The sequence below is a fragment of the Sinomonas sp. RB5 genome, assembly GCF_054063535.1.
Window position 1 is genome coordinate 168,733 of record NZ_JBSSGJ010000006.1, and the last position, 49,975, is coordinate 218,707.

The 49,975-nt window shown below is 72.0% G+C and carries 48 protein-coding genes; 30 read left to right on the forward strand and 18 right to left on the reverse strand.

The annotated features are described in order from the left end of the window. Nucleotides 1-71: 71 nt before the first annotated feature. The 3 genes from ACVWWH_RS09365 (at nt 72) to ACVWWH_RS09375 (ending at nt 3,246) form a co-directional block, all read left to right on the forward strand. Nucleotides 72-1,175, forward strand: a complete 1,104-nt coding sequence (locus tag ACVWWH_RS09365) for a fatty acid desaturase family protein (protein ID WP_457316432.1) — start codon at nt 72-74, stop codon at nt 1,173-1,175. Between the two features lie 106 nt (nt 1,176-1,281). Beyond that, nucleotides 1,282-1,710: a hypothetical protein gene (locus tag ACVWWH_RS09370; protein ID WP_066496543.1), complete on the forward strand. Its 429-nt coding sequence runs from the start codon at nt 1,282-1,284 to the stop codon at nt 1,708-1,710. 9 nt (nt 1,711-1,719) lie between these two features. Continuing rightward, nucleotides 1,720-3,246: a CYTH and CHAD domain-containing protein gene (locus ACVWWH_RS09375; protein WP_457316395.1), complete on the forward strand. Its 1,527-nt coding sequence runs from the start codon at nt 1,720-1,722 to the stop codon at nt 3,244-3,246. 38 nt (nt 3,247-3,284) lie between these two features. On the opposite strand, the gene ACVWWH_RS09380 is transcribed toward ACVWWH_RS09375, so the two are convergent. Continuing rightward, nucleotides 3,285-4,406 (reverse strand): alcohol dehydrogenase catalytic domain-containing protein, encoded by a 1,122-nt coding sequence (locus tag ACVWWH_RS09380; RefSeq protein ID WP_457316396.1) that lies wholly within the window; start codon nt 4,404-4,406, stop codon nt 3,285-3,287. A 97-nt stretch (nt 4,407-4,503) separates the two neighbouring features. Beyond that, the gene (locus ACVWWH_RS09385; RefSeq protein ID WP_457316397.1) at nt 4,504-5,217 is read right to left on the reverse strand and encodes a type 1 glutamine amidotransferase domain-containing protein; all 714 of its coding nucleotides are present in this window, start codon (nt 5,215-5,217) and stop codon (nt 4,504-4,506) included. Between the two features lie 105 nt (nt 5,218-5,322). On the opposite strand from ACVWWH_RS09385, the gene ACVWWH_RS09390 reads away from it, so the two are divergent. Then, nucleotides 5,323-5,991 (forward strand): hypothetical protein, encoded by a 669-nt coding sequence (locus ACVWWH_RS09390; RefSeq protein ID WP_457316398.1) that lies wholly within the window; start codon nt 5,323-5,325, stop codon nt 5,989-5,991. A gap of 31 nt (nt 5,992-6,022) precedes the next feature. Here the strand turns inward: ACVWWH_RS09390 and ACVWWH_RS09395 are convergent, their stop codons facing one another. Continuing rightward, on the reverse strand, nt 6,023-6,946 hold the full coding sequence (locus ACVWWH_RS09395) for an NAD(P)-dependent oxidoreductase (protein WP_457316399.1): 924 nt from the start codon (nt 6,944-6,946) through the stop codon (nt 6,023-6,025). 38 nt (nt 6,947-6,984) lie between these two features. Between ACVWWH_RS09395 and ACVWWH_RS09400 the strand changes: the two genes are divergently transcribed. Next, nucleotides 6,985-7,341 carry a TfoX/Sxy family protein gene (locus tag ACVWWH_RS09400; protein ID WP_066496531.1) on the forward strand — a complete coding sequence of 119 codons (357 nt, stop codon included), beginning with the start codon at nt 6,985-6,987 and terminating at the stop codon, nt 7,339-7,341. A 29-nt stretch (nt 7,342-7,370) separates the two neighbouring features. On the opposite strand, the gene ACVWWH_RS09405 is transcribed toward ACVWWH_RS09400, so the two are convergent. Further along, nucleotides 7,371-8,030, reverse strand: a complete 660-nt coding sequence (locus ACVWWH_RS09405) for an HAD-IA family hydrolase (RefSeq protein ID WP_457316400.1) — start codon at nt 8,028-8,030, stop codon at nt 7,371-7,373. A 99-nt stretch (nt 8,031-8,129) separates the two neighbouring features. Between ACVWWH_RS09405 and ACVWWH_RS09410 the strand changes: the two genes are divergently transcribed. After that, nucleotides 8,130-8,879 carry a GntR family transcriptional regulator gene (locus tag ACVWWH_RS09410; protein WP_066496527.1) on the forward strand — a complete coding sequence of 250 codons (750 nt, stop codon included), beginning with the start codon at nt 8,130-8,132 and terminating at the stop codon, nt 8,877-8,879. A 40-nt stretch (nt 8,880-8,919) separates the two neighbouring features. On the opposite strand, the gene ACVWWH_RS09415 is transcribed toward ACVWWH_RS09410, so the two are convergent. Continuing rightward, a complete protein-coding gene (locus tag ACVWWH_RS09415) occupies nt 8,920-9,387 on the reverse strand; it encodes a PTS sugar transporter subunit IIA (protein WP_066496524.1) in 468 nt (155 codons plus the stop codon). Next, complete coding sequence (locus tag ACVWWH_RS09420) at nt 9,387-9,716, reverse strand: PTS glucose/sucrose transporter subunit IIB (RefSeq protein ID WP_257125852.1); 330 nt, start codon at nt 9,714-9,716, stop codon at nt 9,387-9,389. The genes ACVWWH_RS09415 and ACVWWH_RS09420 overlap by 1 nt, the downstream gene beginning before the upstream one ends. A 115-nt stretch (nt 9,717-9,831) precedes the next feature. Between ACVWWH_RS09420 and ACVWWH_RS09425 the strand changes: the two genes are divergently transcribed. Genes ACVWWH_RS09425 through ACVWWH_RS09435 form a run of 3 tightly spaced genes read left to right on the forward strand, consistent with a single transcriptional unit; the run spans nt 9,832 to nt 12,631 of the window. Then, nucleotides 9,832-11,079, forward strand: a complete 1,248-nt coding sequence (locus ACVWWH_RS09425; protein ID WP_457316401.1) for a PTS transporter subunit EIIC — start codon at nt 9,832-9,834, stop codon at nt 11,077-11,079. 2 nt (nt 11,080-11,081) lie between these two features. After that, nucleotides 11,082-11,858, forward strand: coding sequence for a glucosamine-6-phosphate deaminase (nagB, locus tag ACVWWH_RS09430; protein WP_457316402.1), 777 nt, complete (start codon nt 11,082-11,084; stop codon nt 11,856-11,858). Further along, nucleotides 11,843-12,631 carry a copper homeostasis protein CutC gene (locus ACVWWH_RS09435; RefSeq protein WP_457316403.1) on the forward strand — a complete coding sequence of 263 codons (789 nt, stop codon included), beginning with the start codon at nt 11,843-11,845 and terminating at the stop codon, nt 12,629-12,631. Before nagB ends, ACVWWH_RS09435 begins: the two co-directional genes overlap by 16 nt. Here ACVWWH_RS09435 and ACVWWH_RS09440 read toward each other — a convergent pair. After that, entirely contained in the window at nt 12,552-13,556 is a 1,005-nt protein-coding gene (locus ACVWWH_RS09440; RefSeq protein WP_457316404.1) for an adenosine deaminase, read from the reverse strand. The two genes, ACVWWH_RS09435 and ACVWWH_RS09440, sit on opposite strands and share 80 nt — an antisense overlap. Nucleotides 13,557-13,653: 97 nt before the next feature. Between ACVWWH_RS09440 and ACVWWH_RS09445 the strand changes: the two genes are divergently transcribed. From ACVWWH_RS09445 to ACVWWH_RS09500, 12 genes are all read left to right on the forward strand, one after another. Continuing rightward, on the forward strand, nt 13,654-14,652 hold the full coding sequence (locus ACVWWH_RS09445; RefSeq protein ID WP_457316405.1) for an ABC transporter ATP-binding protein: 999 nt from the start codon (nt 13,654-13,656) through the stop codon (nt 14,650-14,652). Nucleotide 14,653: 1 nt separating this feature from the next. Then, a complete protein-coding gene (locus tag ACVWWH_RS09450) occupies nt 14,654-16,276 on the forward strand; it encodes an ABC transporter permease (RefSeq protein WP_457316406.1) in 1,623 nt (540 codons plus the stop codon). Further along, entirely contained in the window at nt 16,273-16,740 is a 468-nt protein-coding gene (locus ACVWWH_RS09455; RefSeq protein WP_457316407.1) for a GbsR/MarR family transcriptional regulator, read from the forward strand. Before ACVWWH_RS09450 ends, ACVWWH_RS09455 begins: the two co-directional genes overlap by 4 nt. 97 nt (nt 16,741-16,837) lie before the next feature. Further along, nucleotides 16,838-17,488 (forward strand): SDR family oxidoreductase, encoded by a 651-nt coding sequence (locus ACVWWH_RS09460; RefSeq protein ID WP_457316408.1) that lies wholly within the window; start codon nt 16,838-16,840, stop codon nt 17,486-17,488. Nucleotides 17,489-17,573: 85 nt separating this feature from the next. Continuing rightward, the gene (locus ACVWWH_RS09465) at nt 17,574-18,008 is read left to right on the forward strand and encodes a universal stress protein (RefSeq protein WP_457316409.1); all 435 of its coding nucleotides are present in this window, start codon (nt 17,574-17,576) and stop codon (nt 18,006-18,008) included. Between the two features lie 77 nt (nt 18,009-18,085). Then, on the forward strand, nt 18,086-18,397 hold the full coding sequence (locus tag ACVWWH_RS09470; RefSeq protein WP_066496498.1) for a hypothetical protein: 312 nt from the start codon (nt 18,086-18,088) through the stop codon (nt 18,395-18,397). Between the two features lie 96 nt (nt 18,398-18,493). Continuing rightward, the gene (locus ACVWWH_RS09475) at nt 18,494-20,470 is read left to right on the forward strand and encodes an amino acid transporter (RefSeq protein WP_457316410.1); all 1,977 of its coding nucleotides are present in this window, start codon (nt 18,494-18,496) and stop codon (nt 20,468-20,470) included. A 45-nt stretch (nt 20,471-20,515) separates the two neighbouring features. Further along, nucleotides 20,516-21,064 (forward strand): dihydrofolate reductase family protein, encoded by a 549-nt coding sequence (locus ACVWWH_RS09480; RefSeq protein ID WP_066496493.1) that lies wholly within the window; start codon nt 20,516-20,518, stop codon nt 21,062-21,064. A 96-nt stretch (nt 21,065-21,160) separates the two neighbouring features. Then, on the forward strand, nt 21,161-23,374 hold the full coding sequence (locus ACVWWH_RS09485) for an McrB family protein (RefSeq protein ID WP_457316411.1): 2,214 nt from the start codon (nt 21,161-21,163) through the stop codon (nt 23,372-23,374). Then, on the forward strand, nt 23,371-24,540 hold the full coding sequence (locus ACVWWH_RS09490; protein WP_457316412.1) for a 5-methylcytosine restriction system specificity protein McrC: 1,170 nt from the start codon (nt 23,371-23,373) through the stop codon (nt 24,538-24,540). Before ACVWWH_RS09485 ends, ACVWWH_RS09490 begins: the two co-directional genes overlap by 4 nt. A gap of 40 nt (nt 24,541-24,580) precedes the next feature. Next, nucleotides 24,581-24,952: an iron chaperone gene (locus ACVWWH_RS09495; protein ID WP_457316413.1), complete on the forward strand. Its 372-nt coding sequence runs from the start codon at nt 24,581-24,583 to the stop codon at nt 24,950-24,952. Between the two features lie 84 nt (nt 24,953-25,036). Further along, nucleotides 25,037-25,729 (forward strand): DNA alkylation repair protein, encoded by a 693-nt coding sequence (locus ACVWWH_RS09500; protein ID WP_457316414.1) that lies wholly within the window; start codon nt 25,037-25,039, stop codon nt 25,727-25,729. Between the two features lie 12 nt (nt 25,730-25,741). Here ACVWWH_RS09500 and ACVWWH_RS09505 read toward each other — a convergent pair whose 3' ends face one another. The 4 genes from ACVWWH_RS09505 to ACVWWH_RS09520 all read right to left on the reverse strand — a co-directional run bounded on the left by ACVWWH_RS09505 (nt 25,742) and on the right by ACVWWH_RS09520 (nt 28,963). After that, the gene (locus tag ACVWWH_RS09505; RefSeq protein WP_457316415.1) at nt 25,742-26,485 is read right to left on the reverse strand and encodes an HNH endonuclease family protein; all 744 of its coding nucleotides are present in this window, start codon (nt 26,483-26,485) and stop codon (nt 25,742-25,744) included. Between the two features lie 102 nt (nt 26,486-26,587). Continuing rightward, nucleotides 26,588-27,400 carry a pullulanase X25 domain-containing protein gene (locus tag ACVWWH_RS09510; protein WP_457316416.1) on the reverse strand — a complete coding sequence of 271 codons (813 nt, stop codon included), beginning with the start codon at nt 27,398-27,400 and terminating at the stop codon, nt 26,588-26,590. A gap of 317 nt (nt 27,401-27,717) precedes the next feature. Next, nucleotides 27,718-28,356, reverse strand: a complete 639-nt coding sequence (locus ACVWWH_RS09515; RefSeq protein WP_457316417.1) for a DUF4190 domain-containing protein — start codon at nt 28,354-28,356, stop codon at nt 27,718-27,720. A 139-nt stretch (nt 28,357-28,495) separates the two neighbouring features. Beyond that, nucleotides 28,496-28,963, reverse strand: coding sequence for an acyl-CoA thioesterase (locus ACVWWH_RS09520; RefSeq protein ID WP_457316418.1), 468 nt, complete (start codon nt 28,961-28,963; stop codon nt 28,496-28,498). 312 nt (nt 28,964-29,275) lie between these two features. Between ACVWWH_RS09520 and ACVWWH_RS09525 the strand changes: the two genes are divergently transcribed. From ACVWWH_RS09525 to ACVWWH_RS09560, 8 genes are all read left to right on the forward strand, one after another. Further along, the gene (locus ACVWWH_RS09525) at nt 29,276-29,722 is read left to right on the forward strand and encodes a pyridoxamine 5'-phosphate oxidase family protein (protein ID WP_066496478.1); all 447 of its coding nucleotides are present in this window, start codon (nt 29,276-29,278) and stop codon (nt 29,720-29,722) included. Between the two features lie 68 nt (nt 29,723-29,790). Continuing rightward, nucleotides 29,791-30,531 carry an IclR family transcriptional regulator gene (locus ACVWWH_RS09530; protein ID WP_306505425.1) on the forward strand — a complete coding sequence of 247 codons (741 nt, stop codon included), beginning with the start codon at nt 29,791-29,793 and terminating at the stop codon, nt 30,529-30,531. Nucleotides 30,532-30,636: 105 nt separating this feature from the next. Next, entirely contained in the window at nt 30,637-32,325 is a 1,689-nt protein-coding gene (locus ACVWWH_RS09535) for an FAD-dependent oxidoreductase (protein WP_457316419.1), read from the forward strand. Beyond that, nucleotides 32,322-32,627 carry a Dabb family protein gene (locus ACVWWH_RS09540; RefSeq protein ID WP_066496472.1) on the forward strand — a complete coding sequence of 102 codons (306 nt, stop codon included), beginning with the start codon at nt 32,322-32,324 and terminating at the stop codon, nt 32,625-32,627. Before ACVWWH_RS09535 ends, ACVWWH_RS09540 begins: the two co-directional genes overlap by 4 nt. Beyond that, nucleotides 32,624-34,033 carry an MFS transporter gene (locus ACVWWH_RS09545; protein WP_084249342.1) on the forward strand — a complete coding sequence of 470 codons (1,410 nt, stop codon included), beginning with the start codon at nt 32,624-32,626 and terminating at the stop codon, nt 34,031-34,033. The genes ACVWWH_RS09540 and ACVWWH_RS09545 overlap by 4 nt, the downstream gene beginning before the upstream one ends. Nucleotides 34,034-34,053: 20 nt before the next feature. Then, nucleotides 34,054-35,793, forward strand: a complete 1,740-nt coding sequence (locus ACVWWH_RS09550; RefSeq protein WP_457316420.1) for an FAD-dependent oxidoreductase — start codon at nt 34,054-34,056, stop codon at nt 35,791-35,793. Next, nucleotides 35,790-36,557, forward strand: a complete 768-nt coding sequence (locus ACVWWH_RS09555) for an SDR family oxidoreductase (protein WP_457316421.1) — start codon at nt 35,790-35,792, stop codon at nt 36,555-36,557. Before ACVWWH_RS09550 ends, ACVWWH_RS09555 begins: the two co-directional genes overlap by 4 nt. Then, complete coding sequence (locus ACVWWH_RS09560) at nt 36,557-37,585, forward strand: SDR family NAD(P)-dependent oxidoreductase (RefSeq protein ID WP_457316422.1); 1,029 nt, start codon at nt 36,557-36,559, stop codon at nt 37,583-37,585. The genes ACVWWH_RS09555 and ACVWWH_RS09560 overlap by 1 nt, the downstream gene beginning before the upstream one ends. Here ACVWWH_RS09560 and ACVWWH_RS09565 read toward each other — a convergent pair. The 6 genes from ACVWWH_RS09565 to speB form a co-directional block, all read right to left on the reverse strand. Beyond that, the gene (locus tag ACVWWH_RS09565) at nt 37,504-39,546 is read right to left on the reverse strand and encodes an ABC transporter ATP-binding protein (RefSeq protein WP_457316423.1); all 2,043 of its coding nucleotides are present in this window, start codon (nt 39,544-39,546) and stop codon (nt 37,504-37,506) included. The two genes, ACVWWH_RS09560 and ACVWWH_RS09565, sit on opposite strands and share 82 nt — an antisense overlap. Next, the gene (locus ACVWWH_RS09570; protein WP_457316424.1) at nt 39,543-41,315 is read right to left on the reverse strand and encodes an ABC transporter ATP-binding protein; all 1,773 of its coding nucleotides are present in this window, start codon (nt 41,313-41,315) and stop codon (nt 39,543-39,545) included. The genes ACVWWH_RS09565 and ACVWWH_RS09570 overlap by 4 nt, the downstream gene beginning before the upstream one ends. Before the next feature lie 148 nt (nt 41,316-41,463). Then, nucleotides 41,464-43,533 (reverse strand): MFS transporter, encoded by a 2,070-nt coding sequence (locus ACVWWH_RS09575; RefSeq protein WP_457316433.1) that lies wholly within the window; start codon nt 43,531-43,533, stop codon nt 41,464-41,466. Nucleotides 43,534-43,549: 16 nt separating this feature from the next. Then, nucleotides 43,550-44,047, reverse strand: a complete 498-nt coding sequence (locus ACVWWH_RS09580; RefSeq protein WP_066496458.1) for a MarR family winged helix-turn-helix transcriptional regulator — start codon at nt 44,045-44,047, stop codon at nt 43,550-43,552. Nucleotides 44,048-44,299: 252 nt separating this feature from the next. Then, complete coding sequence (locus ACVWWH_RS09585) at nt 44,300-46,018, reverse strand: thiamine pyrophosphate-binding protein (RefSeq protein ID WP_457316434.1); 1,719 nt, start codon at nt 46,016-46,018, stop codon at nt 44,300-44,302. A gap of 86 nt (nt 46,019-46,104) precedes the next feature. Then, entirely contained in the window at nt 46,105-47,085 is a 981-nt protein-coding gene (speB, locus tag ACVWWH_RS09590; RefSeq protein ID WP_457316425.1) for an agmatinase, read from the reverse strand. Between the two features lie 159 nt (nt 47,086-47,244). Between speB and ACVWWH_RS09595 the strand changes: the two genes are divergently transcribed. Then, nucleotides 47,245-48,981 carry an LssY C-terminal domain-containing protein gene (locus ACVWWH_RS09595; RefSeq protein WP_457316426.1) on the forward strand — a complete coding sequence of 579 codons (1,737 nt, stop codon included), beginning with the start codon at nt 47,245-47,247 and terminating at the stop codon, nt 48,979-48,981. Here ACVWWH_RS09595 and ACVWWH_RS09600 read toward each other — a convergent pair. Continuing rightward, nucleotides 48,978-49,691: a hypothetical protein gene (locus ACVWWH_RS09600; protein WP_457316427.1), complete on the reverse strand. Its 714-nt coding sequence runs from the start codon at nt 49,689-49,691 to the stop codon at nt 48,978-48,980. The genes ACVWWH_RS09595 and ACVWWH_RS09600 overlap by 4 nt on opposite strands. Nucleotides 49,692-49,975: the final 284 nt, after the last annotated feature.

Genomic DNA, 49,975 nt, shown 5'->3' on the forward strand with positions numbered 1-49,975 from the left:
CGGGCCCCCACCGGCGGCCCGCCCGCAGGCATCGTTTCCACCCCCAGCACCTCCCCCCACCTGAAGGTCTCCTGATAACCACAGTTTCCAGCCCCGCAGTCCCCTCGACTCGTGCGCCCCACGCGGGCACCGAGACCTTCCCGCCGCTGACCAAGGCCTACCTCCAGGTGGCCCAGAAGGTGCGCGAGGACGGACTGCTGCGGCGCACGCCGTGGTTCTATTCGCTCCTCGGTGCGGCACTCCTCACCGTTCTCGGCGGCTTCCTCACCGGCTCCTTCCTCCTCGGCCAGAGCTGGTTCCAGCTCCTCATCGCCGCAGGGCTGGGGATCCTCTTCACCCAGGTCGCCTTCATGGCCCACGAGGCCGCCCACCGGCAGATCCTCTCCACGGGGCCCGCCAACGACAGGCTCGCCCGTGCACTCGCGGCCGTCGTCGGGATGAGCTACTCGTGGTGGGACTCGAAGCACTCCCGGCACCATGCCAACCCGAACCGGGTGGGACGCGACCCGGACATCGAGGTGGACACCATCTCGTTCGTCGAGGAGGACGCGTCCCAGGCCCGCGGCCTGCGCAGACTCATCACGCGGCACCAGGGCTGGCTGTTCTTCCCCCTGCTGACGCTCGAGGGCCTCAACCTCCATTTCCTCAGCTTCCGCCACCTGGTCTCCCGCGGCCCCGTCCGCGGACGGTGGGCTGAGCTCGGCCTCCTGACGCTGCGGTTCGGCATCCTGCTGGTCCCGCTCTTCTGGCTCCTCCCCCTCGGCATGGCCTTCGCGTTCCTCGGCGTCCAGCTCGCCGTCTTCGGCCTCTACATGGGCGCCACCTTCGCCCCCAACCACAAGGGGATGCCGGTGATCGCCCGCGAGGCGAGGCTCGACTTCTTCAGCAAGCAGGTCCGCACCTCCCGCAACATCTCCGGCGGCTGGTGGGCCACGTGGCTCATGGGCGGCCTGAACTACCAGGTCGAGCACCACCTCTTCCCCAGCATGCCCCGGCCCCATCTGGGCCGGGCACGCAGGATCGTCCGCGACCAGTGCCGCACCCTCGCGGTCCCCTACACCGAGACGACCCTGTGGCGCTCCTACGGGATCGTCATCGCCTACCTCAACCGGGTCGGGCTCGCCGCCCGCGATCCGTTCGAGTGCCCCATCACCGCCCAGTACCGGCGCGCGTGATGTCCCACCCTGCAGCGCGCAGACCGCATTCCAGCGCGGTGCCGAATGTGCAGGCTGCGACATTGCCGCCCGGAACCTGGGCAGGCCCTCGGGAGCACTCCGAGCCATGAGAAGCAACTACATCCGCGGGGCCTCCGTCACCTGCTCGGCCTCCCAGGCCGAGATCCAGGCGATGCTCGCCGCCGCCGGGGCCACCGGGATCCGGTTCGCCTCCGAGCGCGGGAAGACCAGGATCACCTTCCGTTCGGGAGGCCGCCACTTCCTCCTGGCCCTCCCGGCCGCGTCCTCTGATCTGCCCCGCGCCCAGGAGTCCGCCCGGCGCGGGTGGCGCCAGCTCTCCGCGCTCATCCGCGCCAAGCTCGACGCGGTCGACGCGGGGATCACCACCTTCGACGAGGAGTTCCTCGCCTCCATGGTCATGCCCGGGGGCACCACCGTCTTCCGGGCGGTCGCCCCCGGGATCGCGGCGGCCTGCGCGGCCACCGGCCCCGTTCCTCCGGCCGCGCCCGGTGCGCTGCCTGCCGCCTCCCCGTAGGCTGGGCGCATGGCCGGCCAGGACGCCCTCGAGGTAGAACGCAAGTACAGCGTCGAGATGGACACCCCTGTCCCCGACCTCGCCGGGCTCCCCGGCGTCGACCGGATCGGCACGCCCCAGACCCGCCAGCTCGATGCCGTGTACTTCGACACCCAGGACTTCGCCCTGGCCCGGCACCGGATCACCCTGCGCCGCCGCACCGGCGGCCCGGACGCCGGCTGGCACCTCAAGCTCCCGGCCGCCTCGGGCGCCCGGCAGGAGATCCACGAGCCCCTGCGCCTGGACACCGCAACCGTCCCGGACCGGCTCAGGAACCTCGTCGCCGCCCACACCCGCGGCGCCGAGCTGGTGCCGATCGCCCGCCTGTCCACCCGCCGCACCGCCACCGAGCTCTTCGACGCCGCCGGCCATGCCCTGGCCGAGTTCAGCGACGACCTCGTCGAGTCCCAGGTCCCGCCGGGCATCGGCCCCGGGCAGCGGTGGCGCGAATGGGAGCTCGAACTCGTCACGGGCTCCGAGGACCTGCTCGAGGCGGCCGACGAGCTGTTCGCCGCCGCCGGCATCCACCCCGCCGCGCTCCCCTCCAAGCTCGTCCGCGCCCTCGGGCCCGCGCTCCAGCACGCCGCCCCACAGCAGGCGACGCCCGAGCGGAAGGGGGAGGCCGGCGTCGTGCTCCTGGCCTACCTCCGCCAGCACGCCGAGGAGCTCCTGGCCCGTGACCCCGGCGTCCGCCTGGACGCCCCCGACGCGGTGCACCAGCTGCGCGTCAGCGCCCGCCGCATGCGCTCGGCCCTCGCCTCGTTCCGGAAGTTCATCGACGCGGACGCCGCGAACCGGCTGCGCGACGAGCTCCAGTGGCTCGCGGGCACGGTCGGAGGGGCCCGGGACGTCGAGGTCATGCGCGCGCGACTGGCCGATCTGGCGGGCTCCCAGCCGGCCGCCCTGCTGCTCGGCCCGGTCCTGGCGCGGATCGAGGAGGAGTCGGACTTCCGCTACCGGCAGGCGCACGACGCCGGCCTGGTCGCCTTGGACAGCGAGCGCTACCTCCGCCTCCTCGACTCGCTCGACGCCTTCCTCGACGCGCCCCCGCTCACCGACCGCGGCCGGAAGACGGCACGGAAGGCGGTGGCCCGCCGGCTCGCGAGGGACGTCCGGCGCCTGCAGGACGCCGTCCGGGTCGCCGAGGACCTCGACGGCGCCGAGGCCTCGGACGTCACCGCGCTCGAGGCGGCCCTCCATGAGGTGCGCAAGAGCGCCAAGCGGCTGCGCTATGCGGGAGAGGCGGCCGAGCCCGTGCTCGGAAAGCGCGCCAGCAGGCTCGCGGCGTCCGCCGAGCGGATCCAGGACACGCTCGGCGAGCTGCAGGACACGGTGGTGAGCCGGGCCCACCTGCTCGAGCTCGCGGCCGCCGCCCAGGCCAGCGGGGAGAGCGCGTTCAGCTTCGGGCGCCTGCACGCACTCGAGGAGCAGCGCGCCGCCGAGGCCCGCGCCCGGTTCCGGCGCGACTGGGCCAAGTTCCTCGACGCCCACGCCTGACCCGGAGCGTGGCCCGGGCGAGGTCCGCGCGGGGGCGGCTACGCGCCGTCGAACGTCACGACCTGGCGGATCACCGAGCCCGAGGCGAGCGCATCCATGCCCTCGTTGATCTCCTCGAGGCCGATCCGGCGCGAGACGAGCCGCTCGAGCGGGAGCCGGCCCTCGCGCCAGAGGCGCTCGAACGCGGGCACGTCCCGCTTCGGCACCGCCGAGCCGAGGTAGCTGCCCACCACCGTCTGGGCCTTGGCGGTGAGCTGCAGGGGCTCGATCTGAGCGGTCGCGCCGGGGGCAGGCAGCCCGACGGTCACGAGCGTGCCGCCGAGGCCGAGGAGCCGGTAGGCGGTCTCGAACGCGCGAGGGTGCCCCACCGCCTCGAGGACCACGTCGGCCTGCACGCCCTGCTCCATCGCCTCGGCCGGCGTGAGCGCCTCCGCCGCGCCCCACTCGCGGGCGGTGGCGAGCTTGGACTCCTGCGCGTCCACCGCCACGACCCGGCACCCCGTTGCGAGCGCCGTGAGCAGCCCCGCCATGCCCACTCCCCCGAGCCCCACCACGGCCACCGTCGTCTCGGGCGTGATCCTGCCCGCGTTCAGCAGCGCGCCGCCCCCGGTGAGCACGGCGCAGCCGAGCAGCGCGGCGACGTGCGGCGGGACGTCGTCGCCGACCGGGACCACCGAGCGCTCGTCGACCACGGCGTGGGTCGCGAAGCCCGAGACCCCCAGATGGTGCTGGACCGTCTCCCCCGTGCGCGTGAGCCGGCGTGCGCCGGTGAGCAGGGTGCCGGCCGCGTTGGCCGCACTGCCCCGCTCACAGGGCAGCCTGCCCTCGGTGGCGCACGCGGCGCATTCGCCGCAGCGCGGCAGGAACGTCATGACCACGCGCTGCCCCGGGCGCACGGACTCGACGCCGTCGCCCACGTCCTCCACGATCCCGGCGGCCTCGTGCCCCAGGAGCATGGGCAGCGGGCGGGGGCGCGAGCCGTTGACCACGGACAGGTCCGAGTGGCACAGCCCGGCCGCCTCGATCCGGACCATGAGCTCCCCGGGGCCGGGGCCCTCCAGCTCGAGCTCGTCCACGGTGATGGGGCGCGAGTCCGCGTAGGGCGGCTCGGCGCCCATGGTGTTGAGGACGGCGCCGCGGATGGGGCGGGTGGCGGGCATGCGGACTCCTTCGGCGGGACGGGTGTGCTGCTGGCAGTCAAGCAGGCCGGGCGCGCCCCGCCAAGCGCCGCGCGGGCGGCGGGGCGCGCCCGGAACCTCAGCCGGCCGTGCCGCGCCCGAGGGCCTCGATGACCTCGCGGGCCACGGACGCGCTCGACTGGGGGTTCTGGCCCGAGATGAGGTTCCCGTCCACGACCACGTGGTCGCTCCAGGCCGGCGCCGTCTCGACCTCGAGGCCCGCGTCCCGCAGCGCGGACTCGACCCACCACGGGGTCTTCTCGCCCGTGCCGCCCGCGCGCTCCTCCTCGTCGGTGAACGCCGTCACCCGCCGCCCGGCGAACACGTTCGTGCCGTCCTCGGCCTTGGCGGCCAGGAGGGCTGCCGGACCGTGGCAGAACGGGGCGACGACCGTGCCGGCCGCGTTCGCCGCGGCGAGCACGCGGCCGGTGTGCGGGTCGAAGGCGAGGTCGGTCATGGGGCCGTGGCCGCCGGGGAGCACCACGGCGTCGAAGTCGGAGACGTCCACCGAGGAGATGGGCACCGCGGCCTCCAGCTCCCCGGAGATCTCGCGGAGGTAGGCTGCGAGGTCGTCGGCCTTCTCCTGGGAGCCGACCTGCTCGGCGTCGAGGCTGACCGCATCGGGGGTGGGGGTCACGCCGTCCGGCGTCGCGATCACGACGGAGTGGCCGGCCCGGGTCAGTTCGCGGTGGGCGGTGGCGAGTTCCTCGGCCCAGAAGCCGGTGGGGTGCGAGGTGCCGTCGGCGAGGCGGAGCTCTGTGGCGCCGGTGACGATCATCAAGATCCTGCTCATTCTTCCTCCACGTGTCGGTTGCTGGGATGCCGGTGGGTATTACCCAGACGGCGGCCGAGTGACCCACCGGCTCCGCCGCCCCACCGATCCGAGAGGGACGCTGCCATGGCCCACCACCCGACCAGCGCCTTCGGGCGTCTGTTCGCCGCCGGCTTCGGCGCCGTGAAGGCCCTCCGGCCGGACCGCCCCATCCACCCGCAGGGCGCCCTGATGAACGGGACGCTCGAGATCACCGGGGGCGCCTCGGGCATCCCCTTCCTCGACACGCCCTCCTCGAGGACGGTGGCGGCGCGCCTGTCCCGCTCGCTCGGCCTGCCGGTGCGCTGGCCGGACATCTTCGGGCTCGCGATGCGCTTCCCCACGGACGACGGCGCCGCCGACCTCCTGCTCGCCTCGACGGGCTGGCGGGTGCCCGGCCGCTTCTGCCTGACGGCGCACCGCACGGTGGGCGCCGCCGCCCTGACCTCGCTCATGCCGTACCGAGGTCCGCACGGCCCCGTCCTCATCGGGGCGCGGACGCTCGGCCCCGACCCGGGGGCGCCCGGCCGGGTCAAGGACACGGCGACGTGGAACCTCGCGCTCTCCTGGGCCACCCCGCTGGGCCGCTGGCACCGCTTCGGCGCGCTGCACCTGGCGCCCGCCCTCGGCCCCGACGGTGCGGTCGTGGACACCGAGCTGCGCTTCGACCCCCTGCTCAGCCCGCTGCCCACGGCCGGCACGTACGGATGGACGCGCCGCCTGCGCGAGCACTCCTACCGCAGGGCGCGGTCCTGAGCCCGGGCCGCCCCCGGGCGTCCGGGGGCGCCTACTGCCGGAACGCCTCGACGACGGAGGCCATGTCCTCGCCTCCGTGGCCTGCGGCGATGCCCGCCTCGAAGCGGCCGCGCAGCGCGTCCATCAGCTCGGGGCTCACCCCGGCGGCGCGCAGGGCGTCGGCGATGAGCCCGGCGTCCTTCGCGGCGCCGTCGAGCGGGAACGCGGGCGGGAACTCGCCGGCGATCATGGCCTTGCCCTTGAGCTGGGCGTAGGGGCTGTCCGTCCCGCCGCCCGCGATCGAGTCGAGGAAGAGCTGCGGGTCGATCCCCAGCCCGCGGGCCAGGCTGATCGCCTGGGCCGTGCCGCCCACGATCGTGAGCACCCAGGAGTTCATGACGAGCTTGAGCCCCTGCCCGTCGCCGGGCTGGTCGCCGACCCACACCGTCTTCGCCCCGACCGCGTCGAAGACGGGGCTGACGGCCTCGCGCAGTTCCGACGGGCAGCCGGCCACGACCACGAGCTTCCCCTCCTCGGCGGGCTGTCGCGTGCCGACGACCGGGGCGTCCACGAAGTCGACCCCGGCGGCGCGGGCCTGCTCGGCGAGCCGCTGCACCCCGTCGACGCCCACGGTGGCGCTCTGTACCCACACCGCGCCGTCCTTCATGGCGGGCAGCGCCTCGCCCATGACCTGGGCGACCGCGTCCTCGTTGAAGAGCATCGTCACCACGATGTCGGCCCCGGAGACCGCGTCTGCGGGGCTCTCGGCGACGCGCGAGACGCTGTCCGCGAGCGCCGCGGCCTTGTCGTGGCTGCGGTTCCAGACGACGACGTCGAAGCCGTCCTTCGCCAGGTTCTTCGCCATCCCCGCGCCCATGATGCCGGTCCCGAGCACTGCTGCCGTGGTTGCCATGTAGTCCTCCTGTGTCGCCTCGTCCAAACGCTGGTTCTCGTACCCGGGAACCGCCGCGGTCACCCATTGTCCGCGGCCGCGCCCGCTGCGACCATGGGCGCGTGGTGTACTGCAACGAGCTGGCGGACCGCATCCGTGCTGTCCTGGCCGGGATCGACGGCGCCCGCGGCGCCACGGAGCAGCAGATGTTCGGCGGCCTCGCCTTCCTCGTCGGCGGGAACATGGCCGTGAGCGCGGCGGCGCGGGGCGGCCTGCTCCTGCGCGCCGACCCGGCGGCGAGCGATGCGCTGTGCGCCCATCCGGGAGTGGAGCGCGCGGTGATGCGCGGCAGGCCCATGGACGGCTGGCTGCGCGTGGACGATGCCGCGGTCGCCGCGGACGAGGACCTCGCCCGCTGGGTGAGGATCGGGGTCGACTACGCGGCGTCGCTGCCGCCGAAGCAGGGGCCCCCGAAGTAGCGGGCCGCGAGCCGGCGGACGCGGAACCTTCAGCCCGCGAGCATGAGGAGGGCGGCGCCGTCGTCCGCCCGCTCTAGGGTGACGGCCGTCAGGTCCGGAACCCAGTAGGTCGGCGCGTAGGACGCGGCGCGCCCGCCGACGCCGAGCACCCTCGCCCCTGCGGCGAGCCCGGCCATGATCCCGGCCTCCGAGTCCTCGAGGACGAGGCACTCGGCCGCCAGCGCGCCCAGCTTCGAGGCGGCGAGGAGGAAGCCCTCGGGGTCGGGCTTGCTCGCGGCGACCATCTCGGCGGTCACGGCCAGCTCCGGGAAGGGCAGCCCCGCGGCCGCCATGCGGCGGCGCGCGAGGTCGTCGTCGGCGGAGGTGACGAGGGCGTGCGGGATGCCCGCGAGCGCGGCGAGGAGCTCCGCGGCGCCCGGCACCGGCACCACGCCGGCGGTGTCCTCGCGGGAGGCGTCGAGCATGCGCGCCTCGTCGGCGAGATTCGCGGCGTGCGCCCGCTCCGGCAGCAGCAGGGACATGGTCAGCCATCCCTGCCGGCCGTGGATGAGCGGCTCCACGGTGTCCCAGGCGAGGCCCTGCTCGGCGGCCCACTCGGCCCAGAGCCGCTCGACCACGGCGTCGGAGTTCACGAGCGTGCCGTCCATGTCGAGCAGGACGGCGCGGGCGGAAACGGTCTCAAAGGTCATGGATCCTCCTCCTGTGTCACCACGGTACATGGCATAATCCCCCTAGTGGTCCTATCTGGATCGAACCACGAGTAGCGAACCACGAGCGAGGAGGCCCCGGTGCCAGCGACTGAGTCTGACGTGCGGGCCGCGGGCGGCGCCATCAACAACTCGAGCGTGCCCAAGCACGAGCAGCTGCGCTCGATCATCCTCAGGCTCGCCAAGGAGGAGCTGGCCCCGGGCGACCGGCTGCCCAGCGAACGGGCGCTCATGGACGCCTACGGGGTCTCGCGCATCACCGTGCGCGCCGCGATCGGCCGGCTCGTCACGGAGGGGCACCTGGTGCGCGCCCCGGGCAAGGGCACCTTCGTGGCGGACTCCGCCATCCAGTCCACCCTCCACCTGGCCTCCTTCACCCAGGAGATGGAGGGCCGCGGGCTCACCGCCAGCACCGTGGTGCTCACTGCCGAACAGTCGGCCGCGCCCGAGGACACCGCCGAGGCGCTCGGCCTCGCCCCGGGCACCGACGCGATCCATCTGCGGCGCCTGCGGCTGGCCGACGGCCGCCCGGTGAGCGTCGACGACGCCTGGTACCACCCGGTGCACGCGGCGGGCCTCCTGGGCATCGACCTGACCGGCTCGGTGTACAAGGCGCTCGCCACCGAGTTCGGCCACCAGATCGACCGCGCCCGCCAGACCGTCCGCGCCGAGGGGGCGCCCTCGGACATCGGCGTGCTCCTGGGCACCGGGACCGGCGCCCCGATCCTGTTCTTCAACCGCGTCTCCTACTCGGGCGAGCTGCCGATCGAGCACGCCCGCTCGTGGTACCGCTCGGACCGGTACGCGCTCAGCATGGAGGTGCGGCTGTAGGCTCGCCGGTGCTCCGGCCGCGCCCAGCTGCCGGGCTGCCTCAGCCGGCGCCGTTGACCGAGAACAGCTCGGCCCCGGCGTCCACGTGGCCGGAGGCCAGCACGGTCGCCGTGTCCGGCTTCGTGTCGAGCACGACGACGGGGCTCACCATCGAGTAGCCGGCGGCCACCGCGGCGGCCGGGTCGACCCGCATGACGGGCGCGCCGGCGTCGACCGTGTCCCCCTTGGCGGCGAGCAGCTCGAAGCCCTCGCCCTTGAGCTTCACGGTGTCGATCCCCACGTGGGTGAGGACGCCGCGGCCCGAGCCGTCGACCACCACGAAGGCGTGCGGCAGGAGCTTGACGATCGTTCCCGCCACCGGGGAGACGACCTCGAACCGCTCGCCCGCGGGCGGCTCGACGGCCGCGCCCGAGCCGACCATCTGGGCCGCGAACACGGGGTCCGGCACCTCGGCGAGCGGCAGGGAGCGGCCCGCGAGCGGGGCCAGGACCACGAGCGCCTGGGCCATCAGAGGAGGTCCTCGATGTCCTCGGCGAGGGTGTCCGCCTCGGGCCCCACGATGACCTGGACCGCGCGGCCCGCCGCGAGCACGCCGTGCGCCCCGGCCGCCTTGAGCGCGGACTCGTCCACGAGCGAGGCGTCCTTCACCTCGGTCCGCAGGCGCGTGATGCACGCCTCCACCTCGACGATGTTGGCGGCGCCGCCCAGGCCCGCGACGATCTTCTCTGCCTTCGACATGGCATGTCCTCTCTGACTGTGCTGCTGGTCTGACGGTGATGCCGGGACCAGCCGGTTCCCGTCTGTGACCAGTGTGGGCGGTACTGCCGGCGGGGTCACCCCCTTGACACCCCCCGGTGGCCCGTCTCACACTGAACTGGTCATAACCAGACAGTACCGGCAGAGACCGGTTGGCCACAAGACCCCCAGACCCGAACCCGCAAAGGTGCATCCCATGTCGACTGACACCTCGGCCCAGGCGCCGGAAAAGAAGCCCAACGTGGTCTTCGCGACCCTGCAGCGGCTCGGCCGCACGCTCATGCTGCCCATCGCGGTCCTGCCCGCCGCGGGCATCCTCCTGCGCCTCGGACAGGCCGACCTCCTCGGCGCGATCCCCGGCTTCGGCCAGGGCGCGGCGGTCATCTCGGCCGCCGGCAACGCCGTGTTCCAGTGGCTCCCGCTCATCTTCGCCGTCGGCATCGCGATCGGCTGGGCGAAGAAGGCCGACGGCTCCACGGCGCTCGCCGCGGTGGTGGGCTACATGGTGATCGACGGCGTGTTCAAGGCCATGTCCCCGATCGTCCTCGCCGGGCAGGTGGACCCGACGGGCAAGCCGGCGGTCATCAACTACGGCGTCCTCGCCGGCATCATCGTCGGCCTCTTCTCCGCGAGCCTCTGGCAGAGGTTCTACCGGACCAAGCTGCCCGACTTCCTCGGCTTCTTCTCCGGACGCCGGCTCGTGCCGATCCTGACCTCCGTGACCAGCCTCGTGACCGGCGTCGTGCTCTCCCTGCTCTACCCGCTCTTCAACTCGGCCCTCTCGTGGGTGGGCCAGGCCGTGGCCTCGAACTCCGTGGTGGGCGGCGGCGTGTACGGGTTCGCCAACCGCATGCTCATCCCCGCCGGCCTGCACCACATCCTCAACTCCGTGGTCTGGTTCCTCATCGGCGACTACACGGATGCCTCCGGCCACCTCGTCCGCGGCGACCTCAACCGCTTCTTCGCCGGCGACCCCTCCGCGGGCGTGTTCATGACGGGCTTCTTCCCGATCATGATGTTCGGCCTGCCGGCCGCCGCGCTGGCCATCTGGCGGCACGCGAAGCCGTCGCAGAAGAAGATCGTGGGCGGCATCATGCTCTCGACTGCACTCACCGCGTTCCTCACGGGCATCACCGAGCCGCTCGAGTACTCGTTCATGTTCGTCGCGTTCCCGCTGTACATCGTCCACGCGTTCCTCACCGGGACCTCGCTGGCTCTCGTCAACGCCCTCGGCATCCACGACGGCTTCACGTTCTCGGCCGGCCTGATCGACTACATCCTCAACTTCGGCAAGGCCCAGAACGCGTGGCTGCTCATCCCGATCGGCATCGGCTACGGGCTCGTGTACTACTTCCTCTTCTCGTTCGTGATCAAGCGCTGGAACCTCCGCACGCCCGGGCGCGAGGACGACGAGGTCACGGTCGACACCGAGGCGGCCAAGTAGGCATGGAAATCATCGTCCTTCCCGACCCCGACGCCGTGGCGAGCACGGCCGCGGACATCATCGAGGAGCGGGTGCGCCGCGGCCCGTCGGTCCTGGGCCTCGCGACCGGGTCCACCCCACTGGGCACGTACCGCGAGCTCATCGAACGGCACCGGCACGGCCTCAGCTTCGCCGAGGCCCAGGCGTTCCTGCTCGACGAGTACGTGGGCCTGCCCGCTGCGCACCCCGAGTCGTACCGCTCGGTGATCCAGCGCGAGTTCGCCGGGCACGTGGACTTCGCGGCGGACGCCGTGCACGGGCTCGACGGCGAGGCCTCCGACCCGGCCGCCGAGGCCGCCCGCTACGAGGCCTCGATCACCGCCGCCGGCGGGGTGGACGTCCAGCTGCTCGGCATCGGCACCGACGGGCACGTCGGGTTCAACGAGCCCATGAGCTCGCTCGCCTCGCGCACCCGGATCAAGACCCTCACCGAGCAGACGCGGCGGGACAACGCGCGCTTCTTCGCCAGCCCGGACGAGGTCCCCGAGCACGTCCTGACCCAGGGGCTCGGCACCATCCTCGAGGCGCGCCACCTCCTGCTCCTCGGGCTCGGGGAGGCGAAGGCCGCTGCGGTCGCGGCCGCCGTCGAGGGCCCCGTCGCCGCGATCTGCCCCGCCTCGGCCCTCCAGCTGCACCCGCACGTGACGGTGCTCGTCGACGCCGCCGCGGCCTCGGAGCTCGCGCATACGGAGTACTACCAGTACACCTACGGCCGGAAGCCGGCGTGGCAGGGCTTCTGACCTCGCCGGCCCTCGAGTTCGCCGTGGAGTCCGCCGCCGGGGTGCGGATCGCGGCCGCCGCGGGCGCCGCGCGCGTGGAACTGTGCGCGGCGCTGGCCGCGACCGGCGGCATCACGCCGAGCCAGGCCACGATCGAGGCGGCCTGCGCGGTGGGGCTCCCCGTGCACGTGCTCGTCCGCCCGCGGCCCGGCGGCTTCGCCTACTCGCCCGAGGAGGCGCGCGCCATCGAGCGCGACTGCGTCCTCGCCCTCCGGGCCGGCGCGGCAGGGGTGGTCGTGGGGATGCTGGCGCCCGACGGCGGCCCCGACGCCGACGCGCTCCGGCGGGCGGCCGGCGTCGTGCGCGGACAGGAGCCCAGCGCGGAGGTGACGTTCCACCGCGCGTTCGACGCCGCGCTGGCCGCGGGCGCGGACCCCGCCGGGGCCCTCGCCCGGCTCGCGGCGGCCGGGGCGGACCGGGTGCTGACCAGCGCCGGCGCCCCGGACTGCGGCCAAGGGCTCCGCGGCCTGCGCGACCTCGTCGTACTGGCCCAGGAGCACGCTCCGGGCCTGCAGATCATGGCCGGCGGCGGGGTGACCGCCGCCCTCGTGCCCGCGCTGGTCGACGCCGGCGTGCACGCGGTGCACGCCTCGGCGCGCGGGGCGCACGGGGCGATCGACCCGGCGGCTGCGGCGGCCATCGCCCGGGCGGTGGCTAGCGGGCCGAGGCCTCCCACGCGTCGACCTGGGCCAGGAGCTCGCGCCGCCGGGCCACGGGAGCGAAGCTGCCGGTGACCGAGTTGCGGGCCAGCAGGGCCAGCTCCGCGCGGCCCAGGCCGAACTGCTCGGCCACGGCGGCGAGGTTCTCCCCCGCGTAGCCGCCGAAGTACGCCGGGTCGTCCGAGTTGACGGTCACATGCAGGCCCGCGGCGAGCATGGCCGGCAGGGGATGGTCGGCGAGCGTGTCCACGGCCCGCAGGCGCACGTTGGAGAAGGGGCACACGGTCAGCGGCACGTGCTCCTCGGCGAGGTGGCGGACCAGCTCGTGGTCCTCGAGGGACCGGATGCCGTGGTCAATCCGCTCCGCGCCGAGCTCCCGCAGCGCCTCCCAGACGTAGTCCGCGCCGCCCTCCTCCCCCGCGTGCGCCACGGCGTGCAGGCCGAGCTCTCGGGCCTCGCCGAAGATGTGCGCGAACGGCCCGACCCGGTGGCCCACCTCGGCCGAGTCCAGGCCCACGCCGAGCAACTCCCCCGGGCGCCGCTTCGCCTCGGCCCACACGGCCTCGGCCTCCTCCACCGGGGCGTCGCGGAGGAAGCACAGGATGAGGCCGCCGGTGACGCCCTGGCGCGCGGCGTCGTCGAGCGCCTCGCGCAGCCCGGCCACGATCTCCGCGTACGGGACGCCACGGGCGGTATGGGCCTGGGCGTCGAAGAACAGCTCGGCGTGCCGCACGCCCTCGGCCGCGGCCCGGCGCAGGTAGGCTGCGGCGAGGTCGCGGAAGTCCTCCCGCGTGCGCAGCACGTCCATGCACGCGTAGTACAGGTCGAGGAAGGACTGCAGGTCCGTGAACCGGTACGCGGCCCGCAGCTCCTCGACCGAGCCGAACGGGAGCCGCACCCCGTTGCGGGCGGCCAGCTCGAAGGCGAGTTCGGGCTCGAGCGTGCCCTCGATGTGCAGGTGGAGCTCGGCCTTGGGGAGGGTCAGGGCGGGGGACGTCATGCGCTCTACCTTCGCACACGCGAGGGGGACGGACCCTTGCGGAATCTTTGCGCTTCTGAAGATTCACAATTCCGTGAAGCCGGCGCACACTGCGGGCATGGACACCGTCATCTCCACCGCCGAGCTCCACAAGCACTTCGGCCGCGTGCATGCCCTCGACGGCCTCACCCTCCAGGTGGCCCGGGGAGAGATCCACGGCTTCCTCGGGCCCAACGGCGCCGGGAAGTCGACCACGCTGCGCATCCTCCTCGGGCTCGCGCGGGCCACCTCGGGCACGGCCACGGTGCTCGGCGGGGACCCGTGGACGGACGCCGTCGAGCTGCACCGCCGCATCGCGAGCATCCCGGGAGACGTGAGCATCTGGCCCAACCTCTCCGGCGGCGAGGCGATCGACCTCATCTCCCGGCTGCGCGGCGGCACCGCGGATCCTGCGCGGTACCGGGCGCGCAAGAAGGAGCTGTGCGAGACCTTCGACTTCGACCCCACCAAGAAGGGCCGAGCCTACTCGAAGGGGAACCGCCAGAAGGTGGCCCTCATCGCGGCGCTCGCGACCGACGCGGAGCTGTACCTCTTCGACGAGCCCACGAGCGGCCTCGACCCCCTCATGGAGGCGGTGTTCACCCGCGAGGTCCGCGTGCTCGCCCAGAGCGGGGCCACGGTGCTCCTCTCGAGCCACATCCTCTCGGAGGTCGAGCGGCTCGCCGACCGGGTGAGCATCATCCGCGCCGGGAGGATCGTCGACGGCGGCACCCTCGACTCGCTCCGGCACCTCACCCGCACCGAGATCTCGTTCTCCGCCGGATCCCCGGGCACAGCCAGCCACATCGACACCGCGGCGCTCGGGCTGCGTCCCGAGGTCCACGACCTCACGGTGGCGGACGGCCGGGTCAAGTTCGGCGCCGACTCCGACCAGGTCGCCGGGGTCCTGCCCCTGCTGGGCAGCCTGGGCGTCCAGGGCCTCCTCATCGCGCCGGCCTCGCTCGAGGAGCTCTTCCTGCGGCACTACGGCGACACGGCCGCCCGGCAGGAGAACGGGGAGCACGACGCCGGCCGGCCGCCGCGGCGCCACCGCTCGGCCACGGGCGCGGGAGCCTGAGATGGGCACCTTCCTCACGCTCTACCGGCAGCGGCTCCGCCGGGACCGCTGGCAGCTGGCGGGCTGGGTCATCGGGACGGGCGCGATGGCGGCGTTCGCGGCGGCCGCCGTCGCCAAGACGTACGGCGACGTCGCCGAGCAGTCCAGCATCCTCAAGGTCGCGCTCGCCACGCCCGAGATCCTCATCTTCCGCGGCCTGGCCCGCGGGCCCGGGCTCGGCGCGTTCACCTTCTTCGAGATCTACACCTTCCTCGCGATGCTCACCGGGTGGATGAGCACGTTCATGGCCGTCCGGCACTCCCGGGCCGAGGAGGAGGCCGGGCGCTCCGAGCTGGTCTCCGCGACCCCGGCCGGGCGCATGCTCCCGCTCGCCGCGACCCTCCTGCACGGCGTGGTCGCGAACGTCCTCGCCGGGGCCCTCATCGCCCTGGCGTTCATCGCCGGGAATCTCGACCCCGCCGGATCGGTCCTCACCGGCGCCGCCGCCGGCGCCGCGGGCGTCGCCTTCCTCGGCATCGGGCTGCTCGCGGGCGAGTTCATGAGCACCTCCCGCGGCGCGAACGCGGTCTCGGCCTCGCTCGTGCTCGTGGCCTACCTGCTGCGCGGCTTCGGCGACGCCGCCGGCACCCCGGGTGCGGACGGCATGTCGATGACAGCGGGGTGGCCGAGCTGGATCTCGCCGATCGGCTGGGGCCAGCAGACCTTCGCCTTCACCGGCGACCGCTGGTGGCCGCTCGTGCTGCCGCTCGCCCTCGGGGCCATGTGCACCGTGGCCACCGCGCTGGTCATGGACCGCCGCGACGTCGGCGCCTCGCTCCTCGCCGGGCGCAGCGGCCGCGCCGACGCGCGCGGCGCCCTGCGCGGCTCGTTCGCCCTCGCCGCGCGGCTCCAGATGGGGTCCATCATCGGCTGGTGCACCGGCGGGCTCGTGACCGGGCTGCTCACCGGCGGCCTCGGATCGGCGGTCGCCTCGATCACGAGCGCGAACGCCGACACCACCGCGGCGCTGCGGAAGATGCTCGCGGCCGAGGGCGCCTCGACCTCCCAGCTCCTCGTCTCGGTCTTCTTCCTCCTCGCCGGGGTCCTCGCCGCGGCGTGCGCCCTCCAGGCCGTGGTCCGGGCCCGCCAGGAGGAGGCCTCGGGCACGGGGGGCTGGCTCGTGTCGCAGCCGCTCGGCCGCGTCCGGTGGTTCACCGACTACCTCGCCCTCGGCGCGTTCACCCTCGTCGCCGTGCTGCTCCTGACGGCCCTCGGCGCGTGGGCCTCCCTCGTCGCCTCGGGGGACACCTCCTCGACGGTGGGCGAGGTGTGGATGACCGCCATCGACCAGATCCCCGCCGCGCTGATCTTCCTCTCCGTGCCGGCCCTCGTGTTCGTGCTGTGGCCGCCGGCGACCATCCCGGCCGGGTGGACCCTCCTGGGGGCGGCCGTGATGCTGGGCGTGTTCGGCGGCCTCATCGGGGTCGACAGGTCCCTCCAGGACCTCTCGCCGTTCTCGCACACTCCGGTCCCGGGCCCGGGAGGGACCGACTGGACCGGCGGGTTCTGGATGCTCGGCATCGCGGTGGCCGCCGCAGCCGCGGCGCTCGCCCTCATGCGGCGGCGCGAGGTCGGCTCGGCATGAGCGCGGATCCGGAGCAGCCCCGCCTCCCCGACGCGGCCGAGGCCTCCGCGGCGGTCATGGCCGCCGCCGGCTTCCCCAAGATGCCCGCGCGGGCCCTCCTGGCCCTCGTGGCCTCGGACGAGGGCGCGCTGACCGCCGCCGAACTCGCCCACGCACTCGGGGTGAGCGCGGCCGCGGTCTCCGGCGCCGTCCGCTACCTGCAGACGGTCGGGTTCGTCCACCGGGTCTCGCAGCCGGGCAGCCGCCGCGACCGCTACGCCCTCCCCGAGGACCCGTGGTACGTGGCCACGCTGCGGCAGAACCCCGTGTACGAGCGGCTCGCGGGGCTCTCGGCCGCCCTCGCGGACGAGCTCCCCGACGGCCCGGCACGGGCCCGGGCCCAGGAGACGGCGGACTTCTACCGCTTCCTGACACGCCGGATCCCGGGGCTCCTCGACGAGTGGGAGGCCGAACGGCGGGGGTAGGACCGCGGCGCGGCTCCGGACACGGAAGTGGGCGGAAGGCCCCCGCCGTGGCAAGGTGGGACGTGGTCTTGAGCCCACCGGCAAGAAGGAGCAGCCCATGTCACGCATCGCCATCATCGGAGGCCACGGCAAGGTGGCCCTCCTCCTCGCACCCCTGCTCGTCCAGCGGGGAGACGAGGTCACCTCGATCGTCCGCAACCCCGAGCACGTGGCCGAGGTCGAGGCGACGGGAGCCAGGGCCGTCGTCGCGGACGTCGAGTCGCTCGATGAGAAGGGCCTGGCCGAGATCCTCGGCGGGCACAACGCGGTCGTGTGGTCCGCCGGCGCCGGCGGGGGCAGCCCCGAGCGCACCCGCGCCGTGGACCGCGACGCCGCGATCCGCTCCATGCGCGCCGCCTCGACCGCGGACGTGCCGCGCTACATCATGGTCTCCTACCTCGGCGCCCGTCCCGACCACGGCGTCCCCGAGTCGAACCCGTTCTTCCACTACGCCGAGGCCAAGGCCGCGGCGGACGAGCACCTCCGCGGGACGTCGCTGGACTGGACGATCCTCGGCCCCTCGACGCTCACGTCCGACCCCGGCACCGGCAGGATCGAGCTCGCCGACCCCTCCGACTCGCGCAGCGTGAGCCGGGAAGACGTCGCCGCGGTCGCGGCAGCCGTGCTGCACGAGCCGCGCACGGTGCGCCAGTTCGTCGGGTTCAACCAGGGCGAGACCCCGATCGCGGACGCCCTCGCCTCGCTCTGACCTGCCGGACGGGCCGCTTCGCGCAGCCCCGCCCCGGCGCCGGGTACGGTGGCCACATCAGGTCATCCTTGAGGAGGGGCACATCATGACTGGACCCATCGTGGTCGGCGTCGACGGAAGCGAGACCGCCGAGCGCGCGGCCGCCCGGGCCAAGCAGATCGCCGTGGCACTGGGGGCGCGCCTGCACATCGTCTCCGCGTTCGACACCGACCGCACCGAGGTCCTCGGCAGCGGCAGCGACACGTGGATCGTCTCGGACGCCGACACGACCGTCGCGATCGCGAAGCAGACGGCCAGTGCGCTCGAGGCACCGGGCCTGACGGTGACCTACTCCGCCGCCCGCGGCAAGCCGGCCGAGGCGATCGTCGCCGAGGCGGAGCGGCTCGATGCGCAGATGATCGTGGTCGGCAACCGGGGGATGCAGGGCCTCGGGAGGCTGCTGGGCAGCGTCGCGAACAAGGTGGCGCACTCAGCCCCGTGCGACGTCTACATCGTCAAGACGGTGGGCTCCCAGCCCTGACGCGCACGACGGCGGGCGGCCGGCCTCCGCGGCCAGCCGCCCGCCGCCCGTGAACCGTCTGTGATAGTCGTTGAGGCATGCAGACGTGGGAGAACGACTATGAGCGCGTGGTGGCCTCGCAGCCCGTCACCGAATCCGACCGCACCTCGGAGGTCCTGAGGATTCCGGGCAGCGCACTCACGGCGTTCCCCACCGCCCCCGCGGTGGTCACGGTCTCCGTCCACGGCGTGGAGCGCTCCGTCCTGTGGAGCCCGCGCAGCGACGAACGGCGCTCCGGGACGCTCGCGGTGGGGCTCGACGTCATGAGCACGCTGCCCGTCCGCGAAGCGGTGCGGATCGGCGTCCGCGGGGACGTGTTCGTCCTCTGCCCCGAGCCGGCGGCCGCCTGAGCCATAAAGATCCCGTAAAACTCCGGGTCTGGCGAGCCCGGGACGGGGTACGTTTTCGGCTGTCGCACCAGCGGCGCGAGCAGGAAGGTACCCCCGGTGACCACGTTGAGCCGCCCACCCGCCGAACCCCGATTCGGGCGGGAGACCAGGGCACACTCGTTCCGGGCCTGGCTGCTGCACGATCTGCAGCAGCCCCAGGCCGTCCACCAAGGACCCCACGCCATACCGCAGGGCCATGAGAAGAAGCACCGGTGGTGGCAGGTCATGTGCCTCACCGGCGTGGACTACTTCTCGTCCCTCGGCTACGCACCGGCCATCGCCGTGGTCGCGGCAGGGGTGCTGTCCCCGCTGGCCACGGTGGTGCTCGTGATCGTCACCCTCTTCGGCGCGCTCCCCGTCTACCGCAGGGTCTCGGTCGAGAGCCACAGCGGCTCCGGATCCATCGCGATGCTCGAACGCCTCCTCCCCCGCTGGGGCGGGAAGTTCTTCGTGCTCGCGCTGCTGGGGTTCGCGGCGACGGACTTCATGATCACCATGACGCTCTCCGCCGCGGACGCCGCCGCCCACCTGATCGCGAACCCGCTCGTGCCCGGATGGCTGCAGGACCAGAACCTCGTGGTCACCCTCGTGCTCCTCGCGCTGCTCGCGGCCGTGTTCCTGCGCGGGTTCAAGGAGGCGATCGGCGTCGCCGTCGTCCTCGTCGGCGCCTACCTCATCCTCAACGCCGTCCTCGTGGTCGTCACCTTCGGCCAGGCCGTCGCCCACCCGGTCCTGGTGGGCAACTGGTGGCAGGCGCTCACCACCTCGCACGGCAGCCCCATCCTCATGGTCGCCGTGGCGCTCCTGGTCTTCCCCAAGCTGGCCCTCGGCATGTCCGGCTTCGAGACCGGCGTGGCCGTCATGCCCCAGATCCGCGGCGACGCGAGCGACACCGAGGAGAACCCGGCCGGCCGCATCCGCGGCACGAAGCGGCTGCTCACCACCGCGGCGATCATCATGAGCACGTTCCTCATCACGAGCAGCTTCACGAGCGTGGTCCTCATCCCGCAGAAGGAGTTCGAGCCGGGCGGCGCGGCGGACGGGCGCGCCCTGGCGCTCCTGGCCCACGAGTACATGGGTGTGGGCTTCGGCAGCGTCTACGACATCAGCACGATCGCGATCCTCTGGTTCGCCGGCGCCTCCGCCATGGCGGGCCTGCTGAACCTCGTGCCCCGCTACCTCCCCCGCTACGGCATGGCGCCCCAGTGGACGCGCGCCACGCGGCCGCTCGTGCTGGTGTTCACGTTCGTCGCATTCATGGTCACCCTCATCTTCCGGGCCAGCGTCGAGGCCCAGGGCGGCGCCTACGCCACGGGGGTCCTCGTCCTGATGACCTCCGCCGCCATCGCGGTGACGCTCTCCGCGCGGCACCGCGGGCAACGCAAGCTCACGATCGGGTTCGGGACCATCGCCGCCGTGTTCGTCTACACCACCGCAGCGAACATGATCGAGCGTCCCGAGGGCATCCAGATCGCCGCGATCTTCATCGCCGCCATCATCGTCATCTCCTTCATCTCGCGGGCCCGGCGCTCCTTCGAACTGCACGCCACGCGCATACACTTCGACGAGAAGGCCATCGAGTTCATCGCCTCGGCGGAATCCGGGCCGATCCAGATCATCGCCCACGAGCCGCTCAGGCTCACGAGCCAGGCGTACCGGGACAAGCTCGCGTCCGCGAGCGAGGTCAGCCACCTGCCCCTCGACGAGAACGTCATCTTCCTCGAGGTCACGGTGGACGACTCCTCGGACTTCGAGACCGAGCTCGACGTCCACGGGGTGATGCGCCACGGCTACCGGGTCCTGGAGGTCCACGGGCCCGTGGTCCCCAACACCATCGCCTCGGTGCTGCTGCACATCCGCGACGTCACGGGCCTCATGCCGCACATCTACTTCCGCTGGACCGAGGGCAACCCGGTGCGCAACCTGCTGCGCTTCATGTTCTTCGGCGAGGGCGAGATCGCCCCGGTGACCCGGGAGGTCCTCCGCCAGGCCGTCCCGGACGTCACGCAGCGGCCCTGGGTCCACGTGGGCTGAGCGCGGGCCCTTGCCGGGGCGCGCCCCGGAGCCGACAGTGGAGCCATGGGCCGGCTCCTCTACATGAACCTCGCGTCCCTCGACGGCTACATCGCCGACCGCAACGGCACCTTCGACTGGGCGGAGCCGGACGAGGACGTCCACGCGGCAGTGAATGACATCCTCCGGCCCGTCGGCACGTACCTGTACGGCCGGCGGGTCTACGAGGTGATGCGCGCCTGGGCGGACCCGGTCATCGATGCCGGCCCCGCCGGCGTCGTCCGCGACTTCGCGCAGATCTGGCGCGCAGCGCAGAAGATCGTCTACTCGCGCACGCTGCCGGAGGTCACGACGGCGCGCACCCGCCTCGAGCGCAGCTTCGACCCGGCCGCGGTCCGGGCGCTGAAGGAGCATACGGACCTCGAGGTCGGCGGCGCGGGGCTGGCCGCGGAGGCGTTCGGGGCGCGGCTCGTGGACGACGTCCGCCTGTTCATCGCCCCCGTCGCGGTGGGCGGCGGGACCCCCGCGCTGCCCGAGGCGAGGCTGGACCTGGACCTCGTCGACGAGCGCCGGATCGGCCGCTTCGTGTACGTGCACTACACCGTCCGCACCTAGCTCCGCCCGGCTCTCCGGGGCCCCCGCGCGCCCCCGAATCCCGGGCGCGTCGTCCAGCAGAACATGATCTAATGCTCTGGGTGCCGTGGACGCGGCATGGATTCGAAGGCAGGGCAGTCAATGGTGGAAGCGGGCGTTCCCGAGGGTCAGTACTGGTTCGTCGGGTCCTCCGGCACCGGCCGGGAGTCCCAGGACCAGGCCGAGCGGTTCATCTCCCAGGGCATCTGGGAGAACGGCTTCGAGGACCGCTACCTGGACACGGTGAAGTCGATGAAGGTCGGCGACAGGATCGCCCTCAAGTCCACCTACGTCCGCCGCACGGGCCTGCCCTTCGAGGCCCACGGACACGCCGTCCCCGTCCTGGCCATCCGGGCCGTGGGCGTCATCACCGCCAACCCGGGCGACGGCCGCAAGATCGGCGTCGACTGGACCCCCGCCGAGCGCCCGCGCGAGTGGTACCTCTACACCGGCCGGCACACCATCTGGAAGGTCACGCCCGGACACTGGATGCGCGAGGCCCTCCTGCGCTTCACCTTCCTCGGCGAGCCCCAGGACACCGACCGCTTCCGCAACGACCCCGCGTGGGCGAAGCGGTTCGGCGACGTCGACCCCACGCCCGAGCAGCGCTTCGAGTGGACCGCCTTCTACGAGGCGATGGCGACGGCGCTGCTCGGCTTCCGCCGCCGCCGCGGCGAGCTGCTGGCGCACCTGCGCGAGATGCAGGAGCGGCACGAGGAGCTGGGCTTCCTCATGGACCGCGACTGGCGGGACAACCCCGTGCCGCTGAAGGACATCTGCCCCTTCACCGTCATGGGCACGTTCAACCGCGGCGCGAGCCCGGCCAAGCGCACCGAGATCGCCGCGGACTGGGCCGCGTTCCTCGGGGTCAGCGCCCCTGCGCCGACGGGCTTCGACGGCATCCCGCTGCTGAACAACCAGAACTCGTGGTTCTTCCCGCCCGCGGGCACCCGCCAGAAGGACGACATCGACAGCCTCTGGGACGTCTTCGAGGCCGCCCTCGCCGCCGCCGACTCGAGCGAGGACCACGAGCGCTTCCGCCTCGCCGCGGCCTACGACAGGGCCCGGGACATCTACCGCGTGGGCACCAAGCTCACCATGGGCCTGTTCTGGGTGCGCCCCTGGAACTACCTCCCGCTCGACGGCCGCTCGCGCCAGTACCTCAAGACCGAGCTCATGCTCGACCAGGACTTCTTCACGGCCGACGGCGCCGCGTACGTGACCCTGCTGGACACCCTCGCCTCCAAGTTCGAGGACCCGCAGTTCGCGGTCCACTCCTTCCCCGAGCTGTCCTGGACCGCGTACCTCGAGCGCTACGGGCACGGCGCCCACGCAGACTCGGGAAGCGCCGGGGAGGCGCCGGAGCCCGAGGACGACCCCACGCCCATGTCCCCGCAGGCCAGCTACACGGTGCGCGACATTGTGGCGGACGGCTGCTTCATCGACGAGTCCGACCTCAACGGGTACCTCGCCCGGTGGCGGTCCAAGAAGAACCTCATCCTGCAGGGCCCTCCCGGCACCGGCAAGACGTGGCTCGCCCGCCGCCTCGCCTACGCGCTCATCGGCACCCGGGACAACAAGTCCGCCCTGCGCGCCACCCAGTTCCACCCCAACTCGAGCTACGAGGACTTCGTGCGCGGGTGGCGCCCGGGCTCGGACGGGAAGCTGACCCTCGTGGACGGCCCGTTCCTCGAGATGGTCGAGCGGGCCAACGCCAACCCGGACGTGCCGCACGTGATGCTCATCGAGGAGATCAACCGCGGCAACCCCGTCCAGGTCTTCGGCGAGCTCCTGACCCTGATCGAGGCCGGCAAGCGCTCCCCGCGCGAGTCCCTCCAGCTCGCCTACCCCCGCTCGGGCACCGAGAGCGTGCACGTGCCGAGCAACCTGTACATCATCGGCACGATGAACCTCGCGGACCGGTCGCTGGCCATCATGGACCTCGCGTTCCGCCGCCGCTTCGCGTTCGTCTCGCTCGAGCCGAGCGTGAATGACGCGTGGCAGGCGTGGATGTCCGCCCGGCACGGCGTGGACCCCCAGGAACTCGAGCTCGTGCGCTTCCGCTTCGAGGCGCTCAACGACCGCATCGCCGACGACCCGGCGCTCGGCTCCGAGTTCCGCCTCGGGCACTCGTTCGTCACTCCCCCGGCGGAGGAGCGCGTGGCTTCCTTCGCGGACTGGTTCCGCGGCGTGGTCGACACCGAGATCGTGCCCACCCTCGAGGAGTACTGGTTCGACGACGCGGCCAAGGCCGAGTCGGCGTCGGCCGCCCTCCTCGAGGGCCTCACGTGAGCCCTGCGGGCCCCTCCGGTCCGGAGCGCACGACGGCGGCTGCCGACGGTTCCGTCGTCGTCGCCGGCGGGGTGCGCATCCCCGTCCGCAACGTCTGGCTCCTGCTGCTGTACGCCTCGGAGTTCTACGAGTCCGGGCCCGAGGCGTTCGACGGGATCGAGGAGTACCCCGAGAAGCTTCCCGAGCTGCTCGCCGAGCTGCTCGCCGCGAGCGCCGAGGACCGGCTGCGGAGGCCGCTCACGCCGTCGTTCGCCAAGACCTCGCGCGACCTCGCCCGGGTGCGCGGCGGGATCGACACCCTCCGCACCGAGTCCCACCAGCTGCTCTCGCGCGGGCTCGTGGCCTGCCGGTTCGAGGAGCTCACCGTGGACACCCCCCGCAACCGGCTCATCCGCACGGCGCTGGCCTCGATCGCGCGCCTGTGCGGCGACGAGGAGCTCGTGCGCCGGTGCCAGGCCCAGTCGCAGCGCCTCGCCCAGCTCGGGGTCGGCGTCGTCGACCCCCGATCGGGCCAGCGCGACCAGTCCGCGTCGGTGGCGGCGCGGCTCACCCGCAACGACCAGCAGGACCGCTCGGTCCTGCTCGCGGCCCGGCTGGCCCTCCAGCTCTCGCTGCCGTTCGGGCGCACCAACCCCGGCCACGGCCGCGGCACCCTCGACGAGCGGCAGTTCCGCCACCTGTTCGAGCGCGCCGTGGGCGGCTTCTACGCCGTGCACGGGCGCTCCCGCGGATGGTCCGTCCAGCGCGGGCGCAAGGTCGGATGGAAGGCCAGCGGGGCGACCCTGGGCATGGCCGCCGTCCTGCCGCACATGGTCACCGACGTGTGGATCGACGCACCCGCGTCGGGGCGCCGCCTCATCGTCGACACGCGGTTCGCCGCCGCGATCCGGCCCGGGCGCTTCGCCCGCGAGACCCTCGATTCGGGGCACCTCTACCAGCTCTACACCTCTGTGCGGGAGCAGGAGTCCTCCGCCGACCCGGCGTCCCTGGCCGCCGGGGGCCTGCTCCTGTACCCCTCCGCCGGCAGCCCGCTCGCGGAATCCTTCGTCTCCTCGGGGCACCGTCTCGGCGCGGCCACTGTGGATCTCTCCGTCGCCTCCGTGTGCGTGCGGGAGCAGCTCATCGCGGCCGTGGCGCCCTACCTCTCGGCGACGCCAGAGGCTTGAGCCGCTGGCCCGGCCGTCCCGCTCCGGTGCACGATGGGGCATGGGCGAAGTCACGGACTATCTCACGGGCGTGGAGGGGCCGGACGGGGCGGCCCTCAGCCATGTGTACGCCATTGCCCTCGACGTCTCGCCCGAGGCGGGCGAGGGGCTCAGCTACGGCATGCCAGCCCTCCTCCTCCACGGCAAGGGGTACGCGAGCGCACTGAGGGCGAAGGACCACCTCTCGGTGTTCCCCTTCAGCGGCCGCGTGCTCGCCGCCCTGGGCGACCGCTTGGAGGGCTTCGACTGGTCCAAGGGGACGCTCCGCTTCTCGGCCGCGCACCCGGTGCCGGACGAGGTCCTGCGCGCCATCTTCACCGCGCGGCGCTCCGAGATCGAGAGGACCGTGAAGCCCCGGGGGAAGGGCATTTAGACCCCGCACTTTCGGGCTGCACGGGGTTAGCCTAAAACCTGTACAAATCAGGCATCGCGCGGGGGTGTGCGGATGGTCTTCGGAATGCATACCGCGGGGGCCTTCCTGGCAGCCCTCGAATCGCTGAGCTCCGGTGATGAGCTGAGGAAGTACAAGCGGGCGTTCCCCCTCGCCAGGCGCGGCGGCGATCGCTTCCTCGGGGTCCCGATGGGGACCGTGTTCGACCTCGCACGCTCTTCTGCGGACATGCCGCTCGACGAGGTGGAGGCCCTCCTCGACAGCCCGTGGCACGAGGCCCGCGCGGGGGCCGTGAGCATCATGGACTTCCAGGCCCGCAGCCCCAGCACTCCGCCGCTGCGGCGGCGGGAGCTCTACGACCTGTACCTGCGCCGCCACGACCGGATCGACTCGTGGGACCTCGTGGACCGCGCGGCGGTGCACGTGGTGGGCAGCTATCTCGCGGACAAGCCGCGGGACCCGCTGTACGGGCTTGCCCACTCGCCCCGGCCCAGTGAGCGGCGGACGGCAATCATCGCGGCGACCTACTTCGTGGGGCTCGGCGATCCGCACGACCTCTTCGAGATCGCCGCCCTGCTTGCCGACGACCCGGACGAGTCGGTGCAGAAGGCCACGGGGTGGGCGCTGCGTGCAGTCGGGACGCCGGGGCTCGAGGCGTTCCTGGACCGGTGCGCCCCGCGGATGACCCGGGTGGCCCTCAGGTACGCGGTCGAGAAGCTGCCCAGGGGCGCACGCGATCGGTACCTCAAGGCCTCCTGAACGCCGGCCGGGTCACTCGGCCCGGCAGGCGCCGAGCAGTTCCGCGGCCTTGTCGTGCTCGGCCTGGGTCATCCACAGCCCGTAGCCGGCCTTTAGCTCGACGACGTCCACCGCGTACTCGCAGCGGAACGACCTGTTCGGCGGCAGCCAGGTGGCGAGGTCGCCGTCGCTCTTCTGCTGGTTCGCCGGGCCGTCCACGGCACGCAGGTTCGCGGGATCGTTGGCGAAGCTGAGGCGCTGCTGCGCCGTCCACTGCCGGGCGCCCTTCTGCCATGCGTCCGAGAGGGGCACGATGTGGTCGATCTGGACGTCCGCCGACCGTTCGCCGCGCTGGAATGGGATCGTGGTGCCGGTGTACGGATCCTCGAGGCTGCCGGAGAGGACCACGCAGTCCCGGGTTCCGGCCTTGAACACCGCGCCGCGGAGGTCGCGCGCGAGGACGTCGTTGCGGGTGTCGCAGCCATTGTGGTCGGTGTCCGCCCACGCCTCGCCGAACTCGGAGCGGGCGTACCCGGTCTTCGGCGCGCGCCCCTTCACGGGGATGGCGGCGAGCGAGGCCTTCGCCGCCGTGAGCTGGGCCGCGGGGACCCCACCGATCTGCGCCTGGACCGTCAGAGGCGACTCGACCCCTGGCACTTGGATGAGGCCAGCGAACCAGCCGAGGACCGCGGCCACGAGTGCCGCGGCCGCCGTCAGGCCCGCGACCCGGGGACGCCGGCCGCCGCGCGGGAGGCGCCGAGATGAACGCTGAAACATGGACGCCCCCCGCCGGTGGTTGACATGACTGTTCCACCGTACGGGAGGCCGCCGACACTCCGCGCCGCGGGCGCCCCTATGTGGAAAGGCGCCCCGCCGCGATCAGGAGTAGGCGATGTCCTTGGTGGCGTGGTCGTACGCGATGGTGACCGGACCGCCGTCGTGCGTCAGCTCGTGGTTGGGGCCGTCGAAGGCGCCGAACGCGCCGTAGTTCTCGTCCCACGAGCGGTTGATTGCGATCTTGAACGCGTAGTGGCCCGCAGGGAGGTCGACGGTGCGCACCCAGCGGCGCGAGGCCGCGTCGAGGCCCATCTGCACGGCGTCCGCGGTCGGCTCCCAGTCGGCGGAGGCGCCGAGGTGCGAGGCGAAGTCGCCCGCGATGGCCACGGACTCCGGCTGGTCGAGGTCCACGACGAGGGGCTCCGCGGCCGGCGCGGAGGCCGGCGCAGCCTGCTCAGCCGCCGGCGCCTTCGCAGCGGGTGCCTTCACAGCGGAAGCCTTCTTCGGCGCTGCCTTGCGCGCCGGCTTCTTCTTCGTGGGCGCCGCCGCGGGGACCGGGGTGTCGGCGGGCACGGGCGTGCCGTCCGCGAGCGCGGCCGCGAGGGCCTGCGCCGTCGGGAAGGCGACCGTGGCGCGGAGGCCGTCCTCGGTGATGGCCCAGCCGCTGCGGCCCTTGACCATCCAGCCCGCCTTCACGAGCTTGGCGGTGGCGGCCGTGAGCGCCTTGTGGCCGCGCGGGATGCCTCCGGAGAGGAGGGTGGCCTCGTGCTCGTCGAACGGCACGGCGGCGACCGCCTCGGTCAGGACCTCCCGGGCGTCGGCCGTCTGATCAGTGAATGCCGCCTCCGCCAGCCCGTCCAGCACCGCCTTGAGACGGAGATCGAGCTTGTCTGCCGCGTTCGCGTTCCTCGCCATTGCTTCCCCTTGTTTCCTTGCGTTTCCGGCGGAGCCCATGCCGCACTCCGTGTCCATGCTGGCCGGTTACTCCTGGGTCGCCTTGTCGGTGACCGAGTGTGACGCGCCGTACAGCAGCTGCGTCCCACCGTGGCACGTCCTGGTTTCGCCGGGGTTACGTCCATGCGTCCTGCGCATGGCCCGCCGGCTCAGGTCTCCGCCGGTCCCCAGTCTACCGGGGCGCTGCCCGCCCGCCGGACAGCGAGCTGGCGGGCAGCCGAGAACAGCAATGGCCCCCCGGGCGGCGTGCCGCCCGGCGGGCCATCGTCACATCGGGCCTAGCCTGCACTTCCGACGCAGGATGCCGACGCCATAGAGCCGTTGCCGGTGTTCTTGGCGACACTCTTTCCGTCGATGAGAATCTCGCACGAGACCGAGGCACTCTTGTTCTGGTAGTCGGACGCAGTCACCATGAGGGACGCCGACGTGAAGCCGGTCGACGTGACGTCCTTCGACCAAGGCGCGGTGACGTCGGCCTGGCTCGAGCCGCCAGGTGTCCAATAGGTGACGCTCGCGGCGCCGTTGGTGGTGACCTTGTACTGAATCGTGTGCTTGGCCGTAGCCTGCGCCGAGTAGGTCTCAAGGCTCTTCGAAACCTCGTGCGAGGCGGTCGACACGGCCGCCGCCACAACCACGTTGACGATGATCGCACCGATGAAGGCGATCACGGAAAGGACGAGGCCGATAATCGCCATCGCCTTTCCGCCGAGCTTGCGGATAAGCGAGATCAGGGCGCAGACAATGCTCGCGATGGCAAGGACGATCGCAACGATATTGACGACCGGGATGAAGCAGAGAACGAAAGCGAGAATGCCGAGAGTCAGCGCGACGATCGCGAGCGCTGAGCCTGGACGCGGCTTCTGCGGCGCGCCGTACCCGTTGCCGCCGACGTACTGCGACTCGCCGACTGGAGGCATGGGCGTAGTGGACATAGTTTCCCCTGAGAATCATTGGACGCCGGGCCGCCGGCCCCATACCGGCAGTCCTGCGACGTCGGACCTTATTGTGCATCCACCGTCCGACATTTCTGTGCGCGCCTCGCCAGCATGATGAGCATCACTGTTTGAAGAGCCCGGTTCCCACGTAGGGTCCAAGCCGCCGGCGCTGGTCCTCCGTGAGCCGCATGAGGCGGCCGGTGGACTCCTCCACGAAGGCGAGCTGCGTCGTCGCCCGCACGCATTCGTGGCCGTCGACGGGGTCGTGCACGAGGTAGTCGAGGGTCAGCGCGGCGGCCTTGAGGCCGCTCACCCACACGTCGACCTGGGCCGGGACGTTGCGGTAGTCGAGCGGGCGCACGTACCGGACCCGGTGTTCGACGACGAGCGCGAGCGTCCCGTCCGGGACCGCCGAGAACAGCGGCACGAGCGGCTCGACGCCGGCCGCGCCCGTGCCTCCGGGCGGCCCGAAGGCGGCAATGCGCGCCTCTTCGAGCATGCGGACGATCTGGACGTTGTTGATGTGCCCGTAGGCGTCCATGTCCCCCCATCGCATGGGGACCATGACGCGAAGCCGCTCGCTGCTCACCCCTTCGGTCTACCACACTGCCGCCGGTCTCCCGGGGGAGGTGCGTCCCTGCCGCGGGCGACGTCCGGGGCGCTCCGTGCCCCGCCGACGCCGTCCCCGCGGCTGCTTCAAGCCTAGGGAGGCGATCTTGCGCGGGAGTGACGCGTGCGTTTAATCGCGGTTACGTGGCGCCGGTCCCGGCCGCGGAGGTGCGTGGCTAGGATGGAGTCAGCTCCCGATGGATGCAGGGCCCCTCGTCCGACCGCTTGAGCGAGGCGCCGGCTAGATCAAGCGACGGTGTCCGGCCACGCGGCCGGGGAGAGAGGGAACGCGATGCTGTTCGACCACCACGATGACGAGCCGATCCGGGTCCTGACGGACGCTGAGAGCTGGGAGCTCCTCGACAACGCCCGCCATGGCCGCCTCGCCACGGCAGCCGCGGGCGAGCTCGACATCGTCCCCATCAACTTCAGGTCCGCGGGCGGCAAGCTGTACCTCAAGACGACGCCGGGCACCAAGCTCGCAGAGCTGACCATCCATCCCCAGGTCGCCTTCGAGGCGGACGGCATCATGCAGGACGAGGCATGGAGCGTGGTCATCAAGGGCACCGCCCGGGTACTCGAACACTCCGACGAGATCGCCCAGGCCGAGGCCGCGAACATCGAGACGTGGCTCCCCACCTCGAAGAACGTCTACGTGGAGATCGCACCCACCTCGATCGAGGGCCGCCACTTCCAGCTCGGTGCCGAGCCCGAGGAGACCACCGCGCGGGACTACTGACCCCGCGTTCCGGGTACGGCGGCACGATGGCGAACTCGGCGTCCGGCGACTCTATGGTCCACCGTCTGGTGCGCATCATCGCAGCCTTCGATGAAGAGCACCCGACGCTGAGTCCGGCCGAACTCGCCCGCAGGACGGGGTTGCCGAGCAGCACGGCGTACCGGATCGTCGACGAACTGCTCGCTGAGTCCCTGCTGGACAGGGACGGGCAGCGGCTGCGCCTCGGGACGAGGCTGTGGGAGCTCGTCTCCCGCGGGTCCAAGGTTCTGGGACTCCGGGAGGCAGCCTTGCCGTTCATGGAGGACGTCCAGGCTGTCGTGGGGCACCACACGACCCTCGGCGTGATCGACCAGCAGGACGTGCTGTACATCGAACGCCTGGGTTCGGACACGTCTACGGTCAACATCACCCGCGTCGCGGGACGTCTCCCGATCCACGCGACGTCCACCGGCCTGGTCCTGACGGCGTTCGGCTCCGCCGAGGCACAGGAGACGTTCCTCCGTCGCCGCCTGCCGAAGCTCACGGACACCACCGTGACGGACCCGGAGGAGCTGCGGCGGATGCTCGCAGACATCCGGCATTCAGGCTTCTGCGTCATGCCGGGGACGATCGTGCCCGAATCGACGGGCGTCGCAGTGCCGGTCTTCTCAGCGGACGGGACGGCCATCGCCGGCCTCAGCGTGGTCATACCCCGGGAGGGCGGTCCCGTGCAGGCGTCGATCACCGCACTTCAGACGGCTGCCCGGGGCATCTCGCGCGCCCTCGGCTGGGACGGCACGCTCCGGGACGCCATTCGGCGCAGCCTCTGACCGGCCAGCACTTTCTTCCCGATGATCGGGAATCTGTGATGTGCAATACATCGCAGGCGGGGACTCTCGTCAGTAGCCAGTTCACCGGCTCGAAGGAGAGTCCCCATGAAGTACCTCACCGGCAGTCCGCACAGCAGATACGACGTCGTCGTGCTCGGCTCGGGCGCGGGCGCACTCACCGCCGCAGCCACCGCGGCGCGTGCCGGCAAATCCGTCGTCGTCCTCGAGAAGGCCGCGCTCCTCGGCGGCACGAGCGCCGTTTCCGGCGGCATGCTCTGGATTGCGGCCAACCACTACGCCCGCGAGGGCGGCTTCAACGACACGGCCGAGGCAGCCGCGCAGTACGTGCGTGCCGTCTCGCGAGGCCGGGGCCGCGAAGAGCTGCTCGACGCCGCAGTCTCCTACGGCGACTCAATGCTCCGCTACGCAGAGGAGCAGCTCGGCGTGAAATTCCTGTTCCTCGACAACTTCCCGGACTACCGCCAGGACCTTCCCGGCTCCGTCGACGGCGGCCGGACCATCGAACCGCAGCTGGCGAACATCGTCGAGCTTCTGGGCGACCTCGGCGAGCACGTCCGTTCCGACGGCCGGGCCCCGTTCACCATGCAGGAGTACGAGAACTGGGGCGCGTTCACCCGCTTCCCCTGGGACGAGCTCGGCGCCCGGGCCGAGTCCGGACTCGTGGCCAAGGGCCGCGCCCTCGTGGCGATGCTCCTCGCTGCCGCGGTGCGCGAGGGCGTGCACCTTGCGGTCGAGGCACGCGGCGAGCGCCTGCTCCTCGACGGCGGTCTGGGGCACGACGGCGCGCGGGTCACCGGAGTGGCACTGGCCACCGGGGAGGAGATCACCGCCGCCGAGGCCGTGGTGATCGCCACCGGTGGATTCGAGTGGGACCGGGCCCTGGCCGACTCGATGCTGGCCAGCCGCCTCTACACGATGTGCTCGCCGCCCACGAACGAGGGCGACGGTCTGCGCATGGCCCAGCGCATCGGTGCGCAGACCCGCGGGACACGCGAGGCGTGGTGGGCGCCGATGTCCGTCACCGGCGACACGCGCGACGGCCAGCCGATCGGCGCCCTGCTGCGCTTCGAGCGCCAGGGCCCGGGCTCGATCATGGTCAACCGCTGCGGGAGGCGCTTCGCGAACGAGTCGCAGAACTACAACGACTTGGCGCGGTGCCTCCAATCGTGGGATTCGCCGAACAACACGACGCTCAACACCCCGGCCCACGTGGTCTTCGACCAGGCCTACCTCGAGCGCTACGGGATCCTCGCCCACCGCGCGGGCGAGCCGACTCCGGAGTACCTCATCGAGGGCGCGACGCTGCCCGAGCTCGCGGCGAAGATCGGCGTTCCGGCGGAGGCCCTCGTCGCCACGGTCGAGCGCTTCAACGCGTTCGCGGTCCAGGGCGAGGATCCCGACTTCCACCGCGGCGAGACCGCCTACGACCGGTACTGGGGCGACGCTGACAACCTGTGGCCGAACCCCTCCCTCGCTCCGCTCGAACGCGGCCCGTACTACGCCATGGAGGTGGTCAACGGGGCCTTCGGCACGAACGGCGGCATCTCGACCGATGGCTCGGCGCGTGTCCTCGATGTCGACGGCGCCCCGATTCCGGGCCTGTTCGCGGTCGGCAACGCGACCGAGAGCGCCTACGCCGCGGGCTACCCCGGCGCGGGCGCGACGCTCGGTCCACTCATGACCATGGGCTACCTCGCGGGCCGCACGATCGCCGGCGAGCCGGCGAGGTACGACGGCGCAGGGGCCGCGCTCGTCGGAGCGGAGGCCCGATGATCCGCCACACCGTCCTCTTCAAGTTCAAGCCCGGTTTCCCCGCCGAGCAGCGCCAGGCCTGGACCGCCGGGCTCGACCGCATGCGCGGCAGCATCCCGGGCCTGATCGCCCTCACGCACGGGCCCGACGTCATCCGCTCGGAGCGGGCCTTCGACTACGCGATCGTCGCGGACTTCGAGTCCGTGGCGGACATCGAGGTGTACAACACCCATCCCCTGCACGAACCGCTGAAGGAGTACTCCTTCCCGAACAGCGAGCAGATCATCTCCGTCGACTTCGAGATCCCCAAGGACACCCCATGAGCAACGTCGCTCGTACCACCCCGGCCACGACAGCCTCGGCCGGCCACGCGGCGTCGTCCGCAGCCTCCGTCCAGAGCCCGGGCGCCCAGCGCAAGACGCCCAAGAAGGCGGCCCTCGCCTCGTTCCTCGGCTCCACGCTGGAGTACTACGACTTCTTCATCTACGGCACCGCCGCGGCGCTCGTCTTCCCGGCGCTGTTCTTCCCCGGCGACAACCCCACCGCCGGCCTTGTAGCCGCGTTCGCCACCTTCGGCGTGGCCTACGTGGCCCGCCCGCTCGGCGGCATGGTCATGGGCCACTTCGGCGACCGCCTCGGGCGGCGCAACGTGCTCCTCGTGACGCTCACGCTCATGGGGCTGGCCTCGCTGGGGATCGGCTTCCTGCCCACGTACTCCTCGGTGGGCCTGCTCGCCCCGGTGCTCCTCACCCTCGGCCGGCTGCTCCAGGGCTTCTCGGCCGGCGCCGAGTCCGCGGGGGCCTCCACCCTGACCCTCGAGCACTCGCCGGAGGGCCGCCGCGGCTTCTTCACCTCCTTCGTGATGGCCGGCTACGCGTCCGGCATGGTCCTGGCGACCGTCGTGTTCGTGCCCATCACGGCGCTGCCCAAGGAGGACCTCATGGCCTGGGGCTGGCGGGTCCCGTTCTGGTGCTCCGCGGCCGTGCTCGCGATCGCCTACTGGGTACGGACCCATCTCGAGGAGACACCGGTCTTCGAGGAGGCCCGCGCTGAGGGCGACGTCCGCAAGCTGCCGCTCGGCCAGGTGCTCCGCTACCAGGCCGCGGACGTGGTCCGGGTGCTGTTCATGTCGATCTTCTCGGTCATGCAGACCATCTTCACGGTCTTCGGCCTCTCCTACGCGACGGCGCACGGCGGCCTGGACAAGGGCGCCATCCTCACGATCAACGCCGTGGCCATCGGGCTCTCGATGCTCGTCATGCCGCCCGTGGCCGCCCTCTCCGACCGGGTAGGCCGCAAGCCGCTGCTGATCATCTCCATGCTGGGCTGCTCGGGCGCGCTCTTCGCCTACTTCTGGGCCCTCGGGACGGGGAACCTCATCCTCGTCGCCGCGGCGAGCTTCGTGTTCATGACCGTGCTCTACTCGGGCTTCAACGGCGTATGGCCGGGCTTCTTCGCCGAGCTGTTCGCGGCCCCCGTCCGCTATTCCGGCATGGCCCTGGGCAACCAGCTCGGCCTCCTCGTCGCCGGCTTCGGGCCCATGATCGGCGGCCTGCTCATGACCGTGGGGCCCACGGGCTGGGTGCCGGTCGCCGTCTTCGGTGCCGTCTGCGCGCTCGCGGCCGTGGTCGCCGTCGTGAGCTCCCGCGAGACCGCGCACACCCCGGTCGACGAGCTCGGCGGCCCCTACCTCAAGGCCGTCTCAGGCCGCCCGACGTCCACGAAGTGAACCAGGAGATTCAGAACCCCATGGGACAGAAGACAGCAGCCTGCGACGTCCTCGTCGTCGGATCCGGCGCCGCGGGCATGGCGGCCGCGCTCAAGGCGGCCAGCCAGGGCCTCAGCGTGATCGTTGCAGAGAAGGAGGAGTACTTCGGCGGGACCACGGCGATCTCCGCCGGCTGGGCCTGGGTGCCCGGCAACCGCGCCGGCGTGGCCGCCGGGGACACGCGCGAGGAGGTCGAGACCTACCTGAAGAACCTCGCCCCCGGCACCTACAACGCCGACGGCGTCGCGCAGTTCCTCGACACCGTGCCCGAGGCGCTGGACTTCTTCGAGCGCCAGACCGCGGTCGAGTTCGTCTACCCCGAGAAGGCGCCCGACTACCAGATGGACCTGCCGGGGGCGCGCCTCGGCGGCCGCGCGATCCTGCCCACAGACACCGACGCGCGGATCCTCGGCGACAGGCGCCTGCTCATGCAGCCGTACATGTCCTCCTACACCGTGTTCGGATACATGCCCCAGGTGGGCCCGGACATCAACGAGTTCTTCCACGTCAACCAGTCCGTGAAGTCCTTCGTCTACGTCGCCAGGAAGCTGCTGCGCACCTGGTTCGACGCTGCCCGCTACCGCCGCCCCGTGCTGCGCTCGAACGGCAACGCCCTCATGACCCTCATGGTCAAGAGCGCCTACGACGCGGGCGTGCGGATGTGGAAGTCCTCCCCCGTCCTGGAGCTCACGAGGGGCGACGACGGCGCCGTCACCGGGGCGGTGCTCGGCGGCGAGCATCCCGTGCGCGTGGAGGCCAAGCTCGGCGTGATCCTCGCCGCGGGCGGCTTCTCGGGCAACACCGAGCTGCGCAAGAGGTACTTTCCGCACGACGCGGCCGGCGACGACCACTTCACCCCCACGGTGGGCCACGGCGGCGACGCCGCGACGATGGCCATCGCGGCGGGCGGGCACATCGACGACGCCGTCTCCTCCGTGGGCTCATGGGCTCCCGTGACCGTGTTCCGCTTCCGCGACGGCCGCCAGCGGCTCTTCCCGCACCTGCGCGCGATCGGACTTCCGGGCCTCATCGCCGTGGACCGGCACGGGAAACGCTTTGGCAACGAGGCCCTGAGCTACCACGACTTCGGCGGGGCGATGATCGCCCACAACGCCGGGGAGGACAAGACCTTCGGCTGGGTCATCGCGGACGAGAAGACGATGCACAAGTACGGGATCGGCTACGCCAAGCCGTGGCCCATGCCGCGCGGCTACTTCTACAGGACGGGGTACCTGGTCAAGGGACGCACGCTGGTTGAGCTCGCGGGCAGGATCGGCGTCGACGCCGCCGGGCTGCAGCAGACGGTCGCCGAGTTCAACGTGGGTGCACGGGCGGGCGAGGACCCCGAGTTCGGACGCGGCTCGACCGAGTACAACCATTTCCGCGGCGACATGGAGCACAAGCCCAATCCGAACCTCGCGCCCCTGGAGGCGGGGCCGTTCTACGCGGCAAAGATCCAGATGGGCGACCTCGGCACGTTCGCGGGCATCGCCGTGGACTCGGACAACGTCGTGGTCACCGAGGAGGGCACTCCCATCCCCGGCCTCTTGGCCGTGGGCGCGGCCGCCCGCAGCGTGTTCGGCGGCGGCTACCCGGGCTACGGCTCGCACATCGGCGCGGCCCTCGTGTTCGGCTACCGTGCCGGGCGGGACATCGCTCAGCTGGCCGCCGAACGCGGGGTCGAGCGGGGGCCCGCGGTCACCGAGGGGGCCGGGCGATGACCCGGATGTCGGACCGCGTGGCCGGGAAGGTAGCGCTGATCTCCGGCGCGGCGCGCGGGATGGGCTCCTCCCATGCGCGCACGCTCGCCGCCCACGGGGCGAGCGTCGTCATCGCGGACCTGCTCGAGGAGGAGGGCGGGGCGCTCGCGGCGAAGATCAACGCCGAGACCGGGGCCGACGTCGCGTCGTTCGTGCACCTCGATGTCACCGACTACGCGAGCTGGGAGCGGGCGGCGGAGGCCGCCGTCGACCGCTTCGGACGGCTCGACGTGCTCGTCAACAACGCGGGCATCTTCACGCGCGGGTCCGTCGAGGACGCCGACGTCGACGAGTGGCGCAGGACGATCGAGATCGACTTGACCGGGAACTTCCTGGGTATGAAGGCCGCCGTGCCGCACATGAAGGCCGCGGGCGGGTCGATCATCAACATCTCCTCGATCGCCGGACTCGTCGGGTTCAAGAACCGCGCCGCGTACGCCGCCGCGAAATGGGGCGTGCAGGGGCTCACGAAGACGAGCGCCATGGACCTCGGCCCGTATGGCATCCGGGTCAACTCGGTCCACCCCGGCTCGGTCCGCACGCCCATGACGGCCGGCCTCGCGCGCGGCTTCGGCCAGATCCCCCTCGGCCGCGACGCGGACACCCAGGAGATCTCGGACCTGATCCTGTTCCTCGCCTCGGACGAGTCGCGCTTCATGACGGGGGCGAGCCTCGCCATCGACGGCGGCGAAACCGCTGGAAACAACCTGCGCCAGGACGCGTAGTGCGGTTCGCGGAGCGGGTCGCGGTGGTGACGGGCGCGGCGTCGGGCATCGGGGAGGCGACGGCGCGGCTGCTCGCCGCCCAGGGAGCCGCCGTGGTGATCGGCGATGTCGCGGAGGGGGCGCACGACGTCGCGCGCGCCATCCGCGACGACGGTCACCGCGCGCAGTTCGTCCCCACGGACGTGACCGAGGAGGACTCGGTCGCGGCGCTCATGGACCGCGCCGCGAGCGAGTTCGGCGCGCTCGACATCCTCGTGGCCAACGCGGGCATCGCCGAACCGAAGGCCCCGCTGCACGAGCTCGATGTGGCCGCGTGGCGGCGTGTGGTCGAGATCGACCTCACCGGCGTGGCGCTGTGCGGCAAGCACGCCCTGCGGCACATGGTGGCCGCCGGGCGCGGGGCGATCGTGAACGTCTCCTCGATCCTCGGCACGGTCGGCCAGCCCAACAGCACCTCCTATTCGGCGGCCAAGGCCGCCGTGGCGAACCTCACCCGCTCTGCCGCCGTGACCTACGCCGCGCGCGGGATCCGGGTCAACGCCGTCGCCCCCGGCTACGCCGATACCCCCCCTCGTAGCCGGGCTTCCCGAGGCGCTGCGCTCCTCGATGGCCGGGAAGCAGCCCATCGGCCGGCTCGCGAGGCCGGAGGAGATCGCGGAGGCCATCGCGTTCCTCGCCTCGGACGCGGCGTCCTTCGTGGTGGGCGCCGTGGTTGCCGTCGACGGCGGCTATACGGCGGTGTGAGGAACCAGGCCAGCGCCGAATGCCACCCCCGCAGCGTTCCGGGTACGCATCTCGTCGCCGAAAACCCCTTTCGGGTACGCGCGCTCGTACCCGGAAGGCGGAAATCGCGACGAGATGCGTACCCGGAACGGGAGGGAGGGCGGGGACGGGAGGGCGGGAACGGGAGAGGCGGGGCCGGGACGGGTCGGGTGGGGCTGAGAGGTCAGGTGCGGGGGGCGGCCCCCGCCGAGGCCGCCGCCTCCTCCGCCTCGACGTCGATGCCCCCGGCGAACTGGCTCATGTAGAGCCGGTGGTAGGCGCCGCCGCGCTCGAGCAGCTCCTCGTGCCGGCCCTGTTCGACGATCGAGCCGTTCTCCATGACCAGGATCGTGTCCGCGTCCCGGATCGTGGAGAGCCGGTGGGCGATCACGAACGAGGTCCGGTCGGTCCGCAGCGCCCGCATGGCCTTCTGCACGAGCAGCTCGGTGCGGGTGTCCACCGAGGACGTGGCCTCGTCGAGGATGAGCAGGGACGGGTTGGCCACGAACGCGCGCGCAATGGTGATGAGCTGCTTCTCGCCAGCGGCGATGTTGGTCCCCTCCTCGTCGATCACTGTGCTGTAGCCCTCCGGCAGGGACCGCACGAACCGGTCCACATAGGTGGCCTTCGCCGCTGCCATGACCTGTTCCTCGGTCGCGTCGAGGTTGCCGTAGCGGATGTTGTCGTAGATCGTGCCGCCGAACAGCCACGCGTCCTGGAGCACCATGCCCACCTTGGAGCGCAGCTCGTCCCGGGAGAGGTCGCGGATGTCCACGCCGTCGAAGAGGATCCGGCCGGAGGAGATCTCGTAGAACCGCATGACGAGGTTCACGAGCGTGGTCTTGCCCGCGCCCGTCGGGCCCACGATGGCCACGGTGTGGCCGGGCTCGGCGGTGAGGGACAGATCCTCGATGAGCGGCTTGTCCGGCGTGTAGGAGAAGGAGACGTGCTCGAAGTCGACGTGCCCGTCCGTGGCCGCGGGCAGGTGGCGCGTGGCGGTCTCGGGCTCCTGCTCCTCGGCGTCGAGCAGCTCGAACACCCGCTCGGCCGAGGCCACGCCGGACTGCAGCATGTTCGCCATGCCCGCGATCTGGCCGAGCGGCTGGGTGAACTGCCGCGAGTACTGGATGAACGCGGTCGCGTCGCCGAGCGTCATCTGGCCGGCTGCCACGCGCAGGCCGCCGACGACGGCAATGCCAACGTACGCGAGATAGCTGATCCAGTTCATGATCGGGAACATCATGCCCGAGACGAACTGGGCGCCGAAGGACGCCCGGTAGAGGTCCTCGTTCTTGCCGTCGAAGCCCTCGACCATCTCCTTCTCGCGGCCGAACAGGATGGCCAGCTCGTGGCCGGAGAAGGACTCCTCGATATGCCCGTTGAGGATGCCCGTGTCCCGCCACTGCGCCTTGAACAGCTTCTGGCTCCGCGTGCCGATCACGCCCGTCACGACCGCGGAGAGCGGCAGCGCCACGAGGGCGATGAGGGCCAGCTCCCACGAGACGATGAACATCATCACGATGATGCCCAGCACCTGCAGGATCGAGGAGAGCAGCTGGGAGAAGGCCTGCTGGAGCGCCTGCTGGACGTTGTCGACGTCGTTGGTCACCCGGGAGAGCAGGTCTCCACGCTGGCGGGTGTCGAAGTACCCGAGCGGCAGCCGGTTGAGCTTGGCCTCGACGTCGCGGCGGAGCCGGTACACGATCCGCATCACGACGCGGTTGAGGATGAACCCCTGCGCCCACATGAACAGGCTCGCCACGAAGTACATGACGAGGATGACCGCGATCAGGAGGGTCAGCTCGTTGAAGTCGATCCCCTGCCCGGGCACGAGGTTCATGGCCGAGAGCATGTCCGCGACGTTGTTCTGGCCCTGGGCGCGCAGGCCCGCGATGACCTGGTCCTTCGTCACTCCGGCCGGCATCTGCTTGCCGATCACCCCGGCGAAGATGACGTCCATGGCCTTGCCGAGGATCTTGGGCGCGATCACGGACAGGACCACCGAGACGATGATGAAGACGACCACCACGGCCATCCAGCCCATCTCCGAGCGGATCAGTCCGAGGAGCCGCTGGGCGGTCCTGCGGAAGTCCTTGGCCTTCTGCGTGGGCATCTGCTGCCCGAACCCGCCGCCTCCGTGGCCGCTCCTGGGCGCCGGGGCCTCCTCGGCCCCGGTCTCCTCAGGCTCCGCGTCCGGCGCCGCGGCGCGCGTGCTGTCCTGGCTCATGCCTGCTCCCCCGTGGCTCCCGCGGCTCCCGCGACGCTCTGGACTTCCTCGGCGCTGATCTGCGACTGGACGATCTCCTGGTACGTCGGCGACGTCTCGAGCAGCTCCTCATGCGTTCCGCGGTCCACGATCTTCCCGCCGTCGAGGACCAGGATCTGGTCGGCTCCCATGATGGTGGAGACGCGCTGGGCGACGACGATCATGGTCGCCTCGTGCGTGCGGTCCCTGAGGGCGCGCCGCAGCCGCGCCTCGGTCGCGACGTCGAGGGCCGAGAAGGAGTCGTCGAAGAGGTACACCTTGGGCTGGGCCACGAGCGCGCGGGCGATGCAGAGCCGCTGCCGCTGGCCGCCGGAGACGTTCGTGCCGCCCTGCGAGATGGGCGAGTCGAGCCCCTTCGGCTTGGCGCGGACGAACTCGGCGCCCTGCGCGACCTCGAGCGCGTCCCAGAGTTCGCCGTCGGACGCCGTGTCCTTGCCGAAGCGCAGGTTGTGCGCGATCGTGCCGGAGAACAGGTACGGCCGCTGCGGGACCATGGCCACGCGCGCGGTGATCTCGTGGCGCGGCATCCGGCCCAGCGGCACCCCGTCGAGCAGGACCTCGCCCTCGGCCGCGTCATACAGGCGCGGGATGAGGTTCAGCAGGGTCGTCTTGCCCGAGCCCGTCGACCCGATGACGGCCACGGTCTGGCCGGGGCGGGCGGTGAAGGAGATGCCGCTGAGGACGGGGGCCTCGGCGCCCGGGTACGCGAAGGAGACATCGCGGAACTCGACGACGCCCTCGGCCTTCTCCGGCACCACGGGCTCGGCGGGCTCGCCCATGGAGGGCTCGACGCCGAGGACCTCCCCGATCCGGTCGGCGCATACGGTGGCGCGCGGGATCATCATCGCCATGAAGGTGCCCATCATGACGGCCATGAGAATCTGGAGCAGGTACTGCATGAACGCCGTCAGCGAGCCGATCTGCATGTCCCCCGAGTCGACGCGGTGGCCGCCGAAGAACAGGACCGCCGCGGTGGCGGCCTGGAGCAGCAGCATGATGATCGGGAACATCAGCACGAAGATCTGCCCGACCTTGAGCGAGATGTCCGTCAGGGCCCGGTTGGCGTCCGCGAAGCGCTCCTCCTCGAACCGTTCGCGCACGAACGCGCGGACCACGCGGATGCCGATGATCTGCTCGCGCAGCACGCCGTTGATGGAGTCGATCCGGGACTGCATCTTCCGGAACAGCGGCATGAGCAGGTAGACGAGGAGTCCGACGACGGCGAACAGCACGCCCACCGACACCCAGACCAGCCAGGACAGCCCGGCGTCCTCGTTGAGGGCCATGATGATGCCGCCCACGCACATGATCGGGGCCGAGACCATGAAGTTCAGCCCCATGAGCATGACCATCTGGACCTGCTGGACGTCATTGGTGCCGCGGGTGATGAGCGTGGGGGCCCCGAAGCGCTGGAGGTCCTGGGCGGAGTAGGAGGTGACCCTGCGGAACACCCCCTGGCGCAGGTCCCGCCCGAACGCCATGGCCGTCCTCGAACCGAAGTCGACCGCGGCGATCGCCGTGAGGACCTGGACGAACGCGATGCCCAGCATGAGCGCACCCTGGCGCCAGATGTAGTCCGTGTCCCCCTTGGCCACGCCCTGGTCGATGATCTGGGCGTTGATGCTGGGCAGGTACAGGGTGGCCATCGTCGTGGCGAGCTGGAAGACCACGACGGCGGCGATCCAGGGCCAGTAGCGGGCGCCGTAGCGCCGGATGAGAGTGAGGAGCATCGAGGTCCTTGCGGTCGGGCTCCGCCGGTGCCGAGCGGGGCGTGTCCAGCGTAGGCCCGGCGCACGCCCGCGGGCATCCGCCTTGAGGACTAAACGGGCAGCCTGCGGACGTGCTCTGTCCGCAGGCTGCCCGTTGTGTCCGGTGCCGTCAGTTGGCGCTGTGCCGCCCCCGCGTGGCGAGGTACAGCGCCGCCTCCTTCTGCAGCTGCCGCTCGGCGTCGAGCTCCTGCTGGAGCTGGGCGAGCTGGGCCGCGGTCTCGCCCTGGGCCTTCGCGGTCGCGCCCTGCTCGGCGGCGAGGCGCTGCTGCTCGTCGAGCTGGCCGGCGAGGCGCTCCATGAGCGAGGCGAGCTGGGCCTGCTGGCGCGCCAGGATGCGCTGGGTCTCCTGCAGCGCCTCGAGCGTGCCGGCGGCGGCGGGTGCGGCTGCCTGCGCGGCGGCCGGGGCGGACTCGGCGAGCAGCAGCGCCAGCTCGGTGTCCAGGGCCGCGCCCTCCCCCTCGGCGCCGGCGAGGACCTCGCGGATCGCTGCCCGGCGCGCCGAGGCGGCGGCCGGCCGTCCGGCCCTGACGGGCTCGCTCTCGTCTGCGGCGGGGACGGACGACGGCGAGCCGGGCGCCTCGGGCGAGGCGGCGGCGTCGTGCGCTCCGATCGGGGCGACGGACGGAAGGGCGGCCGTGGCCGGGTCCGCGCCGGGGGCGCCGGCCGCCTGGGCGGGCTTGACGATGTCCACGGTGCGGCGCAGCGGGACCTCCTTGATGAAGAGGACGGCGAGCACTGCGACGACGCCGATGATGCCTGCGACCAGGAAGGACTCGGCCGAGGCGTCGCCGAAGGCCGCGCGGACGACGCCCGCCAAGGGGGCCGGCATGTCGTTGAAGTCCAGGCTCGCGCCGCCGGTGGAGCCGGCCGGGACCTTGATCCCCTTGGCCGCGAGGCCCTGGGTGATGAGATCAGTCGAGCGATTGTTGAGGACCGTGCCGAGGACGAGGACGCCGATGGCCCCGAAGACCGAACGGAAGAACGCGACGGTGGAGCTCGCCGTGCCGATGATGGCGACCGGCACCGTGTTCTGTACCGCAAGGACGAGGTTCTGCATCGTCATGCCGAGGCCCAGGCCGAGGACGAACGAGAACACGCCGGTGACGGCGAGGTCGGTCGTGTGGTCGATCGTGCCCAGGAGCCCCATGCCGCCGGCGGTGAACACCGTTCCGGCCAGGAGATAGCCCTTCCACCGCCCGAAGCGGGTGATGAGCTGGCCCGTGACGACCGAGCCGAGGAAGTTGCCCGCGATCATCGGCAGCGTGAGGAGGCCCGCCTCGGTCGGGGTGGCGCCGCGCGCCACCTGGAAGTACTGGCCGAGGAAGGACGAGGACGCATACATCGAGACGCCGACCGCGGCGGAGGCGATGATGCTCAGCGCCGTCGTGCGGTCCGCGATGATCTTCAGCGGGATGATCGGCTGGGCGACCTTGGACTCGACGATGATGAGCAGCACGATCCCGACGAGTGCGCCGCCCAGCATCGCACCGGTCTGCCACGACCACCAGTCGTAGTAGCCCGGCTGCCCCGCGAACGAGACCCAGATGAGCACGGTGCTCACCGAGGCGCTCAGCAGCAGCGAGCCGAGCCAGTCGATCTTCGCGTGCCGGCGGACGTGCTTGAGCTTGAGCGTGGCCTGGATCAGGATCAGCGACACGACGGCGAGCGGCACGCACACGAAGAACGTCCACCGCCAGCCGAGGGGCGAGTCGACGATGAAGCCGCCGAGGAGCGGGCCGCCAGCCGTGCCGACGGCCATGACGGCGCCCATGTAGCCGGAGTAGCGTCCGCGCTCCCGCGGCGGGATCATGGCGCCGATGATCGCCTGGGCGAGCGCCATGAGACCGCCCATGCCGATGCCCTGCACTACACGGGCTGCGATCATCTCGGGGATGCTCTGCGAGATCCCGGCCACCACGGAGCCGATCACGAAGATGATGATGTTGAGCTGCGTGAGCAGCTTCTTGTCGAACAGGTCGGCCAGCTTGCCCCAGATGGGGACCGTGACCGCGCTCGCGAGGAGTGAGGCCGTGATGATCCACGCGAAGTCGGTCTGGGTGCCCTTGAGGTCGGCCATGATCGTCGGGAGGGCGTTCGAGACGATCGTGCTCGAGAGGATCGCGGTGAAGAATGCTGCCAGGAGGCCGGTGAGGGCCTCGAGGATCTGCTTGTGGCTCATCTGCGGAGCCGCCGCGTCAGCGGGCTGCAAGGGCTTCCTCCTTGTCGGTCGGTGTGGTGGTCGGGGCGGGGCGGTGGCCGGAGCTGGAGCGCAGGGCCTCGGAGAGCTGGCCGATGGCGGCGACGGCGGCCGCGGCGCGGCCCTCGTCCCAGTCGGCGAGGTAGCCCTGGAGGCGCTGGATGCGGTGCTCCTCGATCTCCTCGAGGACCCGGTAGCCGCGCTCGGTGAGCCCGACGAGCTGCGCGCGCCGGTCGTCGGGGTCGCGGCGGCGCTCGACGAGCCCGAGGCCCTCGAGCTCGGCGAGGTGCCGGCTGAGCACCGGGGCGCTCACGCCGAGCTTCCCGGCGAGGTCGACAGCGCGGCCGCCGTGCTCGCCGATCACGCGCAGGACGCCCTGCGATGCGACGCCGAGCTCTCCGTGCTTCAGCTCGGAGGTCGACAGGCAGCGGACCACCCGCTGCAGGTCGAAGACGCGGTGGATCAGCTCCCGCGCCGTTCCGGGATCGACAGGCATGGGCCGCCCCTCCTCAATTGATTGCTTGCAACAACTATACAGTCGATGGTTGCTTGTGCAAACTAATTCGGAAGGTGACCTTAGCAACACGAGGCGAGGAGCCGGCGTCGTGCGCGGCGGCGATACGCATCTGGGGTCACGTTCTGGGAGTCACATCGAGTGACTCCCAGAACGTGACCCCCAGAAGGTGACTTCCAGAAGGTGACTCTTAGAGGGCGGCCCCCAGACGGGAGGCGGGGCGGCCGGGCGGGGCTAGCCGAGATGGGTCGGGGCGAACATCTTCAGGAGCGTCTCGACCACGACGACGTTGGGCCCGTCCGCGGCGAGGCTCTCCTCGAGCGCCTCCCGCACGCCCCCGACCGGCACGCGCCGGGCAGGAACGCCGAAGGACTGGGCGAGGGCCACGAAGTCGGGGCGCGCGAGCTCGGTCGCGGTGGCCTTGCCGAACGCGTCCTCCATGTACTCGCGCAGGATCCCATAGCCGCCGTCGTCCACGATGAGCCAGGTGACCGGAACGTTGTGCTGGCGCGCGGTGGCGAGCTCGGCGATCGAGTACATCGCCGAGCCGTCGCCGGAGACGGCCAGGACCCGGGCGGGCCGCCCGAGCGTGGCCAGGCCGACGGCCCCGCCGATCGCGGCGGGGAAGCCGAAGCCCAGGCCGCCGGCGCCCTGGGCGGAGTGGAACTGGCCCCGGCGCGCGTCCCAGCAGCTCCAGGCCCAGTAGGCGGAGATGGTCATGTCCCAGAAGGTCTGCATGTCGTCCGGCACGGCGGCGCGGACGTCCGCCATGAAGGCCAGCTCCTTGGCCAGGTCCTGGGACTCGAGCCGCGCGCGGACCTTCCCGAGCGCCTCCGCCACCACGTCCTCGGGCGACTTCCCGTGCCAGTCCGGGCCGGCGCCGCGCCCGGCGGCAGCGGCGGCAGCGCCGGCGGGGGGCGCGGCGAGGGCGGTCTCGAGCGCGGCGAGGGCCTGCCCGGCGTCGGCGCGGATGCCCAGGCCCGGCCGGTTGGACTCGAGCACGCGGGGCTCGGCGTCGATCTGGATGATCCGGCCGCGCGGCTCGAACGTGAAGTAGTTGGAGGTGACCTCGCCGAGGGAGGAGCCGACCACCACGAGCACGTCGGCATCCTCGAGGACCTCGGTCATGTGCCGGTCCTCAATCCACGACTGGAGCGAGAGCGGGTGCTCCCAGGGGAAGGCCCCCTTGCCGCCCGGGGTGCAGATGACGGGCGCGCGCAGCTGCTCGGCGAGGCGGCGCAGGGAGGCCTCGGCGTGGCCGCGGCGGGTGCCGCCGCCGGCGATGATGGCGGGCCGGCGCGCCCCGCGCAGCCAGTTGACCGCCTCGCGGACCAGCTCGACCCGCGGGGGGTTGTCCGCGGCCTCGGCGAGGGCGTCCTCCACGGGCGGGACCATGACGGGATCGAGGAGCACGTTCTGCGGGATCTCGACCCACACCGGCCCCTGCGGGGAGGAGATCGCGTCCGTCCAGGCGTCCTGGATGGCGGAGGGGATGCCGGAGGCGTGCTGGATGAGCCGCTGGCTCTTGGTGACGTTCGCGGCCGAGGCCTTCTGGTCGTCGAGCTGGTGCAGCATGCCCTTGCGCCGGGCACCGAGGCCCTCGAGCGGGATCTGGCTCGCGATGACGACCATCGGAACGCCGGTCGCGTAGGCCTCCTGCAGGCCCGAGAGGGAGGTCAGGGCGCCCGGGCCGGTCGAGAGGAAGAGGACCCCCACCTCGCCCGTGGCGCGCGAGTAGCCGTCCGCCGCGAAGGCCGAGTTGTTCTCGACCCGGCTCGAGACGAAGGAGAGGCTCCCCCGGCCCATGGCGTCGAACAGGCCCAGCGCGTGCTGCCCGGGGATGCCGAACACGGTCTTCGCACCGAGCGCCTCGAGCGTCTCGACCACGAGGTCACCGCCGTTGCGGGGACCGGCCCCGCGCACGACGCCGGCCTCCTCGCCTTCCGCCGCCACCGCGGCGGATGCTTCCCGGGCCTGCGCTCCCTGGGCCGCGACCTGGAGCGCCTGCGCCTCGCCCGTCCAGGGCGACTCGACGGGGCTCACCGGGCACCGCCGGCAGGCAGCTCGCTCATGAGGGTCACGAGGTCGTAGGCGACGTGGCTCGCGGCCACGGCGGTGACCTCGGCGTGGTCGTAGGCGGGGGCGACCTCGACCACGTCGGCGCCGACGAGGTTGAGCCCGCGCAGGCCGCGCAGGATCTCGAGGAGCTCGCGGCTCGTGATCCCGCCTGCCTCCGGGGTGCCCGTGCCGGGGGCGTGGGCCGGGTCGAGGACGTCGATGTCCACCGAGACGTAGAGCGGGCGGGCGCCGATGCGCTCGCGCAGCTTGGCGACGACCTCGCGCACGCCCTGGTAGTAGACGTCCGAGGAGGTGACGATCCCGAAGCCGAAGCGGCGGTCGTCCTCGAGGTCGCGCTTGCCGTACAGCGGGCCGCGGGTGCCGACGTGGGAGAGCGCCTCCGTGTCGAGGATGCCCTCCTCGACCGCCCGGCGGAACGGGGTGCCGTGCGTGTACTCGGCGCCGAAGTAGGTGTCCCACGTGTCGAGGTGGGCGTCGAAGTGCAGCAGCGCCACGGGCTCCCCCGCCCGCTCGGACGCGGCCCGCAGGAGCGGGAGGGCGATCGTGTGGTCGCCGCCGAGCGTGAGGAGGCGCGCCCCGTCGGCCGTCAGATCGAGCGCGTCCTGCTGGATCGCCTCGATCGCCTCGTGGATGTTGAACGGGTTCACGGCCATGTCCCCGGCATCGGCGACTTGGGCGTTGGCGAACGGCGAGGAGTCCAGCGCGGGGTTGTACGGGCGCAGGAGGCGGCTCGCCTCGCGGACGTGGTTGGCGCCGAAGCGGGCGCCCGGGCGGTACGAGACGCCGGCGTCGAACGGGACGCCCACGATCGCCACGTCCGCGCGGGCCACCTGGTCGAGGCGGGGCAGGCGGGCGAACGTCGCCGCCCCGGCGAAGCGGGGGACGCGGGACGAATCGATGGGACCGAGGTTGCCGTTCTCCTCGATGCGCAGCTCTTCCAAGGCAGGCCTTCCAGTGTGGGGGAACTGTGGACCCACCCTACCGCACAAGTTGCCCCATATGCACCCGATGTTTACGACTGAGCTCTTCGGCGCGGGGACGTGCCGCGGCCGCCCGCGTTTCTTAGATTCTCCTTAGACGCCCGGGGGAAGGATCGGGGCATGACTGCGAACCGGCAGACCCTTCCGGAGAGCCGCACGGACAGCCGCACCGCGCACGGGCCCGGCCGGCACCTCGCCCTGGCGGCCGTGATGGCGGCGCTCATGGCGGCCGGCGTCTACGCGGTCAGGACCCTGTCGCTGTTCATCTCCCCGATGCTCTTCCTCGCAGCGGTCTTCCTCGAGGTGGTCTTCGGCGCCGCCTTCGTGCTCGCGCTCGTCCGCGCGCTCGCCGCGCCCACGGCCGTGATGCGCTCCCTTGCCGCGTCCGCATGGTCGGGGCTGCGCACCAACGAGCACGTGGTGCGGGCCCTCACCTCCGAGGCCGCGCCCCTCCCCTGGCTGCGGGACAGGTTCCGTCTCGACCGGGCCTCGGGCCTCTGGCTCACCGCGACCGCGGTGATTGCCGCCGTGCCACTCGTGGCGTTCCTGAAGCTCGCCGTCACCGTCGCCACGCGGGGGCCGCTGACGCAGGTCGACGCACGGATCGAGCACCTCATGCCGTCCGTCCGCACGCCGGGCGAGACGGCAGTGTTCACCATTGCCACGACGCTCGGGAGCTTCCCGTCCATCCTGGTGATGGCGGTGATCGCCGTCGCCGTCCTGTGGTGGCGGCGAGAACGGCTCCTCGCGGCGGCCGTGGTGGGCACCGTGGCGGCGCAGGAGCTCCTCTTCACGGTCGCGAAGGACATCGGCGGCCGGCCGCGACCCGACACGGCACTGGCGCTCGTGGTCGAGACGTCCCCGAGCTTCCCCAGCGGGCACTCGGTGCGGGCCACGGTGGTGTTCGGGATCATCGCCTACCTCGTGTTCAAGTCCCTCCGCTCGGTCTGGGCGCGGACCCTGACGGTCTCCGCCTACCTCCTCGCGGTCCTGGCCGTGACCGCGAGCCGGGTGTACCTCGGGGCGCACTACGTCTCCGACGTGTGGGGCGGGATGCTCCTGGGAGCGGCGCTGCTCGCCGCCGTCGTCGGCGCGCTCGAGATCGCCGCCCGCTTCCCCCTCCGGCGAGTCCGGCGTCGTCCCGGAATCCCGAGCCGGGCCATCGCGCTCGCCCCCACGGCGGCGCTCGTGTTCGCGGCCGGGCTGGGGCCGGCGTTCGTCCACCCGCAGGAGCACACGGCGCAGGCGACCACCCAGGCACTGCCGTCGCTGGACCCCGCGGCCTTCTCCCGGCTGCCGCTCTACAGCGAGACGCTCACGGGGAGCCGCATGGAGCCGGCCAGCTTCGTCTTCGTCGGCTCCGAGGAGCAGGTGGTGCGGGCCTTCACGCGCGCCGGATGGCAGGAGGCCGATCCCTCCACCCTCGCCAACACCCTGCGGGCCTTCGCCGTCGGGTTCCAGGGCGGCCAGTACGCCTCGGCGCCCGTCACGCCGGCGTTCATGGACGCCCAGCCCGAGACCCTCGCGTTCCAGAAGGCCACCGCCGCGAACTCGCTGCGCCAGCGCCACCACATCCGCATCTGGCGGACCGGGTTCACCGCGCCGGACGGCCGGAACGTGTGGGAGGCGACGGCCAGCTTCGACGACGGCATCGAGTTCGCCGGCCCGGCCAAGCTGCCCACCCATCACATCGATCCCAACGTGGACGCCGAGCGGGGCTACATCGCGGGCTCGCTCGGCCTTCCCGGGCGCCTGTTCCAGCGGACCGATCCGCAGATGGGGCACAACGCGAGCGGCGACGAGTTCTTCACCGACGGCAGGGCCGACCTCGTGGTCCTGCCCGCCGCGGCCTCCTAGTACACCGTCAGGCTCGTCAGGATCGCCTTCAGCCGCTGCCCCTCGGGCGAGCCGAGCCAGCGGAGGGCCTCGGCGGCGTCGCGGAACGTCATGAGGTCGGCGCTCGCGTCGGCTCCGACCGAGTACCCCGCGGCGATCTGGACGGTGCTGTCGAACGGGCTGCCGTGCCGCTGGCCCGGGCCGTCCAGCGGGCGCCCCGGGGAGAGCGTCATCGAGTACGTGACCGCGGGAGCCCTATCCGGCCCCACGGCGCCGGCCTCGGTCTCCGCATAGAAGGCGTAGTACCCCGGGCGCACGGCCGCCGAGCCGAGCCCGGGCACAGGCTCGGCGTCGAGGACGGCGCGGGTGACCTCCGTGCCAACGTCCTGCGGGGCCCAGTTGACGAAGACGTCGAGGAGCCGGCGCCCCGCACGGTCGACCACCGTGGCGGTCTCGCGCACCTCACCGCCGGGCCCGATCGGGCGGACCTCGGCCGCCACCGACCAGTCGGAGGGGTAGCGGAAGGAGAGCGGATGGGACGTGAAGCGGTGGATCGCCGCGGTCTCCTGGGAGGTCGCCCCGCCCGGTGACGCGCCGCCTGGTGACGCGGCCGACGGCGGAGCGGGGGACGGTCCGGCGGAGCACCCGACGAGGACGCCGGCGACGAACAGCGCCACGACGGTGTGGACCGCGGCAGGCCGCCGGCGCCCCCGAAGAGGTGCGGAGTGCATCGAGTCATCCCCCTGAGCGCGATGGATACCGCGCGCTCGAGGCCCACTGTTCCATCCCGGTCACCGTTTGACCAGAGGCGGGAGGCGCCGTTGCCGAAGCGATACACGCCCCCGCCCCACCCCCCGTTTCGGGTACGCATCTCGTGGGCGATCCGGCGTTTCGGGTACGCATCTCGTGGGCGATCCGCCGTGTGATGTCTCAGGAGTCCGTGGACACTTCCTGTCTCAGGTGAGTGTGGACGGATCGTGTCTCACGTGAGTGTAGACAGTTCGGCTGTGGCGGG

What these genes read in the sequence shown, in the direction of transcription:
- ACVWWH_RS09600 (WP_457316427.1), bottom strand. Translation starts at nt 49,691, where the DNA reads ATGCACTCCGCACCTCTTCGGGGGCGCCGGCGGCCTGCCGCGGTCCAC.
- ACVWWH_RS09485 (WP_457316411.1), top strand. Translation starts at nt 21,161, where the DNA reads ATGGATTCGAAGGCAGGGCAGTCAATGGTGGAAGCGGGCGTTCCCGAG.
- ACVWWH_RS09370 (WP_066496543.1), top strand. Translation starts at nt 1,282, where the DNA reads ATGAGAAGCAACTACATCCGCGGGGCCTCCGTCACCTGCTCGGCCTCC.
- ACVWWH_RS09375 (WP_457316395.1), top strand. Translation starts at nt 1,720, where the DNA reads ATGGCCGGCCAGGACGCCCTCGAGGTAGAACGCAAGTACAGCGTCGAG.
- ACVWWH_RS09550 (WP_457316420.1), top strand. Translation starts at nt 34,054, where the DNA reads ATGGGACAGAAGACAGCAGCCTGCGACGTCCTCGTCGTCGGATCCGGC.
- ACVWWH_RS09470 (WP_066496498.1), top strand. Translation starts at nt 18,086, where the DNA reads ATGCAGACGTGGGAGAACGACTATGAGCGCGTGGTGGCCTCGCAGCCC.
- ACVWWH_RS09540 (WP_066496472.1), top strand. Translation starts at nt 32,322, where the DNA reads ATGATCCGCCACACCGTCCTCTTCAAGTTCAAGCCCGGTTTCCCCGCC.
- ACVWWH_RS09500 (WP_457316414.1), top strand. Translation starts at nt 25,037, where the DNA reads ATGCATACCGCGGGGGCCTTCCTGGCAGCCCTCGAATCGCTGAGCTCC.
- nagB (WP_457316402.1), top strand. Translation starts at nt 11,082, where the DNA reads ATGGAAATCATCGTCCTTCCCGACCCCGACGCCGTGGCGAGCACGGCC.
- ACVWWH_RS09595 (WP_457316426.1), top strand. Translation starts at nt 47,245, where the DNA reads ATGACTGCGAACCGGCAGACCCTTCCGGAGAGCCGCACGGACAGCCGC.
- ACVWWH_RS09565 (WP_457316423.1), bottom strand. Translation starts at nt 39,546, where the DNA reads ATGAGCCAGGACAGCACGCGCGCCGCGGCGCCGGACGCGGAGCCTGAG.
- ACVWWH_RS09465 (WP_457316409.1), top strand. Translation starts at nt 17,574, where the DNA reads ATGACTGGACCCATCGTGGTCGGCGTCGACGGAAGCGAGACCGCCGAG.
- ACVWWH_RS09445 (WP_457316405.1), top strand. Translation starts at nt 13,654, where the DNA reads ATGGACACCGTCATCTCCACCGCCGAGCTCCACAAGCACTTCGGCCGC.
- ACVWWH_RS09380 (WP_457316396.1), bottom strand. Translation starts at nt 4,406, where the DNA reads ATGCCCGCCACCCGCCCCATCCGCGGCGCCGTCCTCAACACCATGGGC.
- ACVWWH_RS09425 (WP_457316401.1), top strand. Translation starts at nt 9,832, where the DNA reads ATGTCGACTGACACCTCGGCCCAGGCGCCGGAAAAGAAGCCCAACGTG.
- ACVWWH_RS09390 (WP_457316398.1), top strand. Translation starts at nt 5,323, where the DNA reads ATGGCCCACCACCCGACCAGCGCCTTCGGGCGTCTGTTCGCCGCCGGC.
- ACVWWH_RS09525 (WP_066496478.1), top strand. Translation starts at nt 29,276, where the DNA reads ATGCTGTTCGACCACCACGATGACGAGCCGATCCGGGTCCTGACGGAC.
- ACVWWH_RS09385 (WP_457316397.1), bottom strand. Translation starts at nt 5,217, where the DNA reads ATGAGCAGGATCTTGATGATCGTCACCGGCGCCACAGAGCTCCGCCTC.
- ACVWWH_RS09405 (WP_457316400.1), bottom strand. Translation starts at nt 8,030, where the DNA reads ATGACCTTTGAGACCGTTTCCGCCCGCGCCGTCCTGCTCGACATGGAC.
- ACVWWH_RS09570 (WP_457316424.1), bottom strand. Translation starts at nt 41,315, where the DNA reads ATGCTCCTCACTCTCATCCGGCGCTACGGCGCCCGCTACTGGCCCTGG.
- ACVWWH_RS09415 (WP_066496524.1), bottom strand. Translation starts at nt 9,387, where the DNA reads ATGGCCCAGGCGCTCGTGGTCCTGGCCCCGCTCGCGGGCCGCTCCCTG.
- ACVWWH_RS09460 (WP_457316408.1), top strand. Translation starts at nt 16,838, where the DNA reads ATGTCACGCATCGCCATCATCGGAGGCCACGGCAAGGTGGCCCTCCTC.
- ACVWWH_RS09505 (WP_457316415.1), bottom strand. Translation starts at nt 26,485, where the DNA reads ATGTTTCAGCGTTCATCTCGGCGCCTCCCGCGCGGCGGCCGGCGTCCC.
- ACVWWH_RS09535 (WP_457316419.1), top strand. Translation starts at nt 30,637, where the DNA reads ATGAAGTACCTCACCGGCAGTCCGCACAGCAGATACGACGTCGTCGTG.
- ACVWWH_RS09555 (WP_457316421.1), top strand. Translation starts at nt 35,790, where the DNA reads ATGACCCGGATGTCGGACCGCGTGGCCGGGAAGGTAGCGCTGATCTCC.
- ACVWWH_RS09580 (WP_066496458.1), bottom strand. Translation starts at nt 44,047, where the DNA reads ATGCCTGTCGATCCCGGAACGGCGCGGGAGCTGATCCACCGCGTCTTC.
- ACVWWH_RS09450 (WP_457316406.1), top strand. Translation starts at nt 14,654, where the DNA reads ATGGGCACCTTCCTCACGCTCTACCGGCAGCGGCTCCGCCGGGACCGC.
- ACVWWH_RS09480 (WP_066496493.1), top strand. Translation starts at nt 20,516, where the DNA reads ATGGGCCGGCTCCTCTACATGAACCTCGCGTCCCTCGACGGCTACATC.
- ACVWWH_RS09575 (WP_457316433.1), bottom strand. Translation starts at nt 43,533, where the DNA reads ATGAGCCACAAGCAGATCCTCGAGGCCCTCACCGGCCTCCTGGCAGCA.
- ACVWWH_RS09455 (WP_457316407.1), top strand. Translation starts at nt 16,273, where the DNA reads ATGAGCGCGGATCCGGAGCAGCCCCGCCTCCCCGACGCGGCCGAGGCC.
- ACVWWH_RS09440 (WP_457316404.1), bottom strand. Translation starts at nt 13,556, where the DNA reads ATGACGTCCCCCGCCCTGACCCTCCCCAAGGCCGAGCTCCACCTGCAC.
- ACVWWH_RS09515 (WP_457316417.1), bottom strand. Translation starts at nt 28,356, where the DNA reads ATGCCTCCAGTCGGCGAGTCGCAGTACGTCGGCGGCAACGGGTACGGC.
- ACVWWH_RS09545 (WP_084249342.1), top strand. Translation starts at nt 32,624, where the DNA reads ATGAGCAACGTCGCTCGTACCACCCCGGCCACGACAGCCTCGGCCGGC.
- ACVWWH_RS09510 (WP_457316416.1), bottom strand. Translation starts at nt 27,400, where the DNA reads ATGGCGAGGAACGCGAACGCGGCAGACAAGCTCGATCTCCGTCTCAAG.
- ACVWWH_RS09495 (WP_457316413.1), top strand. Translation starts at nt 24,581, where the DNA reads ATGGGCGAAGTCACGGACTATCTCACGGGCGTGGAGGGGCCGGACGGG.